Raw genomic sequence first — 57,671 nt, forward strand, 5'->3', positions numbered from 1 at the left:
TATGTAGCGTAACTTTCTGGCCTCGAATGGGAAAGTCTGAAATTTCAGTAGAAGGCATAAAACCCTTTGACTCCAACTTGCTGTTCTCATAGCCTGTCGGAGCAATATTAAGTTCATCTAAATAAATATGGAGTTGATTGTCGACCTGATCGACTTCTAAAATCTGGAAGTATTCCAAAAGCCCTTCCGGCATCAATAAGGATAGTAATTTACGTTCGGCTTCTTGCAAGGGATATTTGTATTAAGGACGCTAAACTAAGAAATTTTTAACACTCCCCCCAAGAATTCAGCTTGATCCCTAAATGTGAGTTAAACGGTGAGTCTTTTTAAGTTTTATATTTACTCACCGGATAGCTTATAAATAATTGTAAATCATTTATTTACAACATTTATTTTGATGCTATTTATTATTGTTTGACTTCTTTACTGCATCATATCCAATAGTTGGATTGAGAGAACTGCACTAAAGTGTATCAGTTGAACATAAAATAAATGGATATGAAGAGTAAAAACACTTTTGGGATTCAATTCCTGTTACGGTTGCCCAAGAACAAGAAAGACGAAATGGCCACTGTTTATGCAAGGATTACAGTAAACGGCCGTAGAACTGAAATTTCCCTAAAAAGCAAAGTATCGATCAACAATTGGGACGAAGTAAAAGGAAGAGCAAAAGGAAAACGCCAAGAAATCGTAAAGCTGAACAGCCACATGGAGCAGGTACGCTCCCTTATTTTCGATTGTTATCACCAGTTGGTGCAGCAAAATAAAACCGTTACCATTGAAGCGGTTAAATCTGTCTACCTAGGCGAGGACATAGAGGAAACAATGACTCTTCTAAAGCTAGTGGAATACCATAAACAAGTGGCAGTAAGTAAACTTGCCCCCGGTACCATGAAAAATTATTATACCACCGAAACCTATATTCAAAAATTTATAAAACAAAAATATGGAAAAAAAGACATACCGTTGGATGAACTGAACTATCGGTTCATTTTGGATTTTGAAAACTTCCTTAATGACTACAAACCTAAAGATCATCATAAGCCCATAAATAATAATGGGGTGATGAAACATATGGAACGTTTGCGGAAGATGGTCAATTTGGCTGTTACGATGGATTGGCTGGTTAGGGATCCATTTGCCAAATACAAACTTCGGTTTGAAAAGGTAGAAAGAGGCCATTTGTCAAAAGAGGAGCTAACTGTTTTGCTTAATAAATCCTTTTCAATAGAGCGTCTGCAATCCGTGTCGGACATGTTCATTTTTAGTTGCTATACAGGTCTTGCTTACATCGACATTTTTAACCTGACCCCCGAAAATATTTCAAAAGGAATCGACGGAAAAGATTGGTTGACGACAAAAAGACAAAAGACCGATACAACGGTTCGAGTTCCTTTGCTGCCCGAGGCTTCAGATCTTCTTAAGAAGTACAGAGGGCATCCGGTAGCTGAGGCGAATGGAACGATCTTCCCTGTCATATCCAACCAGCGAATGAACGGTTATTTAAAAGAGATCGCAGAAATTTGCGGCATCAATAAAAATTTAACGTTCCATCTCGCAAGGCATACTTTTGCTACAACGGTGACATTAAGCAATGGTGTGCCAATTGAATCGGTGAGTAAAATGCTTGGCCATGCATCTATACGTACCACCCAAATTTATGCTAAGGTGTTGGAACATAAGCTAAGTGAGGATATGCACAAGTTAGAGGTTAGAATGGCTTCCCAGGATTAGATACTTCTAGATCATTATTGAAATGAAACGAGGTAAGGTTGTAATTTTAATGGATGCAATACTATATGTGTGCCTTTGGACGCCAAATGCAACCACTGACTGCCATGTTGATCAAATTCGTAGATACTTTTGGTTCATTTGTATCCGTAAAGACAGAAAAGACCATAAATCAATTCTGTTCTAGAGGAGAGAATTTAGAAACATTAAAAAGCAGCGCAAATGAAAGTAGAACTTATCACTAAAGAAGACTTAGATAGCTTTAAAAAGGAACTTCTTGAAGAAATCAGGAGAAATAGACCACATCCGAGAAAAGCCGAAAAGGAGCCTCGGGAATGGCTCAAGAGTTACGAGATCCGAGAATTATTGGGGATTTCAGCGGGGACACTCCAAAACCTTCGGCTAAACGGAACGTTACCGTTCACGAAAATCGGTGGATTGATGTATTATCGGTATGAAGATATCCGGAAACTAATGGATGGTGTTGATGGGAGTTAGGGATTAAAATATTAAAAAATAAATGATATCAAGCAGGATTTGACGATCCTGCTTTTTTTTTGCCGGTACTTTTTGCAGCCAAAGCACATTTACCTCCCATAGCAATATCCTCGCAGTAAAAGAGCTTTCCGGCTATTTCTGAAACAGAAATTTTTAAAAAAAACCTCTCCGCTATTCCCATTTTCAGATATTTTTAAAATCCCTGTTCTGTGGTTTTGAGAATCACACCTTAAGAAAACATTTATCAATCCGACGAATTGGAAGTATTATTTCAATTCAAAACAGACCATTTTCTAATGCAATTTTCTCGGCTTCCACATTTCTTTTATTCAAAGAAGCCTGTATGCACTATTGTCCCATTTCAAGAGCAAAGGTATTTCCGTGTTCTTAACACCGCCAAAAGGTCAAGCAAGTTTGAAAAAAAATCTCCACCCGCTGGGTAGTATTTATTTTTCAAAACCTTGTGTCGGCTAAACACGAACCTTTTATGCTCGTGAAACGAAACATAGCATACTCCGGCTCTTTGGACGAATAAAAAAAATGTCAGTTATGAAAATTATAAGCATTAAAAATGGTAATGAAACGAAACAGCACCTCCTCTCATTACCGAATAAATCAGAAAAATTAAATCAAATATCAATCACTAAAAATCAGCGAAAATGAACATCACAGGCAGACTGACAAGAAATGCGGAAGTACGCACATTGTCGAACGAAAAACAGGTGGTAAACTTTTCAGTAGCGGTAAACGACAGCTACCGTAACAAACAGGGCGAACGAGTAGAGCAAACCACCTACTTCGATTGTGCCTACTGGATAACTCCAAACGTGGCAAGGCTACTGACAAAAGGCACTTTGGTAGAACTCACAGGGCGTGTAAGTCCGAGAGCGTGGGTAAACAAAGACGGAGAACCAAGAGCAGGACTTAATTTCCATACCTCACAAATCAAATTGCACGGAGGTAGCAATAGAGCCGAAACCGTACAGGTTACTGCAAAAGCAGAAAACAACAGCATTGCAGGAATATCAACCGAGGACGACCTCCCATTTTAACAACGAATATTCAATCGTTTATCAACATCAAAATTTTAGCATTATGGCACATAACATCAATTACAACGAGAAAACAGGACGTTATTCATTCTTTAGCGTTCAGCAAAAAGCGTGGCACGGTCTGGGGCAAATCGTAGAGCAGTACCCCACAAGCGAGGAAGCTATCCGACACGCAGGGTTAGATTACGAGGTAGTCAAATCCCCTCTGTTTACCAAAGGTTCGGGCATTACCGAAACCGCAGACGGTATCGAGATAGGCAGTAACGAACTGGAAGTACCTAACTGTTTCGCCAACATACGCACCGATAACAATGCCGTATTGGGCGTAGTGGGTAAAGATTACCACATCGTACAAAACCGTGAAGCGTTCAGTTTCTTTGATGCTATCGTAGGAGGTGGCGAGGGTATTCTGTACGAAACCGCAGGGGCATTGGGCAAAGGCGAACGCATTTTTATCACAGCCAAATTGCCCGACTATATCCGTGTAGGCAATGGCGATGATGTTACGGAAAAATACATCTTCCTTACCACAAGCCACGACGGAAGCGGAAGTATTACCGCAGCGTTTACGCCTATCCGTATCGTTTGCCAAAACACCCTTAACGCTTCATTGCGGAATATGACCAATGTAGTCCGTATCAAGCACACATCGGGAGCAAAACAGCGTATCGAGAATGCACATAGGATAATGGGGTTAGCCAACACATTGAGCGACCAGCTACAGGGTATTTTCAATGACTGGACAACGATAAGGGCAACAGACCAAGAGGTCAGAAAGCTAATCCGATTGGCACTATGCCCGAACAAAGAAACCCTTGAGCTCATCAAAAAAGGTGCTGAAGACGAAATATCAACAATGTTTAAAAATGCCGTGAACGATGCGTTTGCCTATGCAATGACGAGTGATACGCAACAAATGGACACTACAAAAGGCACATTGTTCGGAGCATACAATGCTGTTACAGGCTACTTCCAAAATGTACGCAATTACAGGGATGACGAAGCCAAGTTACAGAGTATTGTATTGGGTGGAACGGCTCAAATGAAAGGACAAAAAGCATTTGACCTATGTACAGCCTTTGCGACAGACGGTGCGGAAATCCTAAACCTCAATTAGATAATCACAGGCTACCGCCACAATCGGTGGTAGCCTGTTAAAAATAAGTTTTATGAAAGCGATAACAATAGAGGAAGCCAAAAATTTGGCGAGAGCCAAGAGCCTTGAAAAGAAGCACAAAGGCGAAAGCGTATTTATCATTTACTGCAATCGTACAGAGCATTTCTATATAGACACGAACGGTTTAGTACGCCTTTGGGAAAAATTACACGGCTACTATGTAAATGGGGTTTATGCCACCGAAGATTAACGCATAACATTCAAAAGCAGTTACAATGGAAACGAACGCCATAGCGATAAAATTTGTCAGCCACGAAGTACCCGAATTGGAAACGCTGAAAACCTCAAAGGTCTATCAGCTAAGGGAAAAACTGAACAAGGGCGAGAAGCTAAGCCGAGCCGAGAAAAATTGGATTGCGGAAGCGGTAAACCGAAACGCCTTTTTTAACGGGGCAGTTCCCCTAATGGGTTATCGGTTTGGGTTTGATGATATTCTAAAAACCTATGTAGTGAAGCAGTACGACAGTTGGCAGGAATACAGCGCACCCGACAAAACGAGCCTACGGAGTATAATCTATGGCAGGATTGACCAAATAGCAGAAATCAGTCATTAACACTTAAAGCAATCAAAGATGGAAACAACAGATAGAATTACCAAAGAAACAGACCTTGAAAAGTTTTGCAGGGAGCGATTTAAGCACTTGACCAATGCACAGCTTGTGGCAAGGGTAAACGGTCTTCCCGATTTTGGTTGGGATGATGAGGGCGTGGAACTGCGAAGAAGGCATAGGGTATCAAACGGTGCGTTTGACTATGCCTTTAATCATAACACGATGGTAATCCTAAAAGACGATTAATGATGTACGTAACAGATTTAAACGGTTGCCAAATCGAAGTAACGGATTTAAAGGAAGCCATAAAAATAGCAGGGCGGTACAAAGAATACCGCCACGAGGACGAGCGTTTTTCCGAGTTCGACAAGAGGCAAAAAGCCTATTGGGCGGATATGTACGAGAAACTTACAGCCATCAAAGAACAAGTAACAACACATTAAAACTCACAGCAATGAACACAAATTTTTTCAATCAAGTACAGCAGTTGGATTTTACAGGAATATTGCAACTGAACATTTCTAAGGGGATAGAAAACAAACTAATCGTAACAGTATTGCTCAACAATGAGCAATGCGGAGATAGTGCGAAAAACCTCATTCCCCCATTGATTTTTAACGCCACTTCGCAGGAGTTTGACGAGGGATTTTTTGAGCAGATAAACGCACCAATTAAAGCCATATCGGGTTTAATGGTGGATATGGAAGCCTTTATGAAGCAAATGGAAACCGTCAAACTGCAATCCGAAATGGAGAAGCAGAAAACCGAGAAAGCCAAAAAGGAAAAAGAAACCAAAGACAAGAAGTACAAAGACGGTATGGCAAAGGTGGACGAGTTGGAGAAAGAGGGCAAGTTCCGTGAAGCGTGGATGAAAGTACCCGACATTACGGAGTTTCCCGAAAAAGCGGACGAGATACGCAAACGCAAAACGTCATTGTCCGACAAGTTCGGGACACCGAGCCTTTTTGGTGGAGTAACGGAGGAGCAACCCGAACCGCCAAAAACGGAGGAGGTTGCTACCTATTGCCCAATAAATACAACAAACGAAGAAGTAGAATATTAACAATTAAAAACGAACATTATGTTATTAGCAACAGTATTACCGAGAATTTTCATACTCAAAGATAAAGGACAGGATATTCCATTGACTGACCCCGAACCACGTTGGAGCGTGGAAGCCGTAATGAATTTCTATGCAAATTCTTATCCGATACTGACCACTGCCAAAGTATCTGCCCCTGTTATCCGTGACGATACAATACAGTACCGATTTGAGAGTGTAATGGGAACGAAAGGTTAAATCAAAAATCAAAAAAAATGAATTATGCAACGCAATATCATATCGGGCATCATCAAAACCCTACAGCAACCGAAACAGAAGACTTTGCACAAACAGTTGGGCGAGTTCGCAGATTGGATGCAAAGACCAAAGAACGCAGACGAAATAAGAAAAGACAAAATGAAATCGGTACCGATAACGGTACTACCAATGGTTTTCTAAAATGCTCATTTCTGCCTAAACTGCAAGAAGCACAAACCGTACAGGCTTGTGGAAAATCGGAAAAGACGGAAAGGGATTTTTATCAGTCCCTTTCCAAATTGGCAGGGCATTACGGTATACAACCTATGCAGTCCAGGCAGTACGGCTATCCCTACAATATCGCTTTAGCTTTGGATTCCACAGAGGAACAGTTAAGAAAGAAGTTTCGTGATTGGGAAGAACTCCGTTTGATACAGGATAGTAAGAAAACGTATTTCGTAAGTGAAGAACGGTACAGTACAGGTGCAACCCTGTATTACATTCCCGTAGTGCCATTGTACCGACTATCTAAGCATCCCAATCGCAAGCAAGCCGTACAGCTATTGCAATCCGTGTGTGCGTACCTATACCACATTGCAAATGTTCCTTACTATCGACAGGAAAACAGTTATCTGTATTGGATGTATGAAATGGTAACAGAGTGGATTGTAAGCGATGACGAGAATGAGGACACGACAACGTATTTAAGCGAGATTAGGCAATCAGAACAGATAGGCGAACGTATGGAGCAGAAAATTTACAACAAGCACAATTTGAGCCGATTTGCAGTCCGTTTAAACTCCTTTAAAATCAAAGACAGCTTTGACCAAGATTGCTACAAACTGGCAAGTGAAGCCTTTGCCTTGTATGAACAATACCCGAATGCTACCATAAACCGTAATGCCCTGCCAAGCGGAGAAGCAAGCGAAGAAGATATGGAAAATAGTATAGGTGTGGAAAAGTACGTTTCGTTCTGTGCCGATGCAAAAGGTATTTTGTTTCAAACACTTTTTGAGAGCGTGAACACCGAGTTGCAAGAATACGGACAAATGGAAGAACCCACCATTGTGAAAAGGTTTGATGGTAGTGATATTACTGCAAATACCCTTGAATTTGAAAACCGTGTTTTTGCCTTAATTGAGGAATTGATATACATACTGAATAACTTTTAGATACTCTAAAATGAAAGATATAACACAAAACTTTGGAACGCTTTACCACCCTTTATCGGCTTTGGTTTTTTACCAAACCAAAGGAAGTAATAGAACCACCTATGTAGAGCATTTTGATATGGATAGGAACGGTAATCCAATCAACGCCCATCCTTTGACCGAGAGAGAAGCTAAAGAATTGGCAAAAGCACTCAATACGGAAAAGGAAAAGAGCAAGGCATTTTTAAAATCTAACGGCATTCTGCCTACCAACGTCCTGCACATTAATCCGAGTGAAAACGGTACGGTACTTTGGTACACCAAAGCACGAAAAGTCAAAATGTTCTTTACTGAAAGTCTTGAAATACCAAACGGTACGGCGAAAGTACCTGCAATGCTTTGGTATGCAAGCAAACAGAGCCTTATTGTTTTCGCCCTAGAAAAAGACCGAAGACCTACCGAGAATACCGTATTATTTCACGCACCATTTTTCAATATTTACGAGGACGGACACGTATGTATGGGAACTGTAGATATCAATATCAAAAATTCTGCTTCGGTTGAAGAATTTATGCAAGCGTGGGAAAGCTACTTTTTTAACAGCTATTTCAGTCACTTGGTAAACGAACACAACCCCATAAAAGGAAATTGTGTAAGCCTTTGGAAAGACCTCATCGGCACAGACAAAGCCTTTCCTAAAGATATATTGAAAAAGACAAACAAGACCATAAAAACGATATTGTAATGAGCAAAGAAATTTTAAAAGTCCATTTTACGGACAGCGATTTGATAAATCCTACCAATCCCATAACGGTAAACGTAATCGGTGCAGGTGGTACAGGCTCAAAAGTAATGACTGCCTTGCTTGAGATGAACCACAGCCTAAACGAGTTAGGACACGCAGGGTTGTTTATTCGTCTTTGGGATGATGATGTAATTACCCAAGCCAATTTAGGAAGACAGCGTTTTGCAGAAAGTGAGGTCGGTTTGTACAAATCTGTTGCTATCATTAACCGTATAAATCGCTTCTCAGGTACGAACTGGAAAGCGGAAGCAAGGAAATTTGAAAAAGACAATAGCGACAGATTCCCCGAAAATGCAGGAGGAAGTATTTATATTTCCTGTGTGGATAGCGTAAAAGCAAGATTTGAAATTGCGGAAATATTAAGTGAATTGAGCAATGGAAGACCCTATTCCAACCGCCCACGTTATTGGTTGGACTTCGGCAACAGTCAACATACAGGACAAGTTTTACTATCTACCATAGGAAAAATTCGCCAACCCAATTCAGAGAAATATGAAACGGTGGCAAGCCTGCCAATGGTTACGGATGAATTTGGCGAACTGCTTAAACAATCCGAACTGGAAGACGATACACCGAGCTGTTCCCTTGCCGAAGCGTTGGAAAAGCAGGACTTGTATATCAATTCCTCATTGGTTCAGATGGGTTGTTCACTGTTATGGGGTATGTTTAAAAATGGTTTGACACCATACAGGGGATTTTTTCACAACCTGAAAGATTTCCGAACCCATCCTATAAAAGTCGCCTGATTGGAAAATCGGGCGGCAAAAAGACACTCCCTCCCGATGGTCGGGACAGTCTTTTTGCATAAATCGGAGCAACCTCTTTGGCAAAATGGGATGCCTACCCACCATTCATTCCGGCACATTTTACCAAACAGGTTGCGACATTATTTGAGGGATGTTCATTATCCCTTTTGTTGTTTTAGGGAACTTCTTTTCTTGCCACATTGGCGACCAAAGAAAAGAAGCAAAAGAACGCCGCATTATTTACCGCCACACAGTTATTAATTTTATCAGATAATTACCTTGAAGAGCCACAATAACTGGTTAATAATATATTGCCTGCTCAATGCGATTAATAGTTAAAGGAATAACGTATATTTGACATTATTTGTCAAGTAGAATATTTCAAATACACAAAATGGATTATAAAAAAACAGTTGGAGAAATATTACGTGCTAAACGAGAGGAGAAAGGGCTTCTCTTAAGGCAAGTTGCTGCTTTGCTCGAAATGGATACAGCAATTCTGAGTAAAATTGAAAGAGGGCAAAGAAATATCAATAAGGAACAGGTTTTTAAACTCGCAGATATTTTGGGCATAGAACGAGAAGAATTACTTATTCAATACCTCAGTGAGAAAATTGCAATTGAGCTAAAAGACGAATCGTTGGCGGATAAAACTCTTAGAGTTGCCGAAAAGAAGATAAAGTATATGTCACAAACTAAATAATAAACCTCGAAATATTTCAAAAATTGAACAGGATTGAATACATCAACAAGATCACTACTTGTGCAGCGAGATTTGTCCACGAAGTGGAAGGGTTTAATGCAATAGGAAATTATCATATTAATATCCATGCAGAGAATTTTTTGGTACCGTTATTAAATGAGGTTTTCGGGTTGGAACTTGAAAATCTTAATTCTACAAAAAAGAAAAATTTTCCAGCAATTGATCTGGCCGACTTTAAGAATAGGGTGGCTTTTCAAATTACGTCAACATCTTCTCTTGATAAAATTAGGACTACGCTCGAAACATTCTCAAAGTATGACCTACAAAATGAGTTTGATGTACTCTACTTATATATTCTCACAGAAAAGAAGCCGCAATACAATGATGCAAAACTGAAAGATGTAATACCCGATAGTTTTGGGTTTGAGTCAAGTGACCATATTATAGACAAGGACGTTATTCTTCAGAAAATAAATGCTATAAGCTCAACGCCCAAAATTCAAGCGATTTCTAAATTATACGAGCATGAGTTTTCGGATATACAGATTGAACAGCGCCAGCTTAAGTTCGAAAATGGATACTTGAATAACGAGCCAGAAGATATTTCGCCTAACATGGTTAAAATATCATTTCCGAAGGTTTTGTATAAGGCAGAATTGTTTATTAATGAAGAAGCTATCCTCGAAAATCTAAACGATTATTTGGAGAGTATTGGAAAAAGGAAAGTGAAAAAGTTGAAGCCAAACACACTGGTCAAAAAGGCTTTAAAACAAAATAAAGTATATTTTGAAGACTGGATTTTACATGAAAAGTGTATTTATACTTTTCGGGATTTATCTAAAAACAACGAACCATTGAGAAAAATTATAGATGCTGGCACAATAACTACTTTGGATTGTAAAGACTTCTACGAACAAGATGAAGCGAGTAACAAAGTATTCAAAAACCTTTTAAGAAAATCTCTGATCCAACTTTGCTATTATAAAGGAATAGAATTCTTCCCGCCAAGAGGAATTTTCAGATTTGCCAATTCAAGACCTCCTAAAGCAAAGCAAATTAGATGGAAGGGTAAAAAAGAGTCTACCAAGACAGTAATATTCGAAATGACAAATAAGAAGGAGGGGCACATAATCTGTTATAGACACTTAGCATTCAAAGCATCTTTTTTAAATTTTGAAATAGATTGGTATTTGGTCATAAATCCAACATGGAGCTTTACAAATCCGGGTGGATATAGGGAAAGTCGATTTGAATCAGCATATATGGCAGGAATAAAACGACTTGAGAATAACAATTCTGTTTACAATTACTTTAGATTCTTTGCGTACTACTTATCTTATACGGACCTGTTTGTTACTGAATATCCATACCTGCAGACCTCGAAAAATGAGCCATTAAGTTTATCTCCCAGCCTAGATGAACAAAAATGGATACCCGTTAAAATCGTTGAAGAAACATCTGAGTTTACTCCAACGGAAATAAGCCTTGATAACGAATTAACCAACTCAATTTTTTCTGATCAATGAAATTAAGATATATAGAAGAACCATCATTACAATTTGGCTTAGGACATCAGATTTGTCCTAAAAGTGGCATTTACAATTTTAATCCATTTGATATTGATCAAGTTAGACCTGAAAAAATCACCATTGGAGTAGTTGGAAAATCTGACAGTGTTGATGCAGTTTTAGAATGGATAGAATCATGCAAAACCCATATTGATGGAAAACAAAGTAAAACCCCACATCCCAACCTTTTTCTAAATTTTTGCGGTTTCAATAAAAGTATAGGCTTTAAGTGCGAGATCAATTATGATGATACATACCTAAGAAAGTTAAATAACTCTGATTTAGAGAAAATCGTCAAGAAAAGCAACTCCCTGGAAACGATAATTGCAGAAATTACAGAACTCTATTTAGCTGAAATCAAATTCTTATCTAAAAACAAAAAACCAGATGTAATTCTTTGCGCTTTGCCTGAAAATTTAATGAAACATATTACCGAAGCTAAGGCAAAAGCTTCTGGTGAAGATGAAGAAGAAACTGAAGTTCATGAACGTGATTTTGATGAAGATGAGGTTTCTTCAAAAGAACAGAATTTCAGGAGAAATCTTAAAGCAAAGGCAATGCAATATAATGTGCCTATCCAAATCATTAGGGATAGAGTTGCAAAACCAACCAAAGAGATGCAAGATCCTGCAACGGTTGCTTGGAATTTTTTTACAGCATTATACTATAAAGCTTCAGGAACGCCTTGGGCATTGATCAGAAAAGACACTGCTGAAACTACTTTTTATGCCGGTATAAGCTTCTTTAAAAGTAGAGATAGAAGCTCAACACAAACAAGTATTGCCCAAATATTTAATGAGTTAGGGAAAGGTGTCATTTTAAGAGGTGAGGAAATTACTTTGAAAAAAAACGATAGAACACCACATCTAAGTGAAGAACAAGCATTCAATCTTCTAAAGCAGTCCCTAACTGAATATTATGAAGCCGTAAAAATTTTTCCGAAAAGACTAGTAATCCATAAGACCTCTAACTTCAGTGAAGATGAAGTTTACGGGTTTACCCAAGCAGCTCGTGATTTGCATATAAATCAAGTTGACTTAGTTTCTATACAAACATCTGATTTAAGATTATACAGGAATGGCAATTATCCGCCGATGAGGGGAACACATTTCGCTATGAGTTATAAACACCACTTGCTATATACAAGAGGATCTGTGCCGTACTACGAAACGTATCCAGGTAGATATATCCCTCGAGCCATTGAAATAAAATTAGCACAACATGATGAATCTCCAAACATCATTTGCGATGAAATCCTTGCATTAACCAAAATGAATTGGAATAATACACAATTTGATAGGCAGATGCCTATTACAATTGAATGTGCGAGAAATGTTGGAGAAATATTAAAATATTTGAACCAAGAAGATAGTATGCAGCTTAAATACAGCTTTTATATGTAGAGACTATGGAGAAAGCCGAAAAAATAAAACAATTACTATCCAACCAATTTGAGTTGGATTTATTTGAAGCTTCAATTGCTAGCTTAAATGATCGAACAAACAAACTTCGCTTTAATAATTTTGCATGCTCTATAAGGGAGTTGTCACGACATTTTTTATATAACCTTGCTCCGGAAGAACGTGTGAAAAATTGTGTTTGGTTTAGCCCCGAAACTGCAGACGGAAAACCTACAAGAAACCAAAGAATTAAATACGCAGTCCAAGGTGGAATAGACGACACTTTTTTAGATCGTTGGGGATTTGAGGTTGACGAACTCAAAGACATGATAAAGGATGTAAAAGAAACAATCAATACTTTAAGCAAGTATACCCATATTAATCCTGAGGTGTTTAATATTAGCGATTCTGAAATTGAGCGTATGAGCCAAGATGTACTTAACTCTTTTATTAGTTTGGTAGAAACAATTGAGAACTATCGTGAAGATCTTAAACAATTCCTTGATGGACATATCGAAGAGCATATGGTATCATCCGTTGTAACTAATTTTTTTGAGAATGTTGATCGACTTGCACCTCACCATTCACTGGAATATAGTGAAGTGTCAGAATATCATATTTCAGAAATTAATGAATATGAAATTGTAGTGGACGTCTTTGGAGATTTACATGTGATTCTTGAATATGGGTCTAATAAAGAAAGACGTGAAGGTGATGGATTAGACTTGCCAGAAACATTCCCTTTTGAAACGAAGATACGCTATCAAATTGAAGAGGATTTTCCGTCCTCTAAGTTTGAGGTCGATGACTACGATGTGGATACTTCAAGTTGGTATGGAGACGATGATGATGAAATATAGTCTTAAGCACTGAAGATAGCTTTCTTAAAATCATCAACATCGCTTCCAAGTAGTAGATAACTTGAAAACCCAATCTCTAAAAGAGATTTCCCAACTTTCTCATCATCAATATCGCTATGGGCAACCAGTTTGATTGCAGGGTACTCTTTCCTTAATTCTTGAAGCTGTTTAAGCACATTTTGGTCGTAAAAATCCAAGTCAATAATACAGACTTTGGGGAGTTCATTCAATGAAGACAACTGTGTTAGCCCATTTTCAATGCTTTCTGACCGAGATAGTATTTCCATTCCAGATGCAGCGAGATCTTTGCAGATGTTATCGGTTACAGGGCTTTTGTCATTGATAAAAGACAGGGAGATTGTTTCTTGTACAGTACCAGTTTTCATACGTTACCTTTTTTTGAGTTAGATGAAGTTCCTGCACAAAAAGAAAGCGCAGGCAACTACACTTACCGCACATTGAGGTACTGGTATACCCGACAACGAATAAGCGAGCGCCCACGCCTATGGCATGAGCGTTCTTCCTTATCGTCCCGTTGTCTAAAAATTACCAGTTTTCAATGTGGGACTTAAAGCAAAAACACTTTAAGTATTTCTATATTTTACATAGCAAAGATACTAAACTCGTTTCGATATAGAAATATGATTGCTTGAAATCCGTTACTTGTTCTTTTGTCCATTGCAGACATAGTTTTGTTCAAGTATCCGTAAAAGGTCGGTTTGCTTAAAAATGATTTTGCCGCCTATCTGGATGTATGGGAGTATTTGGTCATCACGATATTGCTGTAAAGTCCGTCTGCTGATATGTAACAGCTTGCACACATCTTCGCCCGAAAGATATATTTCACCGTTCATTACAGGACGGTAGTTTTTTAATATCTGTTCAATACGATTTCGTAGCTGTGTAATCATTTCCCTGTGGGCGATGATATCGTCACTATCATTCGTGAATAAATCCATTTTCAGTAGTATTGTCCAGCTGTCCGGCTTCGAGCAAAGCCTGTACATCTGAGCGTTTATAATAATTTTTACGGTTCAGTTTTGAATACGGTAATAGTCCTTTGCTTTTGTGGGTCTGTAAAGTCCGCTTGGTAATGTTCATCATCAGACATACTTCCTGGTTATCGAGCCATTGTTCCGCTTTAAAAATGGGCGTATATTTCTGTGTGGCATTTTCGGTCAATTCCAAAAGTGCTTTTAGCTCATTTTTCATTCCGTCTAGTGCCGACTTTTGTATTGCAATTACTTCCATTGTTTGCTCAATTTTACTATGGAAGTCGAATTTATAAATGCTTATGATAGCGTTAGAAAATGTTGCAGGCTTTGGCTCTGAAAGGTAGTGTTTGGCTCCGCGATAAATTTCAGCATAGTTTATTTTGTAAATTTGAAAATTATAGGTTAATAACAAATTCAATAAGAATTTTTAAATGGCATTATTACAAAAAGGCAAATCAAACTATCCGTTTTGGGGAGCATCAATAAATTTAATTACAGGACTTGACCCATTAGGGCTTCAGACAACTTCAGAGGCAACTTATGCAACGATGTTGCCCGGAATTTCTAACTTGACTAATCGACTGCGGTACTATGGCTTTTATTGCTGGTTATTAGATTTTTACTTTAAAACAGAGAAAAAGGGAAATTCAAAAGAGCAATACCGCTTTATTCGCAGGGCTGAGTTAATGATTGCTATCATAATGCAAAGTCAGCGGAAAGCAGTTCAGCAAATTACAGGAAGTAATTTCGCATCAAACCTACTCAACACGATTGAAAATGATTATTTTGATTTAGCTGAGGGGGCTGATAAAGACGGTACAGACAAAAATGTGTATTGGAAATATCCGTCCGGTGCTTTTGGGCAATATTATTATGGGGCGATGCAAGCTCTTTCATTAATTATTACTGCGGTAAATGATTTTGGAGACGTTGTTTACAATATAAGCCAACCACATCCCAGACAAAAAGTTTCAGGAAAACAATTAGCTAATGCTTTTGAGATATCATTATCCCCCCAAATAAAAGAGTTATTTTACAGCAACATAAAAAAAGGAAAGCTTTACCAATCGGATATACCAGAACTAATCAAATATTTTGCGATTGAGACTATAGAAACTGAAAGCAGTGAATGGCAATTGTATATGGAAATGCTCCTTGACAAAGATGAGCCAAGCCAAGAAGTTGAAGAATTGGTGACTTTTCATAGAAGAGAAACCATTTTATCGCTAATAAAAACAGCGGTTCAAAACGATAATGACTATAATTGGTATAAATTTTTGCTCGAAAGCTATCATAAAAAATTAGGTTCAAGCACTCAACCCGAAACAGAAACAAACATCGGTTGGTATTGCTATCAACTAAATGAATATTGGCAATACAGTTGCGGAACAATATTTTGGGCATTGCTGCAACATCTTTACGATTTTCAACAAGACCAATATTTGCCGTCTTTTGTTGAGAAGTTTTCGGATAGCATCTCAAAAGAAATTTGCAAAGATTTTAACCAATCAATACAGCCCACATCTTTAGTTTCAGAAATTTTATCACTCATTCCAGATACGAACGACGAAGAGGAAACGAAAAGAGCAATCAACCAAACCAACGACCCAATTCTTGCTGGTAAATACGGTTTCATGCTTTTACTTCAGCTGTTCAAAAATAATAGAGAACAATTGCATCCTTTGAAAGAATTTATGAGTAGAAAGAGAACAGAAAGAGATGGAAATATGGTTGATGGCATCCTTACAGTTCATAAAGCAGAGAAAGAAATTCTTAAAGATTTTGTTGAACAATTTATTTTACGCAAAATAATTTACAGACACACAATGGTTGCCCTTAGAAAAATGGGTAATGGCTCACAATCCACGCATAAATTTTTTATAGAAGAACAATACATCCGTTTCATCGACATATTTCCACCAAGAAATACATCGCCGAGAATGAATGCTTTGCAAAACATAATGTTTGATTTGCAGGTAATCGACGAGGAAAAGGTTTTGTCTCCGCTTCACACAAAACTTTTGGTTGACTAATGGCATTAGAAAGAGAAAACATTTTGACTTTAATTGGAAGCAGAAGATACCATTCTTGTATTCTTACCACTTTCAGCTTTGACTTTTACTTTTTTGAAATGAAAGCAATGAAATGGTTGCGTTCGTGTGGTGTGAGAAACATTAATGTTTTTATTGACGGCTACTATTATTCAGAGTTGATGCGACAAGCCACTGGCGAAGAAATGCAACTTACTGCCGGTTATTCACTTTATCCTGTTTTTCAAAATTCAGTATTTCATCCAAAAATCTGGATGCTATTTGGCGATAAGGAGGGTTTATTAATTGTTGGTTCAGGAAATCTTACCAATTCGGGAAATGGAAACAACGATGAAATTTGGGGAGCATATCATTTTGATATTCGTTCGACCGAGAACGCCCCAATATTTTCATCTGCTTGGAATTATTTATCGATGCTTTCATCAACAGTTAAAGGTCAGATGAATGAAAAGACCACAAGGTGGATAATTGAACATTCAAAATGGCTTAATGAATTACCAGCAGTAAAACCGTTTGAATTTTTAAATACTTCACAAAAAGAGAAAGTTGCTTTTTTATTCAATTCCGAAACCTCTTCGATTTGGAATGAGCTATTAAAACATATTAGCAACGAAAAAATTGTTGAAATTACTACCATTTCTCCATTTTATGATAGCAAAGGAAAGGTACTGCAAGAGCTTAAAAATCTTTTCCCAAAAGCAGATATTAATGTGGTTTTAGAAGAAAGTGGTTTTATTCCATCGGCAATGGATTTAAGTAAAACATTTTCATTTTACGACTGGTGCAATGCTGGTATCAGTAGAGTTCAATATTCGAAATCTGATAATTCAAACTCTAAACTTCACGGAAAGATTATCCATATTAAAACAAAAGATGGTAAAGAATTTTGCCTTTTCGGAAGTGCCAATATAACACCGGAGGGCTTGGCATTAGCAGGAAAAAATGCAAATGCAGAAGTTTCACTTCTTATACGATCTGAAAAAGGTGGCTTGCTTAATAAATTAGGCATAAAATTGAAAGTTGGCAACAAAAAACAACTTTCAGATTTTACTTCTACAGCTCATAAATCCATTTATGAAACGATAATCAAGAATAATAAATTTCAGGTTCAACTTCTTAGCGCAGAATTGATTTATGATGAGCTTACAATTCACTTAAATGGCAATTTCTCAGAACCGTTTAAATTTATGCTTTTTGATAAAGAGAACCGATATTTTCATTCCCAAACATTCTCGAAGTTTGAGCAAGAACTAAAAGTAAAACTCAATGCAGAATTAGGTAGTTTTCAGTACGTTCAATTGGCTAATATGGAGGATGAATTTGTATCAAACAAACTTTTGGTGTCTGATTATTTTCATCTTGCCAAAACCCATCCAAATCCTAAAACTGAAGACATAGAAAGGATTTACAGCGAAATCCAAAATGGAGAACTAAGCAAAGTTCTCGACTTGTTGCATTATGCGATAATTGATGAAACGGAAAACGAAGAAAGTGCAAGTATTCTGAATAGCCGTAAAACTACAGATGCAAAAAGAGACGGAAACAACGAGCCCGAAAAGCTGTATGACCTTTCTTCTTACAAACCAATTGAGCATTCTGCGTATGAGAAAAGTCTTTTGCTTTCTTCTCTTTCGCTTCGGGTTTTAGATGTTTTAAAATTCATTCACTCAAAATCTCTGTCCATAAACAGACAGATTGATATTAGCATTGATGAACAGGAAGAAAATTTAGGTAACATTGATGGCAATGAGAAAAACGAAGTAAAAATAGTTCGTAATCTTTCTTTTGCGTTGCTAAAGTCTGAAAAAAGAAAATTGACAAGCTATTTTGATAATCTGTATTATAATCAGCAAGAACTTCTTTATGGTAACAATAGACCCCAAAACTATAAACCCACATTAACAGACTTAACCAAATATTTGATAACGCTTGAGCTGATACTTGAATATGGAGGCAAAACAGAAAAATACGACGAGCAAGAAAAGCAACATTTCTTTAGCTATCTTCCGTTTAGCAACAATTATGACAACAATAATGTGAAAGGTTGTTGTTTAAACTTAATAGGCGACTTTTTAATGTTGGCAAGAACAGGCTTTAAAGAATACGAATTTGATTATACAAAAAAGAAAGTTGAGGAATTAAAAGCCGATGCACTTGTAAACACGATTGTTTGCCTGATAAACAATTATTGGAAAGATGGCGAGATGCATTACTTTTTTTCAATGCTTCTAAACACGCTTCATTATTTAGGGTGGAAAAATATTGATGATTTTGAAAATAATTTTGATGATTTGCAAATTAAAATCAATCTTAGAATTTCTGACCTAAAACAGCGAACCAAAGGACTTGAACAGAATCTGATGGTGTTTTATTACAAAGTTTGTCCAGCATTTAAAAAAGTTATGAAGCAACTTGCAGAAAAAAACTTCGATACACTGGCAGTTCAAGGTCAAATTATTTACAAATCTCCGTGGGGTTACAGCTATGTTCAATCAGTAAATAAAATAAATGACTTTACGCTAGTTAGACCAGGCTTTATGTGGGATGATGTTAAAGAAGATTATATAAAACATAGCCCAGATGAAATATATTTGCCGTTAAGGCTCTCTTCTTTTATTTGTACGGATTTGTAGTCATAAAAAATCGGATAACCTTTTGGGCTATCCGATTTGCTTTTAAAATTCTGTAATAATTATCTGCGTTGGGCAGGTTGTTCGGTTGTTACGTCAGGCTGCTGTTTTTCCTTTTTTTCAAGGGAATAAACCCATAACGACAACAGCCCAAATATAATCAACGCATAAGCTATCCATTTGCCAACCTTTTCAATCAATTTAATGAAAATCGAACTTTCATAAGATGAGAACCCCTCAGTTCCCATAGAGCTGCGCCTGTAAAACTTTCTACGGTTAATCCAGTAACGAAGTACCAAGCCTGCAACCAAAAATATGATACCTATAACGAGTGATGCAACCATAGTTTATTTCCACTATTTGAATTTACAAAAAAATATTTGTTTAGCCCCTGAACGATGCGTATTCAATACAAAAACGGCTTACCAATCCAATAAGCCGTTTTTTATGAATTGACATGCTGTATTAATCACTACTGTTAAACTGAAAAGTTATCTGCTTTTCGTTCCCGAAGTTATCCGAAATCCAAACCTCAAAGGATTGAGATACTGCAGATGCCGAAGTATAGTACAAACGGAACTGCTCGGTTGGTAACTCATACAGATCATTAGGTAGGTACGGCGGCTCATCGTAATACCTAAGTGTGCCCTTTCCGTCAAACTGGAAGTAGCGAAGGAAATATTGGGTGCTGCTATAATTTCCAGTTCGCTGTATTGTAATGCGGATCTCTACCGTCTGGCCGTTGGCAACATATTTAGGCACTGGCATCACTTTGACCTCAAAAGGAAAGTCCTTTTGTATTTCGAGTTCATCATCTTTGCTACAAGATACCAACGTAACCGAAGCTGTGAGGATTGCCAGGAATACATATATCGGCAGTAATCCTATTCTGAAATTATTGAATATTGCTATCATTGTTTTCTGTTTTAAAAGTTAAACCTTAATCCCATACCTACGGACGGTCGGAACTGTTCTAAGTCTTTACCCCAAAGGACTTTTGTACGCCCTTGCAGGACTAATACAAATCGGTCGGACAGGTACGTTTCAAATGTGAGCCGTCCACCAGCTCCGTAGATAAAATTGTCCTCGCTCAGTATCTTCGATCCGTCATACAACATAGCTTCGCCCCGGTTAATGCTTTCATAACCGACTACGCCTGTTATTCCTAAATTCAGCGTGATGTTTTTTCGGGCATCGCCCAACAAGTAGAAACTGTAACCGCCTTCGGCACTATAACTTTCCTGCGGTATGCGCAGGTCTTTATAGTCGTGGTATTGGTGTGTATATTCCAATGCCCAAAGCTGGTAATTGCCGTTTTTACCATTTACAGTCATCGCTACACTGATGTAATAATCATTGCCAATCTTATCATTGGATAATACGCCTGTGCTTATTTCCAAGCCTTTCTGTTTAGGCAGCATTCGTTGTGCCTGTGCCATTGTGATGCCCATTAAAACAAGCATCACGGTATAGATATACTTTTTCATTTTATTGCTATCTTATTTAAAGGGTTATTAAAATTTCAGGTGCATATCGTTAATCAAACGAGCCTTGATTAAATCAGAGTTTTCTATCTGAAGTGTTTGATGCCTGCCACCGTTTTTCTCGAAAATCTCAATCAGTAATACCTTGTCATCAGCAATGGTAAATTGGTCTAACATGAACACGTTTTGCTCGATGGTTTTTCCACCGATCTCGTCCAATGGTTTGTAAGTGCGTAGCGGTATCATCGGACGTTCCTGTACTACGGTACGTTTGGCTACCTTTTTATCCACTACCTTGAAATTCACAAAATCAATCTGAAATGGCACATTGGTACGGTTTCTCAATTCCGTATGCAAATAGTATTTGCCGTTGTGGATGTAAATGCCTTTGAGCATAAACTGAATGCCGAAGCTCTTAGCTCCAATATGCTTTACAATGCGTTTGTCTTTCTTGTAAATGGTTTCCAGTAGCAAGCCTGCCAGCGAGGGCGAATTGTTGCCCAATTCTTCAAAAAGCACATCGTTACCATTGGCTTTATCTACCGCTTTCTGCATCGTGAGCAGGTCATAGCTCATTGCCGCCGGGTAGGAACTGTAATACACGTTGAAGTTGTAAAAACGACCGTCATTCGTGATAACGGAAAAATTGGTTTCAGGCTCAAAGTCCCTTACAGATGCTTTCACACGCAACACGTTTTCTGCATCTTCGGCTTTTCCTGCTATCAGGTATTCGCTGCCCAAGTCCACATAACGAATGGCGGTCGGGAAAATCAAGTGCGAAGTTTTATCGTAAGTTACTTCCATACGGTACGGTTCTATCTTGCCCAGGGCAAGCGGCGTTCTGATGGTGTCCTGTGCGTAAGAGTTTACGGCAAAGCCGAGTATCAGGGCAAAAGCCCAAAAGGTTTTTAAATGATTTTTCATTGTTTTATTTATTTGAGTTCAACATTATTTTTTAGATACAAGAAAGACCTGATAGCCCGCTTTCAGTGTAACCTTTGGCGTTCTTACTTTCTTGGCGAAATAGCCTGAGATACCCTGTACCACGCCACGGCTTAAATCAGCCGCTACCTGCTGTCCGGCATTCTGCGTGAGCATTACGCTTGTTCCCCCTGTCTGGCTCATATTGGCCGCCATTTCGGTAAGTGCATTCATTTCCGGCGAATACGGAACGTACAAGCCTTGCTGCCCGTCCAAATCGTAAATGATTATATCTACCGGAATGATGTTGCCCTCCAGTTCTACGGAGGTAACTTTTAATTGTAGCCTGCCATTCTGAAATTTTGCATTAGCCGTTACAATTGTTCCTTTGGGAATGGTACGTTGCGGGGTTTTAGCAGGCTCTAATAGTCGTAAGCGCACACCCGTTTCGCCAACTACTGTCTGGGCTTCGTTTACACAGGCTTTGATGCTGTTTTTAGGCTGTACTACCTCTTCAGTAGAACCTGCGGTATAGAACCCGCGGCTTTTTGTTTGGCTCCAATCGGCTGCAAAGGCACTGTCCGACGGTTCACGGTACAAGGCTGATACAATGTTCTTTCTTGTTGGTGTGAACGATACAAATTGCTCTTTTTGGTTAGCACCCGCAGCCCCAGTAGTTGCACCGTTGGCAGGAGCAGCATTTCCGGTGTTAGCATTTTGCGGAAGATACTTTGCAGCCATTTCATAGGATTTCTCCATTAATTTGAGTTGGTCGTCAACGGTGGCCACAGGTGGCACATCTTTCTCGGCCAGCTTTTCTTTCATTTCGTCCAGTTGCCTGCGGAGTTCCATTGTTTCAGAATTATTATCCTGATAGAATGAACCCAATGTGCTTTGCATATTTCTGTAGCTGTTCAATCCATGATTACCGTTTCTTCCCGAATTTCTGCCGCCACCGCCAAAGCCGTTGCTTTCTTCATCTTGTTCAGGTAAACCTTCTTCATTGTCAGCAGATGCACTGTCTTCAGTATTCCAATAATCAGAAAGCGTGGTCAGTGCATTGCGCTTTTCCTGCTCTTTGCGTTCGAGCATTTCCTGTTCATACGCCTTGCCTTTATCGGCAGGCATTCCTGCCCCGGTAGCCTGTGGTACGGCATCGTTTAATCCGATGTTCTCCACCGCCTTTTTGTCTTTCGACGGTTTAAATATCAGGTACATACAGCCGAGAAATACCACTCCCATTAAAAGGAATATAAGTGGCTTTTTGAGTTTGTCGGCTTTGTTCTGTGCGCCGTCTTGCAACACATCAGCAGTTTCATTCGGGTTCCCCTCCGTTACCCGAACAACCGATTTTTTGTTCTCATTTTCTTTCATAAATCTGATTTTTTAAAATTGTTGATACACTATCCGGCAACCTTGCAGGATTTCCATTTTTAAGGACAGGGTTCTCAATATGTTTAATGACCATATTGTTACCTGACTTTGAGGTGTCGTACATCACTTTGCCAATGACCACTACGGTGAGCAGTAGGTAAACCACAAAGAAGTACAGCGTATATTGGCGCTGTTTGCGCAAAGGCAACGCCCGCCAACGTTCATCGAGCCGGTCAAAGTACCTGTCCATATTTGCTCTTAATTTTTTCATAGCCTTACTATTTGTTGTTACAGCTTGAAACGCTTAGGACTTTTACCCGCCTGTTGCTTTGGCTCATCGTTGACCAGTGCGACCGCTTCCGTTAATTTGGGTGCAGATATGACGGACAGGTTTGCCAGTTCTGATTTTTTAAGCAACTGCCCGAAGCCGTCTTTCTTGGCTATTTCCATACGGCTAAGCGAAAATTTGCCATTCAGGTATTTTACCCACATACTGCATTCTACACGGGGCTTGTCATCACCCGACCATTGTAGGTAGCCTGTCAGAAATAAATCCTGTTTAGGTAAATTGTCTGCACCTTTTTGGCAGCTTTTGAGGAATTCGCTGATACTGTCTTTCAGCTTTCTGGCATACGCACCCTGCGTATGGAAATAGCCGTTATATCCTTTGTCTGTAAGGATTTTTGCGAACGTTTTTAAATCTGATAATGCTTCCATAAGATTGTTTTTAGCGTTCGATGACTTCGATATCCCTGTTTTCCACGACTGCAAATTTTTCAATATTGAAACCTTGCGGGTTGTTGTCAGAGCGAACGGAGTTAACGAGATAGCAGGAAGTAATCAGGTTACGTCTGGTTACATTGCTTGACCGGATGATGAACTGTTTGGCATAGGTGCGCACTGCATACGGGTAGTTGTCGAAGTTGCACACGACACTATCTACCTCTATGCGTTGTTGCACGTTCCCCGAAATAATCCTGCTGTAATAGCCCTTTTCCGATAAGTCTTTGTAGTAATCAAAAGCACTTTTATCGGCAAGGTTGAATGCCCTGCTCATATTGCTTTCAATAGCATTCTTGTCGGGGGCAAGCGTAAAGAACAGTTCGTGGAAACGTCTGACGTGTTCCCTTGCTTCAACCGGGCGGTTGATGCTTGCATCCTGCGACAAGGCAAGCATCAGGGATTTACCATTATCCAGTACATAGATTTTTTGGCGTTGTTCTTCTGCAAAGCGGTAGGAACGCCATACGGTGTATCCTACCACACTGGTGCAGAGAACCGCAAACACAATGGCATATAACCTTATCTGCCTAAAGCTGTTTTCGATATTTCTTAGCGTTTTAAATTCCATTTTTTAGAATGATTAATTGTTTATTTATTCATCAGTTTACCGCCGATGTTTCCAACTGTCGAACCTGCGCCTGCTCCGGCGATATTTCCGGCTTTCATTGCCGTGGAGTTTACATTGCGGGTAAAGTTCCCTGCGCCTCCGGCTTGGATTACCCAACCTGTTACTGTCGGTATAGTGAAGTACCCGATGATGCCGATAATCATAAAAATGATGTACACGGTATTGCTCGTATCAGGAATGTAGGTGGGGTCGGCAAGCATTGCTATATCCCGTTCTAAAATGAGGGATTGTATTCTTGCCAACATTGAGCTGAACAAATCCGAAACGGGAAGCCACAGGTAAACGCTTACATACCTCGTGAGCCATTGCGTGAGCGTGGACTGAAAGCCGTCCCATACGGAAATAGCAAAGGCTATTGGTCCGAGTATGGAGAGGACTATCAGGAAAAACGTTCGTATGGTATCAATGACCAAAGCCGCCGCCTGAAAGAGTATTTCCAATAGATTGCGAAACCAGTCCTTTATCGCCTTTTCAATCTTGTAGGCTTGCCTGTCCATATACATACCCGCCATTGTACCAATGTCGGACGGCGACCAACCCAGTTCGTCCAGTTTCTTATCAAACTCTTCGTCTGATACCATATAGGCAGTTTCAGGATTTCTGACCATTGCCTCATATTCCAACTGGTCTTTCTGCTGTTGCAGCTTGTTCAGGTCAATCACCTGGTCTTCGAGTATTTGGTGGGTTCCTACAACCACCGGGCTTAACACTGCATTGATGGTTCCCAGTACGATAGTCGGGAAGAACATAATGCACAGCCCCAAAGCGAACGGGCGCAGCAGAGGGAACATATCAATAGGTTCGGCACGGCTTAAAGCCTGCCAAACCTTTAATGCTACATAGAACAATGCTCCCAATCCCGCCAAACCCTTAGCTACTGCCGCCATATCGCCTGCAAGCGGCATCATATCGTCATAAAGCGATCGCAGGAGTTCGTGAAGATTATCCCATTCCATAGTTTACCAGTATTTTTGGTTAGCAGTTCCGTAGAGTTCAAGCACTCTTTGGGCATCGTTTTTCTTTTTCGCTCTTAGGTAGCTCACAGAAATGTTCTTAGTGGTGTAGTAGCGTACAAGGCTGTGGTAATCCTTTACCTCTTTGTACACACGGTCAATAATGTCCATACGCTCTTTGTCATTCAGCGAAAGGCTTGAAGAGGTTACAATCTGCTTTAGTTCTTTCAGCAGTTCGGTACTTTCATTGAGCAGTGCCGAATAACCGTTGCCAATAGCGACCAATTCCTGTGGCGAAAAATTGGGGTCGTTCATCATCTTGCCGAAGTTCTGCACGTACATTTCGGACACATCGCCCACCAAGAGTACGGTTTGCTGCACCTTACGGGCATCTTTTACAAGGTTGTTGATAGCTTTCAGCTTGTCGTAATACTCCTTGCCCTGGTCGTACACTTTCTTTACTTCGTTGAAGTTCTTTATCACATTACTCACGGTGGAAGAAGTCTGTATGATTTCATTCGCACTGTTGATAATCCCTGAAGCCAAATTAGCGGGGTCGGTTACAACCCATTGGGCTTTTGCTGACGGTGCTACGGCGAGCATCAGTGCCGTACACACCAGATACATTACTTTTTTCATTGTTCTGATTTTTTAAATTGTTAATGACTATTGATTTGAATTGTCCCGCCGTTGCATTGCGATATGCTTAATAGCGAGTTCTACGTTACCATCGAGTTCCGCAGCAAGCTGCATCACTTCCATCTTTTCGGTTTCCTCTGTGGTGTAGGCGAGGTATTCCTCCAAACTAACTTCGGTGGCATAGACTGCCGAGTGCGTACCACCTAAACCAATCCAAACCTCTTTGTACAAGCGGCTTGCATCGTTGTTCATATTGATGGAAAGTACCTGACCTTTTTCTTTGTCGGTAAGCCCCAACATTGCCTGTATATCATCAAACTTGTTCATATACTTGCGTTGGTCTAAAAGGATTTTACAGTCGGAGTTATTGATGATACTTTCTTTCACAATGGGCGACTGGATGATATCATCGACCTCCTGTGTTACGACAATGGCTTCTCCGAAAAACTTACGCACGGTTTTGAACAAATACTTGATGTATTCTGCCATTCCCTCTTTTGCAATCGCTTTCCAAGCCTCTTCAATCAGGATAAGTTTGCGAATACCTTTCAGTCGGCGCATTTTGTTAATGAACACCTCCATAATGATAATCGTGACTATGGGAAAGAGGATTTTGTGGTCTTTTATCGCATCAATTTCAAACACGATAAAGCGTTTGGAAAGAAGGTCTAACTGCTTATCGGAGTTGAGCAAATAATCGTATTCTCCTCCTTTGTAATAGGGTTCGAGAACATTCAGGAAATTGGCAATGTCAAAATCTTTTTCCCTGACTTGTTTCTCCTCCAATACTTTGCGGTAGTCGTCTTTTACATACTCATAGAAGCCGTTAAATGACGGATAAGTATCATCTTGTTTGATACGTTCGATGTAACCGGAAACAGCATTGGACAATGCTACTTCTTCCGACCTTGTCGGCGGTTCATCGTCCCGTTTCCAAAGAGTGAGTATCAGAGTTTTGATACTTTCCCGCTTTTCGATGTCGAACACGCCGTCATCGGTATAAAAGGGATTGAACGCAATCGGGTTATCTTCGGTGTACGTGAAGTAAACACCGTCTTCGCCTTTGGTTTTTCCTTTGATGAGTTCGCATAATCCCTGATAACTGTTACCCGTATCTACGAGTAGAACGTGAGCACCCTGTTCGTGATATTGGCGTACCATATGGTTAGTGAAGAAAGATTTTCCCGAACCTGACGGACCAAGTATGAACTTGTTTCTGTTCGTGATAATCCCACGTTTCATCGGCAAATCGGAAATATCCAAATGGATTGGTTTTCCTGTAAGCCTGTCCGCCATTTTGATACCGAACGGAGAGGGCGAATTGTGGTAATTCGTTTCTTCTGCAAAGAAGCACAAGGCAGGTTCTATAAACGTATAGAAACTTTCCTCACTCGGAAAATCGCCAGCATTGCCTGGCATTGCAGCCCAATACAATGTGGCAACGTCTGTCGTGTTGTGGCGGGGCTTACACTCCATTAGTGCCAACGCACTACCGCAATCGTTCTTTAGCTGTTTGAGTTCCGCAGGGTCTTCCGACCAAGCCATAATATTGAAGTGTGCTCTTACAGAAGATAGCCCGAAGCTGTGTGCTTCGTTCAGATACTTCTCAATCCACTCCTTATTGATTTGGTTCGCCCGACTATAACGGGCTAAAGAGTGCATATTACGGGCAGATTTCTCAAACTTTTGCAGGTTGTCCTCGCTGTTATCCAAGAATAGGTACTGATTGTAAATGTGGTTACAGCTCAATAACAACCCTACGGGTGCAGCAAACGACAAACGGCAGTCGCTCCGGTCGGTAGATAGCTTTTCAAAGCGGGTATCAGCCGAAACAGTTGCAGGCAGGTCGTCCGTATCGGACAAGGTGTGCAAAGACAGCCTTTTGTTGCCGATACGCACTTCTTCCGCTCCTAATGCGATGTCCTGCATTGGTGTTCCGGCTTCTCTCGAAAGTGTAAGGTATTGTTCCAGCAATCCCTGTTTTTCGTCTGTTCCGATGATGTCGTCTTCGGTCAAACGTCGCAGGTTTACAAAACCGCTATCATTCACGATACGTTCAAACTGTGCGACCGCTTCCATAAATTGATGTATCGTTTCCTTATTGATTTCCTTTGGAATAAGCGTACCCTTGCAAAGCGAACTGAAATTGCTTTGCATACGCATTCTGTTCTTGGTCGTTTTTGTCAGGAACAGGTAGCAATAATGGTTCAGGAATGGTCGTTCGTTGAAATGCCGTTGATAGCTTTTGGAAAGAAAACTCTGGTCTTCCTGTGCCAAATCGGGAGTGTAGCTTTCTTTGATATACCAATCTTGCTTGTGAATGACTGTAAAATCGGGTAATGTCTTAATCGCCTTATGCCAGGCGGAGTGAATAGCTTCGTATTCAGCCGATGCTACCGTAAACAGCTCAGGCAATCGTACTTCAAAACAGGCGGTTATGTCCGCATCTTTGGACAGGATACAGTTGTTTTCTACTGCCAAGAGTGGAAACTTATGTTCCAATGTGGTTGTTTTGGCTACATTTCTCATACGGCTTTCGGTTTAGGAGTGAATTTTAAATACCTGCGTACAGGCTTACGACAAATAATGTAGCGAGGGTGTCGTTTTCTCGCACCTACTTTCATTAGTCCGTGTTCTCTGTACTTTCGGTTCAGCGAAAAGGTCTGCCATACAATGAGCGAAGCACCGCCAGCTCCGAGAAACAGGCAGACGTAATTACTTACGCCAGCCATATACAATATCATCACGAAGATGAGCGTACCGAGCAGACCACCAGCGAATATGAACAGGTATTGGGCTTTCAGCCCTTTAAATTCCACTGTCCTGCCAATGCCTTTGTTAATGTTATAACTGTTCATAAGGCAGAGGTTTACAGGAAGAATGAACGCAGGATAGTAGCCGCAACAATCAGGAAGATACACGCACCGAACCACGAAGCCGCCGTCTTCGATGTGTCGGGGTCGCCCGAGCTGAATTTGTTGTACACCTTAACACCTCCGATTAAGCCGACAACCGCCCCAATCGCATAAATGAGTTGGGTGGCAGGGTCGAAATAAGACGTTACCATTTGGGTAGCCTCGTTGATACCTGCCGACCCGTTTCCCTGTGCGAACGCACCCATTCCTGACAGCATTGCTACGGCTGCCAGCAAAACTTTTTTACTTTGTTTTTTCATAATTGAAACACATTAATTTGTTACTGTTATCCCGCACCTTGCGGACTTTCGGGACAAAGGTGTTTTAGAAATCAAGGCGTGATAACAAAGTGGCAGTGAGAGGAATTGTTTGGCTGTGGGTGGCTGAATTGCTAAAGAAAATAGAGAGGTGTTGACAGGAAGAGAGAGGTTTTTACTATCTTCGTAAAATGAAATCCTTGTCGTACATATTAGCATTAATGGTTTTGGTCTTATCGACCTTGCCAAGCTTTATGGAAGATAAATGTTTTGACCTAGTGAATCAAACAACAAATAGTCAAGAACAAGATAGCGACGATTGCGGTATGGAATGTTGCTCGCCTTTTTCTAAATGCAATACCTGTACTGGATTTGTAATTACTTCCTTTTATGCTTTAACATCCAATTATGTCCAACAACCTAAAAAGAAATTAGGTGTAATAACAGCGTCAGCTGTTTCAGACTTCCTCTCTTCCATTTGGCAACCCCCTAAGATTAATTAATGTTTTTAGTGTCTTCGGCACAATAACAGATTACGGTGCTACAAACCGTCAATTCTCATTTTTCAAACATTAATGTTTTTTTATACAATGAAAAAAATAGTCTTTGTGTCATTTTTTATGACACTAAATCTCTGTGTATTTGCACAAAACATTTTAAATGCTGTTATTAGAAACAGTGAAAACAAAAATCTTTTGATTGGAGTGACAGCATCTATAAAAGGAACCTCGCTTGCCGCTACATCAAACGAAAACGGTCTCATCATAATAGAAAATATTCCTGATGGGATACAGGAAATACATTTTAGCTATATCGGTTTTAACGACTATATAGATACATTGGAATTTCCATTAGCTGACAACAGTCCTATTGAAATCTTACTCAAAGAAAGTTCAGAGGAGTTAGAGGAAGTTGTCATTTCATCCACAAGAAGCACAAGGAGTATACAAAATATCCCTACCCGTATTGAATTTATTGGAAGTGAAGAACTGGGCGAAAAAGGGAACATGAAACCGGGAGATATTCGTATGCTTTTAGCGGAAAGCACAGGTATTCACGTACAAACCACTTCGCCTACCAGTGCCAATGCAAGTATTCGTATTCAGGGACTTGATGGAAGATATACACAAATCCTGAAAGACGGTTTCCCCATTTATTCAGGTGCTTCAAGTGGATTGGGTTTGTTACAGATACCACCACTTGACCTCAAACAAGTAGAAGTCATCAAAGGCTCTACATCTACACTATATGGAGGCGGAGCAATAGCTGGACTGGTCAATCTGATTTCCAAAACGCCGACCTATGAGAGAGATTTAGGTTTTCACCTCAATGGAACATCCGGCAGGGGTTTGGATATAAACGGCTTTTATGGACAAAGGTTTAATAAAATTGGAACAACTATATTTGCTTCCCATAACCGTAACGCAGCTTATGATCCTGCTAAGAACGGACTATCCGCTATTCCACAATTCGAACGCTATGTACTGAATCCGAAGCTCTTCGTTTATTTCAATGAAAAGACGAAACTGAACTTCGGTATCAACACAACGATCGAGAGCCGTTTGGGAGGTGATATGCTTTACATCAAAGGAAATGGAGATAATACAAACCAATATTTTGAGGAAAATAAAACACAACGCTATTCCACACAATTTATTTTCGACCATATCATCAATGAAAACAGTACTGTTCAAGTCAAAAATAGTGTAAGTTATTTTAACCGAAATACTACCATTCCAAACTATAAGTTTGAGGGAACACAAACAGCAAGTTTTACCGAAGCCAACTACACCAACAGTACTGAAAAATCGGAATGGGTCACAGGTATTAATATTTGGACGGATAATTTCAAAGAAAAGCAGATTATGGCATCTCCGTTGAGAGATTATAATCAGACTACATTCGGTGCTTTTGTACAAAATTCTTTTAATGCTACGGATTGGTTTCAATTGGAAACAGGTTTTAGAACGGATTATGTTGTGGATTATGGGGTGGTATTCTTACCGAGAGTTTCGGCTCTATTCCACATTGCCGAGGGCTTAACTTCACGAGTTGGTGGTGGATTTGGCTATAAAACACCTACCATTTTTACGGAAGAAAGCGAACGCCTACAATATCAAAATGTAATGCCCATTGACGACAAGACCAATAAATTGGAAAAAAGTTATGGAGCAAATGCAGACATCAATTACCGCACCTACATTGGGGAAGATTGGTCATTTAGCATAAATCAATTGTTCTTTTACACCTATTTGGATAATCCCTTGTTACTTGAAAACTCCTCGGCAAATCTGTATCAGTTTGTTAATTCTCCTGGCTACATCCATACCAAAGGAACAGAAACCAATATTAAAATTGGTTATGATGACCTGAAATTGTTTTTGGGTTATACCTATACAGATGCCCGATTACACCATAATGGAACGACTGTAGAAAGCCCTTTAACACCAAAACACCGCATTAATTCCATCCTGATGTATGAAATAGAAGACAAATGGAAAATTGGTCTGGAAGCCTATTATTTCAGTCGCCAAAAACTGAATAATGGAACTACGGGCAAAGATTACTTTATTACTGGATTTATGGCTGAAAAGATTTGGGAAAGATTTTCTCTGTACATCAACTTTGAAAACTTCCTCGACACCCGACAAACACGCTTTGACAGCATTTATACAGGAACAATAACCAATCCAGTTTTTAAAGACAATTATGCACCTTTGGACGGATTTGTGATTAACGGAGGAATAAAATTTAAGCTTTAAAATAAATGGAAAAAACCATATTCAATATAACTAAAATGGATTGCCCAAGCGAGGAGCAATTAATCCGTATGAAACTGCAAGACTTTGATACGGTAAAAGGATTGGAATTCGATATAGCCAATAGAAAATTAGACGTTTATCACGATGGAAACCCAGAGCCAATTTTTTTGGCTCTGGGAACACTGAATCTAAATACGACATTGGTTTCAACCGAAAAAAGTAATTTCGTTGTTGAAACAGATACAAGCAACAAGCAACGGAAATTACTTTGGATCGTATTGATTATCAACTTCCTGTTCTTTGGATTGGAAATGTTATTCGGTGTTTTTTCAGGCTCAATGGGGTTGGTAGCCGATAGTTTGGATATGCTTGCCGACAGTGTCGTTTACGCATTGGCATTAATCGCCGTGGGTGGAACAATCGCTTTAAAAAACAACATCGCCAGATTTGCAGGATACTTCCAAGTCTTACTGGCTATTATAGGTTTCGTTGAAGTAATCAGACGTTGTATGGGAATTGAAGCTATGCCCGATTTCAAGACAATGATTGTCGTTTCAGTTTTAGCATTGATTGCAAACGTATTTTGCCTTTATCTTTTACAAAAGAACAAAAGTAAAGAAGCGCATATGCAGGCTTCGATGATATTCACATCAAATGATGTCATTATCAATTCGGGAGTTATTGTTGCTGGTCTTTTAGTTAATTGGCTCAATTCAAGTTATCCAGATTTGATTATTGGAGCTATTGTATTTGTAATTGTAGCAAGAGGGGCTTACAGAATATTGAAGTTGGCAAAGTAAATGTAAAAATAAGTTGAGCCTGAAATTTAGTTTTTCAGGCTCAATTAAAATAATTCCGTTTCAGACAAACTCCCCAATATCAAAATCATCTAAATCATTGTTCCGCAAAGTGGAAGAACTGATTTCCGTTTCAGATGAGAGTGAGCTATCCAATAGCTTGGCAATTTTACTGGATGCACCCGCTATAGAATTTTCCAGCAGACTAAATAATTCGGTTCCCTGTATTTTCTGAACGATTGCTATCGCTGTTTCCTTTTGAGATGACTCCAGTTTTTCTTGCTGAAGCAACATCCCCACGGAGCTTAGTTCTTCAAAGGTAACCCCTTGGGCAAAACCATTATCGCCACCAGATATTCCGTACCTGTTCCATTCTTCTTCCTCTTCTTCAAAATCAGGTTGATTGCTAAAAACTTCATCCAGCTCTTCCTGCGGAATCTGAATACTCCTGTTTTCATTTTCGTCGTATTCAATGTCTAAATTATCGGGATTTACCTCTGGTTCCTCAATCTGGCGTTCATTGGCAGTGTTTGGCACTGAAAGGCGTTCTACGGGTTTGGGCTGTCCCATAATATCGGGCAGATCCGGATTGACTTTCTTTTGCGGAGGTTTTTGTTTTGACCTTTTCTTAATGATAATCTTATCCTGCAAAAGCAGGACAATGACGATCAGCAGGCATATTACTATTACAATTTCCATAACTATAAAATTGGTTTAAAACGTTCGTTGAAATAATCTGTAATATCGTCCCCGTACTCTCTAAAATGGTGTTCAAGAATGTTGTCGATATAAGAATAGAGTGTAGTCTTTTCTTCTCTTGTTAATTGTACTATACGTAACAACCTTTCGTGATATTCTGGACGAATGTAAACGACCTTTCCGTTTCGACCTGAAGGAAAACGATTGACCAGAAATGTCTCCTCATAATCCACCTTCTTTAGGGAGCTATTGCGGGCTTTTGGTTTTGTTTCCTTCTGTATTTTCTGTTGTTGAATAACTTCGGGTATAGTAACAGATTGATTACCACTCATGATATTCATGATTAATTCTTCATCAACATCGGGCTTATCAAAATCTTTTCTTCTCTTATCTGTTGACATACTTAACTATTTTAGAGATTAACAATTTTTAAAAATTCTTCAATAAATAAATCCAGTCTCGTTACTTTCATTAGTTGAGGTTCGGCAGGTAACAGACTTGACCGAAATACACTGTTCGGTGTATCGTCCGTCTCTTTTCTGAAACGTTTACTATCCATTATCCGAGAATTCATCACAGATAAATCGAGTTCGTTAATAACGCTTTGATAAGCCTCGTATATTCCTGTTTTCTCTCGACCATCTACCTGATTCCAAAACATCCACATTTTCTGATCTTCATTACTCTCCTCCGTTTCGGGCAAGCCAAGGAATGCTTTAGTAAAGCTCAGTGTACTTTCCATAACTAGACGGTCAGCACTAATTGGAGAAAAAATAAAATCCATTGTTCTTAAGGTCGTGAGCACACCTTTTGTATTAGCTGTTCCGGGAAGATCAAAAAAAGTTATATCAGGCTCTATTGCAGATTGATTTACGTATTCTAAAGCCTTTGACAAGGCATCCTCCGGTTTACAACTGATAATCGGATATGCTTTTTTATTGATACTTTGATACAACTTCATTGCAGCTCTTTTGTGGTAATCATTCTGCATAATAGTTTTCAAATCCCTTTCCCTCATATTGGCTAAGCTGTGTTGTGGGAAATCACAATCCATTACAAGGACATTAAAAGCTAAACGATAATGCAATACACTTGAAAGTAATGCGGTCATAGTAGATTTTCCAACACCGCCTTTAGGCGTTGAAAAACTAATTTTTAAAGTTTTCTTTTTTGTTTCCATTATTTAAAGATTTATTGTTACACATTTTATTTGTTTGGCAGGTTTGAATATTGGTTTATTTAAATAGTACCTATTTCCTATATGCCTGTATTCCCCTTTTGGAAATTTTCTTGATTGTTATTTGCTTTTATTACCGCTTGGTGGGTAATCATTTTTAGCAACTGGAAAACCTTACAACTTGTAAATTGCTTTACCGCTTTTATGCTTTTACAGTTTTATGTTTTTAAAACCCTATGCTTTTATTCCAAAATTTCTGTACTAAAACCCAATTTATTTTTTATCCTCATTACATTTTTTATTACCTGCACTAAAACTATACGGCAAATAAAGCGATTGAATCGGCTCGTTATTGATGGGTGGTAGTCTTTGGCACCCAAAGGCAGTGTTTGGCTATGTGTCTGATTGTGATGCTCTCATAAGTAGTGTCTTACTTTGTATATAGAATTTTATTAACAGATTTATGCAAAGGCATCTTGAGGAACTGGACAAAAGCAGAACGGCATCAAGCCGTTTATCCCTGCTACATTTAATCCGTCCCGAAGGGCGGATTTTTGTGTTCACCAGAACACGGCAAGTTGTGTTTTGAGCATCTCGAAAAGATTTCCGATGCTCAAAACAACTTGCCCTGCCGGGGGCAGAAAACGTCCTCCGAAGTCGGCGTTTTGTATGAATTAAAAATGGATTAGTGATGAATGAAAACAGCAGAAAGCAGTTAAAAAAGGGCGGGCGTCCTCTAAAAAACGATCCCGCTAAAATCCGGTACACGATTTCCTTTAATGAGGAAGAGCATGCCCGTTTTCTTGACTTATTTGAAAAGTCCGGTATGCAGGTTAAGGCACATTTTATAACCTCTTGCATCTTCGATAAGACGATAAAATCTGTTAAAATAGACAAAGGAACAATTGATTTTTATATGCGATTGACTTCGTTTCACAGTCAATTTCGATCTATTGGCGTGAATTATAATCAGGTCGTAAAGCTATTGTATAAGAACTTTTCGGAGAAAAAGGCAGCAGCATATCTCTATAAATTGGAAAAACATACGGCTGAAATGACCGCCTTGTTTAAAGAAATTGTCCAGATAACGGAAGAATTTGATGTAAAATATCTGAAAAAATAACAGCAGAAATGATTGCGAAAATTGGTAGAAGCGCAAATTTATACGGAGCCTTGGCATATAATCAGCTCAAAGTGGAGAACGAAAATGGACAAATTTTGTTCGCCAATAAGATAATTGAAACTGCTAACGGACATTATTCCGTAGCACAATTAGCCCAATCTTTTGCTCCTTATCTCATCGCCAACCGCAATACCGAGAAACATACGTTGCATATTTCGCTCAATCCTGATCCCAAGGATAATGTAGATGATGATAAGTTTAGGGAAATGGCGGAAGAATATATGCGTGAAATGGGTTACGGCGAACAGCCTTTTGTGGTCTTCAAACATACCGATATTGACCGTAGTCATATCCATATCGTATCGGTCTGCGTGGACGAACAGGGCGTGAAAATTTCGGATAGTTTTGAGAAAATGCGGTCTATGAGTGTATGCCGTGAACTGGAAAGAAAACACGGTCTGATACCCGCAACGGACAAAGAACGTAATCACAATGATAAGGTTTTTCGTCCGGTGGATTATCGGGCAAGTGATATAAAAAGTCAGATTGCTTCGGTCATTCGCCACTTGCCGAACTATTATCAATACCAAACTTTGGGAGAATACAATGCTTTGCTTTCCCTGTTCAATATTACCACCGAGAAAGTGGAGGGAGAATTACACGGAAAGGCACAGCAGGGTTTATTGTACATTCCATTGAATGAGAAAGGCGAAAAAGCAGGACATCCGTTCAAGGCTTCGTTTTTCGGAAAGAACGCAGGGCTTCCGGCTTTGGAATTGCATTTTGCGAAATGCAAAACAACCCTGAAAGATACCGCAACCAAACAGACTTTAAAATCAGCCGTTACCATTGCCCTGCAATCAACGGTTGACGAATTGAGCTTTAAAAAACAGTTAGGCGAGCAAGGTATCAATGTAGTGATACGCAGAAACGATACCGGACGAATTTACGGTATGTCGTTCATTGACCACAACTCTAAAAGCGTTTGGAACGGTTCACGATTGGCAAAAGAACTTTCTGCCAATACCTTTAATGATTATTGGAACAATAATATCAAAGCGGAGATTAAAGAGCCAGTTGCACCCCTACCAAAATTGTCCAAACCGACTGATACGGAGGATTTACCTGCGGAAGAACCACATCATTTGTTCGACTTCTTAAATACTGAAAAACACGAAGACGGTTTGATAGAAGCCTTTGGAGGTTTGCTCATACCTGAAGCACAGGGGGAAGATTACGAGGAACAGGATTTTGCTAATAGGATGAAGAAAAAGAAAAGAAGACTATAGTAAGTCATCTTTTGGAATTAAAATCTGCTTTTAAAACGATTTGTTAAATTGTATTTTAGCATTTGCTTAAATAAACGAATTAACTATATTTGCACTATGGGTAATAATTCTTGTATACGTCAACAAGCAGACATTGAACAAATAAACCGCTGTAAAGACCGGGTTTTAGAGCTTAACGATTCGTTTGATTATTTATCGAATGGGCTTGAATTGGCAGGAAATACCGTAAGACTTAAAATTCTCTTCCTACTTTACGAAGAAAAACGACTTTGTGTTTGCGATATAAGCGACGTTCTTGGAATGACAATCTCGGCAGTTTCACAACATTTACGAAAACTTAAAGACCGTAATCTAGTAGAAACAGACAGGGAGGCCCAAACTATTTTTTATTCATTGACCAAGGAATATGAAAAATTGCTAAAACCGTTTTTTAAAATACTTGATGAAAACAAAGTCATAGAAGCAATATGAAAACAAACAACAAACTTATCGGCGCAGGACTTTTGACTGCAATTGCAGCTTCACTTTGTTGCGTTACACCAGTTTTGGCTCTCATTGCAGGAACAAGCGGACTTGCCTCCACTTTTTCTTGGCTTGAATCTTTCAGACCGTATTTTATCGGTTTGACAATTTTGGTTCTTGGTTTTGCTTGGTATCAAAAGTTAAAGCCTAAAAAGCAAATTGATTGCAATTGTGAAACAGCAGAAAAACCAAAATTCATTCAGTCGAAAACGTTTTTAGGAATTGTAACATCATTTGCAATAGTAATGCTTGCTTTTCCATATTATTCAAGTGTTTTCTACCCAAAGACAGAAAAGCAAATCATAATAGTGGACAAATCCAATATTGAAAAAGTAGAATTTACGATTAGCGGAATGACTTGTGCAAGTTGTGAAGAACACATAAATCACGAAGTGAATAAATTGATAGGGATTGTCAATCTAAAAGCTTCTTATGAAAATGGAAATACAATCGTAGAGTTTGACAACTCGAAAACAAATATTTCTGAAATTGAAAAAGCAATAAACTCAACAGGGTATTCTGTAACCGCGAAAAATTAAAATTAAAATGGAAATCAAATTGCAATCAATAATCACTTGCCCCAACTGCGGACACAAGAAAGAAGAAACAATGCCGACAGATGCTTGCCAATATTTTTACGAATGTGAAAAGTGCAAACATGTTCTTAAACCAAAGCAAGGCGACTGTTGTGTTTATTGTAGTTATGGAAATGTTCCTTGTCCACCTATTCAGCAAAACAAAAAATGTTGCTAACGGGTATAAAACAAAAGAAGGTCGATATAACTAAAGTATTTTTATTTTACTACCTATAAATATTACTATATAAAAGGGGTATAGAAGCTATACCTCTTAGACCCAGCCGAACCCTGCCACTCACCGCCATCCACTACCACTTTTCCAAAGCCAATCTTTATAGTCTTTAAATTCACGCCCGAACATTAAAATTAAAAATAATGCAAGGAGAAGACGATTTAAGAGGTTTAGCCAAAATAATGGCTTTTATGAGAGCAGTTAGTATTCTATTAGTACTGATGCATCTTTATTGGTTTTGTTATGGTTTCTTTATGGAACGTGGCTGGACACTAGAAGTAATCAATAAAATATTAGGGAATTTTGACCGAACAGCCGGTTTGTTTTCGCATACTTTATATACCAAAGTATTTGCAATCGTGTTATTGGCTTTAAGCTGTTTGGGAACCAAAGGCGTGAAGAACGAGAAGATAACCTGGTCAAAGATTTACGTGGCTTTGGGAATTGGTTTTTTGCTGTTCTTTCTGAATACACCACTGTTAAAGTTGTCGCCCATCATTGGCACATTCTTTTATATACTGACTATCGGACTAGGTTATATTGCTTTGCTGATGGCTGGGGTTTGGATAAGCAGGTTATTGAAAAACAACCTGATGGATGATGTTTTCAATATGGAGAACGAAAGTTTTATGCAGGAAACCAAATTGATGGAAAATGAATATTCCGTAAACCTGCCTACTAAATTTTGGTACAATAAAAAGGAACACAAGGGCTGGATCAATATAGTAAATCCTTTCAGAGCAACGATTGTTTTGGGGACTCCGGGTTCTGGTAAATCGTATGCCGTCGTTAACAATTATATCAAGCAACAAATTGAAAAAGGTTTTTCGATGTATATCTACGATTTCAAGTTTGACGACCTTTCTACTATTGCTTATAATCATTTATTGAAACATCAGGATAAGTACGAAATAAAACCAAAGTTCTACGTCATCAACTTTGACGATCCACGCAAGAGCCATCGTTGCAATCCGCTCAATCCAGATTTTATGACTGACATATCCGATGCTTACGAAGCCGCTTACACGATTATGTTGAACCTCAACAGAAGCTGGATACAAAAACAAGGAGATTTCTTTGTCGAATCTCCAATTATTCTTTTAGCGGCTATCATCTGGTTTTTAAAAATTTACGAGAATGGTAAGTATTGCACCTTTCCACACGCCATTGAATTGCTGAATAAAAAGTATTCGGATGTATTTACCATTTTAACTTCGTATCCTGATTTGGAAAACTATCTTTCACCATTTATGGATGCTTGGCAAGGCGGAGCACAAGACCAGTTGCAGGGACAAATTGCATCGGCTAAAATCCCTTTGTCACGAATGATATCACCGCAGTTGTATTGGGTTATGACAGGCGATGATTTTTCATTGGACATCAACAACCCGAACGAGCCGAAGATTTTGTGCGTGGGTAACAATCCCGACCGTCAAAATATCTACTCCGCAGCTTTGGGCTTGTACAACTCCCGAATTGTCAAGCTCATCAATAAGAAAGGACAATTAAAGAGTTCGGTTATTATAGATGAGTTGCCCACGATTTATTTTAGAGGGTTGGACAATCTTATCGCAACGGCGAGAAGTAATAAGGTGGCTGTGTGCTTGGGCTTTCAGGACTTTTCGCAGTTGATACGTGATTACGGCGATAAAGAAGCTAAAGTTATTCAAAACACCGTAGGTAATGTATTCAGTGGACAGGTTGTAGGAGAAACGGCAAAAAGCCTTTCGGAACGTTTTGGAAAAGTATTACAGAAACGTCAAAGTATGACGATAAACCGTAATGATAAATCAACTTCTATTTCTACACAATTAGACAGCCTTATTCCGGCTTCCAAAATTTCAACCTTAACGCAGGGTATGTTTGTCGGTTCTGTATCGGATAATTTTGACGATCGTATCGAACAAAAGATATTTCACGCAGAAATCGTGGTCGATAATGAAAAGGTAGCCGCCGAAACAAAAGCCTATCAAAAGATACCGCAAATCCTATCCTTTGTAGATGAGCAAGGCGAGGATAAAATGAAGCAGGAAATTGAAAGCAATTACCGTCAGATAAAATCAGATATTCTGCATATCGTCGAAAGTGAAATGGAACGGATTAAGAATGACCCGAACTTACAGCATTTGATACAGCAAGAGTAATAAAGGTACAAGTGGAAATTTTTAGTATAGACTAAAAAATATTGGCGATACTTCTTCTTAAATTTAGTATGGAGTGTCGCCAATATTGTTTTGAACAGTATGTAAAACAAATATTCAGAATGAAAAAGGATATTATATAAAATAGTAATTATTCAAAACAATGCAATGCCATTGCATTACTTTTTTACTAACTTTGCAAAAGAATATGAAAGTCTTTTTTTCCATATTGGCAATTTATATGATGGCGGTATTTTTAATGCCTTGTACCGATATGTATGAAAAGGAGAGTTTTCAAAACCATAACCATTCAGAAGAATTAGCCCATAAAGCAAGCCACGACCATCAGGAAAAACCTGATATGTGCAGTCCGTTTTGTTTATGCGGTTGTTGTGGAATGGTGTCGGGCATAGTGCTTCAATGGAATGTATATAACTTAGTTAAGAAGACCTTTGACTTGTCTAAGGCCAAAGTTTACTATAAATCTATCTTTATATCCCTCTATCTGGGAGAAATTTGGCAACCGCCAAAGATTAATGCATAATTTTTAATGTTTAAATGATTACAGCTTAATGCTAACAGCGTTAGCTTGGTTTTTAGGGTATTTATATTCCCTAAAAACATAATCATTATGATTTTATCATTATTTATCCATCATTAATCATCACAAAAAGTGTTAAATAACATTATAAAATTCTCTATAAAGAATAAGTTCATTATAGGATTAATGACCTTATTACTCATCATTTGGGGGGTATGGAGTGCCACGAAAATCCCCATTGATGCCCAACCTGACATTACAAACAATCAGGTTCAGATTATTACCCTGTCACCAACATTAGCAGGACAGGAGGTGGAGCAACTGGTTACATTTCCTGTAGAGCAAAGTATCGTCAATCTTCCCAAAGTAGAAGAAATAAGAAGTGTTTCGAGGTTTGGACTATCTGTTGTAACCGTAGTGTTTCAAGACAATGTCGATATTTATTTTGCAAGACAGTTGGTAAGCCAACAGCTGAAAGAAGCACAAGACCAGATACCTGATGGAGTTGGAACGCCTGAACTTGCTCCTGTCAGTACAGGTCTTGGCGAAGTGTACCAATACATTCTCCATCCCAAACAAGGAAGCGAAGATAAATATTCTGCAATGGATTTACGGACAATGCAGGATTGGATTGTCGCCAGACAACTTTACGGTACTCCGGGAATTGCAGAAGTTAATAGTTTCGGCGGTCTGCTCAAACAATACGAGGTATCCGTTGACCCTAACCGCATCAAAGCGATGGACGTCAGTATCTCCGATATTTTTACTGCACTCGAAAACAACAACCAAAATACCGGAGGCGCTTATATTGATAAGAAACCCAATGCATACTTCATTCGGGGAATTGGTTTAGTCACTTCACTGGAAGATGTAGGTAATATTGTTGTTAAAAATACGGAAAGTGTTCCGGTATTCATCAAAGATGTAGCAAAAGTACAATTTGGTCACGCTACCCGATACGGAGCAATGACCTATAACGGCGAAGTAGATGCTGTGGGAGGTATTGTAATGATGCTCAAGGGAGAAAACACTGCTACGGTCGTAAAAAACATCAAAGAAAAAATACCGGTTATCCAACAATCTCTACCCGATGATGTGGTCATAGAACCTTATTTGGATAGAATGAACCTGGTAGATAGAGCGATAAGTACTGTCGAAAAAAACCTAATTGAAGGTGCATTAATCGTAATATTTGTATTGATTATCTTCTTAGGGAATTTCAGGGCAGGTTTAATCGTCGCATCAGCTATACCGTTATCAATGCTTTTTGCATTGGGAATGATGAGGTTATTTGGCGTAAGTGCCAACCTGATGAGTTTGGGAGCTATTGATTTCGGATTGATAGTGGACGGTTCGCTGATCGTTGTTGAAGCCACAATGCACCATTTGGGCTTACGGAAATCCACTCAAAAACTTACGCAGGCAGAAATGGACGAGGAGGTGTATGAATCTGCAAGAAAAATCCGTACGAGTGCAGCATTTGGAGAAATCATTATCCTCATTGTTTATATTCCTATCCTTACTTTGGTCGGCATAGAAGGAAAAATGTTTACGCCAATGGCGCAGACCGTAAGTTTCGCCATTTTGGGAGCTTTGATTTTGTCCTTTACCTATATCCCGATGATGAGTGCCTTGTGTCTGTCTAAAAAACCGATTACCAAAAGGAATTTTTCAGACAAAATGATGGACTATCTTCAAGGGGTTTATAAGCCTTTGTTAGAAAAAGCCATTCGGATAAAATATGTGATTATTGCGGTTGCCGTCGGACTTTTTACCATTAGTATATTCCTTTTTTCACGGATGGGCGGAGAGTTCCTGCCAACATTGGGCGAGGGCGATTTTGCTTTCCATTGTATTTTGCCGCAAGGAACATCCTTAAGCCAAAGTCTGGAAACCTCTATGCAGGCATCTAAGATAATCAAGGAGTTTGACGAAGTAAAAATGGTTGTAGGAAAAACGGGGGCTGCCGAAGTACCGACAGACCCGATGCCGCCCGAAGCGACCGACCTGATGATTATTCTTAAACCACAGGACGAATGGAAAACAAAGAAATCGTATGACGAACTTTCCAATGAAATGATGGAGAAACTCGAAGTTATTCCCGGTGTATTCTTTGAAGCCAACCAGCCGATACAGATGAGGTTTAATGAACTGATGACGGGTATCAGGCAAGATGTAGCTGTGAAAATATTCGGAGAGAACCTCGACAGTTTGTTGATTTATGCCAATAAAGCCAATGCCATTATTCAAACGGTAGAGGGTGCAACCGCTCCGCAGGTAGAACGGATAGCAGGTCTTCCACAGATTAATATCGAATACGACCGTACCCGAATAGCCAACTATGGCTTGAATGTACAGGAGATAAACGATATTGTCAGTACTGCGTTTGCAGGTAAATCAGCAGGCGTGGTTTATGAAAATGAGCGTAGATTTGATTTGGTGGTACGGCTTGATGAAGAACACCGCAGTTCTATTGAGGATGTGAGCAATCTGTTTATTCCACTTCCAAACGGAGAGCAGGTTCCACTTTCGCAGGTTGCCAACATTGACTATAAATTAGGTCCTGCACAAATCAGCCGTGAAGGAGGAAAACGAAGGATATATGTCGGATTTAATGTACAAGGGCGGGATGTAGCAAGTGTTGTAGAAGAAATTCAGGATAAGTTGGCTGAACAGGTTAAGCTACCGACAGGATATTATTTTACCTATGGCGGTCAGTTTGAGAACCTCCAAAAAGCTACTGACAGATTACTGATTGCAGTACCTATCGCCCTGCTTTTGATTTTTATCTTATTGTACTTCACGTTTCATTCGTTCAAGGAAGCCGTTTTGGTCTATACAGCTATCCCGATGAGTGCCATTGGAGGTGTGTTTGCCCTATTGTTGAGGGATATGCCATTCAGCATATCAGCAGGTGTAGGGTTTATCGCTTTGTTTGGTGTTGCTGTTCTGAACGGGATTGTACTGATTTCCACATTCAACAGATTGGAAAAAGAGGGTTGGAACGAGATTATCCCGAGAATTATCGAGGGGGCTAAAACAAGACTAAGACCCGTATTAATGACAGCGTCGGTAGCAAGTTTAGGTTTCTTACCGATGGCATTGAGTACAAGTGCGGGTGCAGAAGTACAAAAACCGTTGGCAACGGTCGTTATCGGCGGATTGATGTCAGCAACGGCATTGACGTTATTCGTACTGCCTTTACTATACCTCGTATTTATGAGAAATCATAAGCCTACAAAAAATAATAAAATGAAAGCCATAACACCTATATTGTTACTGTTTACGTTCTTAGGCTTTTCTCAAACCAGTAATGCACAAAATCCTGTAAACGTAGATAGAGCTATCGAAATAGCTATGGAAAATAACCCTCAGCTCCGTTCCAAAAAATTGGAGATTCAATCTACCCAAAGTTTGAGTAAGACAGCATATGAGCTACCGAAAACCGATTTAAATTTCCAATATGGGAATACAGATGGATTTGAGTACAATGACGGTTTCCAAATTTCGCAGACTATACCCTTTCCAACACTTTTTGGGGTAAAGAAAAACCTTGTCAAAGAGCAAGTCAAAGGGCAGGAATGGTCAAAGGCTCTGACAGAAAATGAGCTAAGAAAGCAGGTAAGAACATATTATTATCAGTTAGCGTATCTGGAACATAATGCTTCGGTATTGAAGTATTTGGATAGTATTTATGCAGACTTTATCCGTGTGGCGGAGCTGCGTTATAAAACAGGAGATATAGGGCGGATAGAAGTCAGTACGGCTGTTACCAAAAAGGGGGAAATCAATATATTGCTCCAGCAAAATGAGGTCTTCAGGCAAAATGCCTATCAGAATCTTAAAAACCTGATGCAGACAAAGGAAGATTTTGCCATTGAACCCAAATCAGACTATGAACCATTACTTTTGACTTCTTTCATAGACAGTTCAGCTATTGAAAACCACCCAAGCATCCAGCTATTGTATCAGGAGGCTAAAATCGCTGAACAGAACAAGAAGTTGGAACGGGCAAACAGCCTGCCTGATTTTACGTTCGGTTATAATAATATATCGCTGATAGGAATGCACAGTAGAAACGGCGTGGAACAATTTTACGGCAGAGGACAGCGGTTCAGTTTTGTTGATGTAGGCATAACCATTCCACTCTTTACTACGACCAGAGCGAAAATACGTTCCCTTGATTATCAAAAACAATCATTGGAACTGAATGCCCAATGGCAACAACAGCAGCTAAAAACGGAGTTGGCAAATGCCCTGAAACAATATGAACAGAATGTTTCACAGTTTACCTATTTCAAGGAGCAGGCACTTCCGAATGCTGATGAAATCATCAATGCGGCAAAGTTAGGGTACAGTACCGGAGATATTTCTTATGTGGAGTACCTCTTTGCCTTGCAGACAACAACCGATATTCAGCTTAATTATCTAAAGAGCATACAGCAAATCAATGAGGCTGTAACGCTTATTCATTCATTAATCAGCAAATAATACAAAATATGAAACGTATCATCAATAATATAGTTTTCAGCGTTTTTGTCCTCGTAGCAATCTTTGCTTTGAACGCCTGTACAAATAAACATACGGAGGACGACGGACATAATCACGGTAGCGAAGCAGCAGCAACAACGGACGAACACGAAGAAGAAAACGTTGCGGTACTGACCGATGAACAGATAAAAGCTGTAGGTATCGAAATCGGGATGATTGAACAGAAACAATTGTCCGCAACATTGAAAGCCAACGGTGGATTGAGAGTACCCAACAGCAACAAGGCAAATGCAACTTCAATGTTTGGCGGCGTTATCAAATCCCTCAATGTGGAGATAGGCGATTTCGTAAAAAAAGGTCAGGTCATCGCCACTATTTCCAATCCGGAATTCATACAATTACAGGAAGAATACCTAAGCATCAATAGCAGGATAGAATTTGCAGAGCAGGAAGTTGCAAGACAAAGAGAGCTGAACGAGGGAAATGCAGGTGCAAAGAAAAACCTGCAAAGTGCCACATCTGAATTGAACACGTTGAGAACACGAAAAGCATCGTTACAACAACAAATCCAAATGATGGGCATTAATCCGGCTTCCCTGTCAAATTCCAGCCTTAAATCCTCGTTGGTCGTTACAAGTCCGATAGGCGGTACGGTAAGTAACGTTTTTGCCAAAATCGGAAGCTATGTAGATGTGTCTTCGCCTATTGCCGAAATAATAGAGAACACAGCATTGCACTTGGACTTACAGGTTTATGAAAAAGATATTCCCCTAATCAAAATAGGTCAGAAAATAGATTTTGTCGTAACCAACAACCCCAATAAGACCCATTCTGCCGAAGTTTATAGTATAGGTTCATCTTTTAGCGGAGAGAGCAAAACCATTGCCGTTCACAGCAGAATTACCGGAGATAAAACAGGATTGATTGACGGAATGAGCATAACCGGAAATGTAAGTTTAGATGATGTATTAAGTACGGCTGTACCCAACGAAGCGGTTGTCAATGCAGACGGGAAATATTACATCTTTTTGGTCAAGGAGCAGGAAGAAGAACCGCACGACCATAAAGAAGATGAGGCTCACGACCACGGTTCGGAAAATGGAACTCAATTTACAAGAATGGAGGTCGTTAAAGGTGCTTCTCAATTGGGTTACACGGCGATAACGCCTGTAAATGAAATTCCACACGGTACACATATCGTGATAAAAGGTGCGTTTTTTGTGAATGCAAAAATGAATGATACCGGAGAACACGGTCACGCTCACTAAAATGGTATATAATGAAAAAAAGCATTGAACAAAAGCTGTTGTCAAAGAACACCAATCCGACCAGTATGCGGATATTGGTATATGATTTCTTGGAGCAACAGCAGACAGCGATGTCCTTATCTGAAATCGAAAGTCATTTCTATAAAGCAGACAGGGTTACGATTTACAGGACTTTGAAAACTTTCGAGGAAAAAGGCATTGTACACAGTATTCAGGAGAACACTACCGTTAAGTATATTTTGTGTCACGATGGGTGTGATGAAGAAACACACAAAGATTGGCACTTACATTTCTATTGTAAAATCTGTAAACAGACAACCTGTAAGGAGGATTTTATAATACCGCAGAATGGAAACCAAAATTACCGTATTGACGAAATAAAACTATTTGGTAAAGGTATTTGCGAGAACTGTTTAAAGGAGAGTTTGCAATAGCATTGCAGGCTCTTCCTGTGTATCTTTGTCATAAATATAAATGTGTTATGGATAACTATCTTAAAGAAACAAAAATCCTTGACTACTCAAACGTTTCTATACAAGAGCTATTGGAACAAAGAGGGTGGAAAGATTTGGGCAATGTTTCAAGAGTTAAAGCCATTTACAATTTTGTCAGGGATGAAATAAAATTTGGCTACAATGTTTCGGACGATATACCTGCATCAGAAATATTGCAGGATGGCTATGGACAGTGCAATACCAAAGCGACTTTGCTAATGACGTTATTAAGAGCAACGGGAATACCTAACCGCATTCACGGTTTTACCATTGACAAAGCCTTGCAAAAAGGAGCTATTACGGGTATTTGGTACAAACTTTCGCCTCAAAACATCTTACATAGCTGGGTAGAAGTATGGGTAAATGAACAGTGGTATTTTTTAGAAGGTGTGATTTTGGATAAACCCTATCTCACCAAATTGCAGGAGCAGAACAGCGATTGCAAAACCACATTTTGTGGTTTCGGGGTTTATACCGATAATTTTGAGAACCCACCGATTGAATGGAACCTCAACAATACGTTTATTCAGGATAAGGGCATCAATCAGGACTTTGGCGTTTTTGATACACCCGATGAATTTTATTCTAAGCATCAGCAAAAGCTAAATGCGTTAAAGCGATTTGTTTTTCAGTATATCGTGAGGTATATAATGAATAATAACGTAGAAATAATAAGAAATAAAAGTGTAACGAACCTAAAAAATTAAAGGCTATGACAAATACAGACAAAAATCATAAGCATACGTATGATGCACAAGGCAAAATGACTTGTTGCACGCTGGAAGAAAAAATTTACACCGAAGCAGGTGCAAAAGAGCTGGTAAATGAAAAGCATCAACACGACCACGGCGATGATGAAGGACACGACCACAGTCATAGTGAGAGTAGTCCAATTAAAATGTTTTTGCCGAGTATAATATCATTGGTATTGTTGCTTGCTGCCATAGCATTTGATCATTGGCTTCCACAGCAATGGTTTACGGGTTGGGTAAGGATTATTTGGTATGTGGTTGCGTATGCTCCCGTTGGGTTTCCTGTATTGACAGATGCCGTGAAAAGCATCAGAAAAGGGGAAATCTTTTCAGAGTTCTTTTTAATGGGCATTGCCACCATCGGGGCATTTGCCATTGGCGAATATCCCGAGGGCGTTGCCGTGATGTTGTTTTATGCTGTTGGAGAAGTTTTTCAGACAATGGCGGTTTCCAGAGCCAAAGCAAATATCAAATCATTGCTCGACCAAAGACCTGATGAGGTAACGGTTTTAAGAAACGACCAACCCCTAACTGTAAAGGCGGAAACCGTGAATATCGGCGAAATAATACAATTGAAACCGGGAGAAAAATTAGGTTTGGACGGAGAATTATTGTCTGAAACGGCATCGTTCAACACCTCAGCACTCACAGGCGAAAGCAAACCCGACACCAAAGCCAAAGGCGAAACGGTTTTGGCAGGTATGATAAACCTTAATACCGTTGCACAAGTGCAGGTCACAACCGCATATATGGATAGTAAGTTGAGTAAAATTTTGGAATTGGTACAAAATGCTACTTCACAAAAAGCACCAACGGAATTATTTATCCGCAAGTTTGCGAAAATATATACCCCTATAGTGGTACTGTTAGCGGTCGCTATCTGTGTGCTGCCTTACTTTTTCGTAGCTGATTATGAGTTTAGGGATTGGTTGTACAGGGCTTTGGTATTCTTAGTTATTTCTTGTCCTTGTGCCTTAGTAATCAGTATTCCATTGGGTTATTTCGGTGGCATTGGAGCAGCGAGCAAAAACGGAATACTGTTCAAAGGAAGTAACTTTTTAGATAGCCTTTCCAATATCCAAAATGTGGTAATGGATAAAACGGGTACAATGACAGAGGGTGTTTTCAAGGTTCAAGAAGTGGTATTTGACAAAGCGTTCAATCAAGATGAAATTTTGCAATTGGTCAATGTATTGGAAAGCCACAGTACGCACCCCGTAGCGACAGCTATTCACGAATACGTGGGGGAACTGGATAATACAATCCGCTTAGAAAATACAGAGGAAATTGCTGGACACGGGCTGAAATCAACCGTAAATGGTAAAGACTTGTTGGTTGGAAATTTCAAGCTGATGAACAAGTTTGGAATACAATACGACTTAGATCCGAACAGCATCGTTTATACGACCATTGCCGTTGCTTACGATAACAAATTTGTCGGTTACATTACGATTGCCGACAGTATCAAAGAAGATGCAGAGAAAACCATCCGTTTATTGCATAAACTCAATGTGAAAGCAACTATGCTTAGCGGAGATAAAAGTACAGTGGTAAAGTATGTAGCGGAGCAGTTGGGGATAGATAATGCTTTTGGGGATTTATTGCCCGAAGATAAAGTAAACAGGGTTAAAGAAATTAAAGCCAAAGGCGAAAGCGTTGCTTTCGTCGGCGACGGCGTGAACGATGCTCCCGTTGTGGCGTTGAGCGACGTAGGTATCGCAATGGGCGGTTTGGGAAGCGATGCCACTATTGAAACGGCAGATGTGGTCATACAAGACGATAAGCCGAGCAAAATCCCAATGGCAATCAATATTGGAAAAAAGACAAAGAAAATCGTTTGGCAAAATATCACATTGGCATTTGTGGTAAAAGGAATTGTATTGGTGCTTGGTGCAGGTGGATTGGCTACAATGTGGGAAGCCGTTTTTGCTGATGTGGGCGTGGCGTTATTGGCTATTCTTAATGCGGTACGAATACAGCGGATGAAATTTTAAAGGACGTCAATTTATAAGTATTGAAAAGAAAACAGAAAATACGCAAAAAGAAATATATAAAGGTATTCAACCGAAGCGACTTAATGTCTTTGGACATCAGTGACGACAACCTTGTTGATGTAAGAACCATTTAAGTAGGTTGAAGTATGCTTCTGAAAACCCCGTAACCGGGCGTATGGGTGTATTCAATATGGGACGAAATATCAGTGTTAAATTAATAATGAATTTCTGATTCGATATTATTGAGTGAAAGATTTAAAAGAACGCTAGCAGGAAATGTAACTGACACTATAATGCTCATGGAATAAAAATAAATGGCGGATAAGAGAAACTTATCTGCCATTTATTTCAAAAAAAACGAACCGGTTTGAAAAATACCATTATCTTTGCAATAGTTTTTTTGTTTTTTACATGTTAAAAAGGATAAACATATTAATGATTATATGCTTATTGGGCTTTTTTATAATCCCAATGCAATCCTATGCGTGTAAATCGCATTCCAAAGAAATTGTTATCAAGGAGAAGTCATGTTGCAGTGCCAACAAGCAGCATCATTCAGAAGATCAATGTGAGAAAGACTGCTGTAAGTCTAAGGATGACACGAGCAATGAATGCTCTGGAAATTGTGGACCTACGTCCTGCCACAGCTCTTCTAATAGTTTTTCTGCAACACCCCCATTTTTTAGGAACGCTCAAAATCCTGTTTTTTCTAAAAGTAAAAAATCATACCCTTTATACAAAGAACCCTTTTATTCTACAGGGGAATCTTCCATTTGGCAACCGCCTAAAATAAGTTAAATTAGTACTGTATAGCCATAGGTGTGCGAAATCGGTTGATTTTGCACCTATCCGCAATACATGTTTTATTAAAAGCCAGATCTGGCTTTTGATTATTTACCATTTTTAATACTTAATAAGGTTCCAAATGAAATCAATATCAAAAATATTGATGGTAATCACCGTATTACTATCCGCAGCAAACAGCTTTGCGCAAAACCAGAACGAGCAACATCACAACCATGGTGGAACAGCTCAAGCAAAGAATATTCCATCACAAAATTTATCACAATTACATGCCGTATTTGACAAGTATTTTTCCATAAAAGATGCTTTGGTAAACGCAGATGTAAATATAGCATCTTCAAATGCTACTGAATTAGCCACAGTTATTAAAACAGTGGATATGGGTGAACTTTCTCCCAAAGAGCATACCGTATGGATGAAGGTCATGAAGGAACTGTCTTTAAACACAGAAAACATCTCGAAATCGAAAGACGTCGTAAAGCAACGGAGGGCATTTGCCCTACTTTCTAAGAATGTCTATGAATTGGCAAACGCATCAAAGCAAAAAACAACTATGTACTACCAAAACTGCCCGATGTACAACGATGGCAAAGGTGCAACTTGGTTAAGTAAAAGTACGGATATCAAAAACCCGTATTACGGTTCAAAAATGCTGACCTGCGGTAGTACTATTGAAAAATTAAATTAGTCAGCCATTATGAGATGTCTATTGATTGGGATCGTTACTTCTATTGTAGTCATATTTAGTTCATGCAACAATAACCCTACACTAAAGGTGCAAGACAATACATATACTTCAAAAAGCTCAAATACAAATACCCGTGACCACAATGCCTTTGAAATGGGCGATGTAGTTCCGTCGGAAGAGGTATGCATGGTCAACAATGAATACATGGGCAAAAAACAATTTGAGGTAAATTTTGAAGGAAAAATATATTACGGATGTTGCCAGATGTGTAAAGAACGTATTCCAAAAGATCCTTCTACACGCGTTGCCATAGATCCATTTTCCAAAAAGCAGATAGATAAAGCGACTGCTATAATAGCAATTACCGGCAACAACGGGGAAGTATCATATTTTGAAAATAATACTACATATACAAATTACATAAATCAATTTTAATTATTAAAAACAGAAATCATGACAATGAAACATTTATTTGTAGGCTTACTAGCCTCATCCGTATTGACCTTGGCAGCATGCAATGGCGCTTCTGAAAAAAAATCAGAAAGCGACGTCCATACTGAAACAACGGTATCCAACGAAAGCAACGCTGCAAGCGACCAGGGAACTTTTTCGGAACTTTTTTCCCATTACCAGCACCTGACTTTTGCTTTGTCTTCCGATAATGATAAAGAAGCCGCAAATGCAGCTAAAGGCATGCTGGAAGCACTCCCCAAGATTAATACCGAGGGCTTTAGTGCAGAACAGAAAAGCACCTTCGATGACATCGCTGCTGATATTCAGGAACATTCGGAGCACATAGGTGATAACATAGGCAATATCGCTCATCAAAGAGAACATTTAGTGATCTTGAGCAAGGATTTTTATGATATAACAAAAGAATTCGGCACCGAAAAGCCCATGTACAAGATTTTTTGCTCGATGTACGATGACAACAAAGGAGCATATTGGTTAAGCGATAGCAAAGAGGTCAAAAACCCTTACTATGGTGAAGATATGCTAACATGTGGTGAAGTTCAGGAAGAACTGAAGTAAAAACGCTGATTAAGATTTGAAATTCAAATATCAGGTACCGGTCGATTTCTGTAGGCTGGTATCTGATATTAAAATGTAAACAATGTATATGTTATGCTTAAAAAAATTATCAAATATTTTTTGGAGAACCGAGTAATAACACTGTTATTACTTGTGGTTGTCCTTATATGGGGGCTGATTACAGCGCCCTTTAATTGGCATCAAAATGCGTTGCCGAGCGATCCTGTGCCGGTCGATGCGATTCCGAACATTGGGGAGAACCAGCAAATTGTTGCGACCGAATGGATGGGGAGGTCTCCCAAAGATATACAGGAGCAGATTACCTATCCACTCACGACCTCCTTACTGGGCATCCCCGGCGTAAAAACAATCCGGAGCAGTTCGATGTTCGGCATGTCCTTCCTCTATGTCATTTTTGAAGAGGATGTTGAGTTTTATTGGAGCCGTTCCCGTATTCTGGAAAAACTGAATTCATTGCCTGCCGGCACATTACCATCCGATGTAACGCCCACGCTCGGGCCGGATGCCACTGCTTTGGGGCAGGTCTTTTGGTATACACTGGAGGGACGCAATCCCGAAACCGGAAAACCTACAGGAGGCTGGGACCCCGATGAGCTGCGCACGATTCAGGATTTCTATGCCAAATATAATTTGGCAGCATCGGAAGGGGGTTCCGAAGTGGCTTCCATCGGAGGTTTCGTAAAAGAATACCAAGTCGATATCAATCCAGATGCGATGCGCGCATACAATGTATCCGTAATGGATATCATGTCGGCTATCCAAAACAGCAACCTGGATATCGGTGCAGAGACGATCGAAATAAACAAAGCGGAATATCTGGTGCGTGGATTGGGCTACCTTAAAAGTGTCCAGGATCTTGAAGATGCCGTAGTGGCTGTGCGCAATAATGTTCCCGTAAAGATAAAAGACGTTGGGTTTGTCAATTTGGGACCCTCCACACGACGCGGTGGATTGGATAAGGAAGGCGTGGAAGCAGTTGGCGGTGTAGTAGTTGCCCGGCATGGAACCAACCCCATGGAAGTCATCAATAATGTCAAGGCGAAGATCAAAGAAATGGAGGCAGGTTTCCCTCAAAAAACATTAGAGGATGGGACTATTTCAAAAGTCACCGTCGTTCCGTTTTATGACCGCTCGGGTTTAATCCAGGAAACCATCGGGACGCTGGAAAATGCTTTAGCACACGAAATCCTGATCTGTATTATCGTTGTGATCGTGCTGGTGATCAACCTGCGAGCATCGATTCTTATATCCAGTATCTTGCCCATTGGCGTACTGGCGACCTTCATAATCATGAAACAAATGGGGGTCGAGGCGAATATCGTTGCCCTTTCGGGAATCGCCATTGCCATTGGGGTCATGGTGGATGTGGGGATTGTCTTTATCGAAAGCATACTACGCCATATGGATGAAGAAAAAGCCAAGGGTGTTGAGAGTCGGGGGAAAGCCTTTGTAAACTTGATTTCCACCGCTGTTGCGGAAGTGTCGGGTGCTTTGTCAACGGCGATGCTCACCACGATCATCAGCTTTTTACCTGTTTTTATGATGGAAGCACAAGAAGGTAAGTTGTTCGGTCCCTTGGCATACACCAAAACCTTTGCTTTGGTTTCAGCCTTTGTGTTAGGCATTATTATCTTGCCAACACTGGCTTATTATATATTTTCAATCCGTATCAATGGGAGTAAAGTTCGCCGGATAGCCAACTACGTTTTGGTAGTTGCCGGTATCGCTCTTTGGATCTATACAGGTGTTTTTGTCGCGTTCGCATTGACTTTGATCGGAGTCAACAACCTGTTTACACCAAGATGGAAAGGAGAAAAAATTGCCAACTACGTTAATGTTGCTATCACACTTTTTGTAGCGATGTATTACCTGACGGTTGAGTGGCTGCCACTCGGCACGCAGGCAAGCACCACACTTAACTTTGTGTTCGTATTCTTTGCCATTGGTTCCATCCTGGGAATGTTATGGGCATTGGTGATCTATTATGAACAGATTCTTCGATGGTCACTTTCCAACCGGTGGAAATTCATGGCCATCCCTATCATTACTTTATTATTCGGAATGTTAGCATGGATGGGCGTAGAGAAGAGTTTTGGTTTTGTTGCAAATGGCTTCGAAAAGACAGGTTGGAAATCATTTCGGGAGACTGCCTTCTGGCAAAAATCCACCGAAACATTTCCCGGTATCGGGGAGGAATTTATGCCAAGCCTCAATGAAGGTTCTTTCCTTTTGATGCCCACCAGTATGCCGCATACTGGGATTGAACAAAACCTGCAATTGATCAGAACACTTGATAAACGTATTCAAAACATACCGGAAGTCGAACTTATCGTAGGAAAATGGGGCCGTGTGAATTCTGCACTTGATCCGGCTCCTACACAGATGTTTGAAAATACGATCAATTATATCCCGGAATTTTATCTGGATGAAGACGGGCATCGTGAAAGGTTCAAGGTAAACAGTTCCGGAGAATTCGTGTTGAAAGGTGACAAGACCTATGCTGTTTCCGATGGTTTCCGTTCCATACCACGGGACAGTCTGATTGAAGATAAAAGCGGAAAATTTTTCCGCAGATGGCGTCCTGAAATTAAAAAGGCCGACGATATATGGCAAGAGATCGTCAATGTTTCCCATCTGCCCGGATTGACTTCCGCTCCTAAGTTGCAACCGATAGAAGCGAGAATGGTAATGCTTTCTACGGGAATGAGGGCTCCGATGGGGCTAAAGGTTTCGGGTCCGGATCTGGAGTCGATTGAAATCGGTGGCAAGGCCTTGGAAGCAGCCTTAAAGGATGTTCCATCTGTTATGCCATCGACCGTTTTCTACGACAGGGCTGTTGGCGCACCCTATATCGAAATCCATCTGAACCGGGATAGAATGGCCAGATACGGTATTACCGTTGCCGAGCTTCAGGAAGTAATCAGTGCGGCAGTCGGCGGTATGACGTTGACCACTACAGTCGAAGGCCGGGAACGGTTTCCCGTTCGCCTGCGCTACCCACGAGAATTACGGGATGACCCGGATGCGTTGCGAAAAATAATCATTCCGACAGCTACAGGAGCTCAGATTCCATTGGGGGATGTGGTGGATGTTGAATATGCCAAGGGCGCTCAGATGATCCAAAGTGAAAATACCTTTTTGTTGGGTTATGTAATCTTTGATAAAAAAAGTGGCATAGCGGAAGTCGACGTAGTATACGAAGCGGATCAACTCCTAAAGGAAAAAATAGCGTCTGGAGAACTGGATTTACCCAACGGGGTGACGTATAAGTTTGCCGGAAATTATGAACAGCAAGAACGTGCCGCAAAAAGGCTAATGCTTATTATACCACTGAGTTTGTTAGCCATTTTAGTAATTCTCTACTTTCAGTTCCGAACGGTTACAGCATCGTTAATTCATTTTTCCGGTGTTTTTGTAGCTCTTGCAGGAGGTTTTATTTTGTTGTGGCTTTACGGACAGCCTTGGTTTATGGATTTCTCTGTCGGAGGGACAAATATGAGGGATCTGTTCCAGATGCACAGCATCAATCTCAGCATTGCCGTTTGGGTAGGATTTATCGCCCTGTTCGGACTGGCGACGAGTGATGGTGTATTAATGGGAACATACATCCACGATACATTTGAAGCACGGAACCCCAGAACAAAAGATGAAATACGGGAAGCAGTCATATACGCAGGCTTAAAGCGTGTCAGACCGGCAGCGATGACCACTGCTACAGCACTGATCGCCTTACTGCCTGTCCTGACCTCTACCGGTAAAGGTGCGGAAATCATGGTACCAATGGCCATCCCGACTTTCGGCGGCATGCTGATCCAATCCATGACCATGTTTGTGGTTCCAGTATTCCAGTGCTGGTGGAGGGAATCTGCCACTAAAAAAGAAAATAGAAAAAATAATAAAAATATAGCGAATGAAAACGAATAAGATAAATCGGTATATAACCGTGGCTGTATTAACAAGCTTAAGCATTTTTTCGCAAGCTTTAGCCCAAGACTACCCCACCGATTCGCTGTCCTATTATATACAAGTCGCAATCGAAAATAATCCGGGTGTAAAATCACAAAAGTATGCGCATGAGGCATACCTTGAAAAAATTCCGCAAGCCGGAGCATACCAAGACCCCGAATTGTCCATGGAAGCATATACGATGCCTATGGAAATTATAGGAGGGCGTTCTATTGGAAATGTGAGCTTGATGCAAATGTTTCCATGGTTCGGCACGAGAAAAGCAGCTCGCACAGAGGCTACACATATGGCCAATATGCAAGATCAACAGTATCGGGAAGCCATAAATAATCTGATCCTTCAGGTCAGCACACAGTGGTACACGATGCAAAAATTGAACGAGCAACTCAAGAATAATCAGGAAAACCAAGTGTTTCTAAAACAATTGGAACAATTGGCAATACGGAAATTCTCTGCGCCCTCAAGCACCTCACAATCAAGTGTAGCACCCGTCGTAAGCAGTAATACGCCTTCCTCACCAACCAGATCTAGTGCTTCATCGGGTATGGGAGGGATGAGTATGGGAGGAGGCAATTCAGCTCCTGCTACTAATCAGAATATGAGTATGCCGTCCGGTGGTGGCATGGGAGCAATGGAAGGTGGCTCCGGATCGGGTATGTCAGAGGTGCTTCGTATCCAATTGGAAATTGTCGAAATTGAAAATAACATTGAAAGTTTACATGCTCAGATTAAAGCCGAAAAAGCAAAATTCAATGCATTGTTGAATCGGGAAGCAACTGAAAAGGTCATGCTGGGACAAGAGATCCACAAGCTGAATTTTTTATATAGCGAGGAAGAGGCACTAAGGGTTATTGAGGCAAACAACCCCATGCTTGAAATGATTGCCGAAGAAGGCTTGGCATTTAAGGCAAAAGCGGAAATGGATCGGAAAATGAGTTATCCCATGATTGGTATCGGTGTGGAATACATGGTTGTGGGAAGGACGAATAATTCAATGCTGGCCATGGACGGGATGAACGGTAAGGATATGGTCATGCCTATGGTTTCAGTGAGCCTGCCACTCTTCCGTAAAAAATACAATGCCCAGCAAAACGAAAGCAGGCTATGGCGAAAATCAAGCGAAGAGAA

Annotated in this window: 58 protein-coding genes and 1 pseudogene (1 of these 59 running past the window's edge); 39 read left to right on the forward strand and 20 right to left on the reverse strand. The window is 39.8% G+C overall.

Annotated features, from left to right (window positions below):
- Positions 1-229: pseudogene (locus CRT24_RS16860) on the reverse strand (transposase); the annotation flags it as partial.
- A gap of 269 nt (positions 230-498) precedes the next feature.
- Between CRT24_RS16860 and CRT24_RS16865 the strand changes: the two are divergent.
- The 18 genes from CRT24_RS16865 (at position 499) to CRT24_RS16950 (ending at position 13,542) form a co-directional block, all read left to right on the forward strand.
- Entirely contained in the window at positions 499-1,734 is a 1,236-nt protein-coding gene (locus CRT24_RS16865; RefSeq protein ID WP_306473174.1) for a site-specific integrase, read from the forward strand.
- A 53-nt stretch (positions 1,735-1,787) separates the two neighbouring features.
- Complete coding sequence (locus CRT24_RS20740) at positions 1,788-1,976, forward strand: hypothetical protein (RefSeq protein ID WP_144034608.1); 189 nt, start codon at positions 1,788-1,790, stop codon at positions 1,974-1,976.
- The gene (locus tag CRT24_RS16870; protein WP_002993139.1) at positions 1,954-2,229 is read left to right on the forward strand and encodes a helix-turn-helix domain-containing protein; all 276 of its coding nucleotides are present in this window, start codon (positions 1,954-1,956) and stop codon (positions 2,227-2,229) included. Before CRT24_RS20740 ends, CRT24_RS16870 begins: the two co-directional genes overlap by 23 nt.
- A 659-nt stretch (positions 2,230-2,888) precedes the next feature.
- The gene (locus tag CRT24_RS16880; RefSeq protein WP_002993142.1) at positions 2,889-3,281 is read left to right on the forward strand and encodes a single-stranded DNA-binding protein; all 393 of its coding nucleotides are present in this window, start codon (positions 2,889-2,891) and stop codon (positions 3,279-3,281) included.
- Positions 3,282-3,324: 43 nt separating this feature from the next.
- A complete protein-coding gene (locus tag CRT24_RS16885; protein WP_099372362.1) occupies positions 3,325-4,398 on the forward strand; it encodes a DUF932 domain-containing protein in 1,074 nt (357 codons plus the stop codon).
- Positions 4,399-4,450: 52 nt separating this feature from the next.
- A complete protein-coding gene (locus CRT24_RS16890) occupies positions 4,451-4,648 on the forward strand; it encodes a hypothetical protein (RefSeq protein WP_002993144.1) in 198 nt (65 codons plus the stop codon).
- A 25-nt stretch (positions 4,649-4,673) separates the two neighbouring features.
- On the forward strand, positions 4,674-5,012 hold the full coding sequence (locus CRT24_RS16895) for a hypothetical protein (RefSeq protein WP_002993145.1): 339 nt from the start codon (positions 4,674-4,676) through the stop codon (positions 5,010-5,012).
- An 18-nt stretch (positions 5,013-5,030) separates the two neighbouring features.
- Positions 5,031-5,255: a hypothetical protein gene (locus CRT24_RS16900; RefSeq protein WP_002993146.1), complete on the forward strand. Its 225-nt coding sequence runs from the start codon at positions 5,031-5,033 to the stop codon at positions 5,253-5,255.
- Entirely contained in the window at positions 5,255-5,452 is a 198-nt protein-coding gene (locus CRT24_RS16905; RefSeq protein WP_002993148.1) for a hypothetical protein, read from the forward strand. The genes CRT24_RS16900 and CRT24_RS16905 overlap by 1 nt, the downstream gene beginning before the upstream one ends.
- Before the next feature lie 11 nt (positions 5,453-5,463).
- Complete coding sequence (locus CRT24_RS16910; protein WP_002993149.1) at positions 5,464-6,072, forward strand: PRTRC system protein E; 609 nt, start codon at positions 5,464-5,466, stop codon at positions 6,070-6,072.
- 18 nt (positions 6,073-6,090) lie between these two features.
- Positions 6,091-6,309, forward strand: coding sequence for a PRTRC system protein C (locus CRT24_RS16915; RefSeq protein ID WP_002993150.1), 219 nt, complete (start codon positions 6,091-6,093; stop codon positions 6,307-6,309).
- Between the two features lie 17 nt (positions 6,310-6,326).
- Positions 6,327-7,481, forward strand: a complete 1,155-nt coding sequence (locus tag CRT24_RS16920; RefSeq protein WP_099372363.1) for a hypothetical protein — start codon at positions 6,327-6,329, stop codon at positions 7,479-7,481.
- Between the two features lie 10 nt (positions 7,482-7,491).
- On the forward strand, positions 7,492-8,205 hold the full coding sequence (locus tag CRT24_RS16925) for a PRTRC system protein B (protein WP_002993152.1): 714 nt from the start codon (positions 7,492-7,494) through the stop codon (positions 8,203-8,205).
- Positions 8,205-9,011: a PRTRC system ThiF family protein gene (locus CRT24_RS16930; RefSeq protein WP_099372364.1), complete on the forward strand. Its 807-nt coding sequence runs from the start codon at positions 8,205-8,207 to the stop codon at positions 9,009-9,011. The genes CRT24_RS16925 and CRT24_RS16930 overlap by 1 nt, the downstream gene beginning before the upstream one ends.
- Positions 9,012-9,405: 394 nt before the next feature.
- Positions 9,406-9,714 (forward strand): helix-turn-helix domain-containing protein, encoded by a 309-nt coding sequence (locus CRT24_RS16935; protein ID WP_002993154.1) that lies wholly within the window; start codon positions 9,406-9,408, stop codon positions 9,712-9,714.
- A 23-nt stretch (positions 9,715-9,737) separates the two neighbouring features.
- Positions 9,738-11,240 carry an SMEK domain-containing protein gene (locus tag CRT24_RS16940; protein ID WP_002993155.1) on the forward strand — a complete coding sequence of 501 codons (1,503 nt, stop codon included), beginning with the start codon at positions 9,738-9,740 and terminating at the stop codon, positions 11,238-11,240.
- Positions 11,237-12,685 carry a hypothetical protein gene (locus CRT24_RS16945; RefSeq protein ID WP_099372365.1) on the forward strand — a complete coding sequence of 483 codons (1,449 nt, stop codon included), beginning with the start codon at positions 11,237-11,239 and terminating at the stop codon, positions 12,683-12,685. The genes CRT24_RS16940 and CRT24_RS16945 overlap by 4 nt, the downstream gene beginning before the upstream one ends.
- Positions 12,686-12,690: 5 nt before the next feature.
- Complete coding sequence (locus CRT24_RS16950) at positions 12,691-13,542, forward strand: hypothetical protein (protein ID WP_002993157.1); 852 nt, start codon at positions 12,691-12,693, stop codon at positions 13,540-13,542.
- A 2-nt stretch (positions 13,543-13,544) separates the two neighbouring features.
- Here CRT24_RS16950 and CRT24_RS16955 read toward each other — a convergent pair whose 3' ends face one another.
- The 3 genes from CRT24_RS16955 to CRT24_RS16965 form a co-directional block, all read right to left on the reverse strand.
- Positions 13,545-13,928 (reverse strand): response regulator transcription factor, encoded by a 384-nt coding sequence (locus tag CRT24_RS16955; protein ID WP_002993158.1) that lies wholly within the window; start codon positions 13,926-13,928, stop codon positions 13,545-13,547.
- 273 nt (positions 13,929-14,201) lie between these two features.
- Complete coding sequence (locus CRT24_RS16960) at positions 14,202-14,501, reverse strand: helix-turn-helix domain-containing protein (RefSeq protein WP_002993159.1); 300 nt, start codon at positions 14,499-14,501, stop codon at positions 14,202-14,204.
- The gene (locus CRT24_RS16965) at positions 14,482-14,793 is read right to left on the reverse strand and encodes a helix-turn-helix domain-containing protein (RefSeq protein ID WP_037459849.1); all 312 of its coding nucleotides are present in this window, start codon (positions 14,791-14,793) and stop codon (positions 14,482-14,484) included. Before CRT24_RS16965 ends, CRT24_RS16960 begins: the two co-directional genes overlap by 20 nt.
- Before the next feature lie 175 nt (positions 14,794-14,968).
- On the opposite strand from CRT24_RS16965, the gene CRT24_RS16970 reads away from it, so the two are divergent.
- Both CRT24_RS16970 and CRT24_RS16975 read left to right on the forward strand, forming a co-directional pair.
- The gene (locus CRT24_RS16970) at positions 14,969-16,570 is read left to right on the forward strand and encodes a hypothetical protein (protein ID WP_002993163.1); all 1,602 of its coding nucleotides are present in this window, start codon (positions 14,969-14,971) and stop codon (positions 16,568-16,570) included.
- 458 nt (positions 16,571-17,028) lie between these two features.
- Positions 17,029-19,221: a hypothetical protein gene (locus CRT24_RS16975; protein WP_257214076.1), complete on the forward strand. Its 2,193-nt coding sequence runs from the start codon at positions 17,029-17,031 to the stop codon at positions 19,219-19,221.
- Between the two features lie 59 nt (positions 19,222-19,280).
- Here the strand turns inward: CRT24_RS16975 and CRT24_RS16980 are convergent, their stop codons facing one another.
- The 13 genes from CRT24_RS16980 to CRT24_RS17040 form a co-directional block, all read right to left on the reverse strand.
- Positions 19,281-19,562 carry a molybdenum ABC transporter permease gene (locus CRT24_RS16980; protein ID WP_099372366.1) on the reverse strand — a complete coding sequence of 94 codons (282 nt, stop codon included), beginning with the start codon at positions 19,560-19,562 and terminating at the stop codon, positions 19,281-19,283.
- 121 nt (positions 19,563-19,683) lie between these two features.
- Positions 19,684-20,133 carry a DUF3872 domain-containing protein gene (locus CRT24_RS16985; RefSeq protein WP_002993167.1) on the reverse strand — a complete coding sequence of 150 codons (450 nt, stop codon included), beginning with the start codon at positions 20,131-20,133 and terminating at the stop codon, positions 19,684-19,686.
- A gap of 11 nt (positions 20,134-20,144) precedes the next feature.
- A complete protein-coding gene (locus tag CRT24_RS16990) occupies positions 20,145-20,705 on the reverse strand; it encodes a conjugal transfer protein TraO (RefSeq protein WP_002993168.1) in 561 nt (186 codons plus the stop codon).
- Between the two features lie 27 nt (positions 20,706-20,732).
- Positions 20,733-21,626, reverse strand: coding sequence for a conjugative transposon protein TraN (traN, locus tag CRT24_RS16995; protein WP_002993169.1), 894 nt, complete (start codon positions 21,624-21,626; stop codon positions 20,733-20,735).
- Positions 21,627-21,650: 24 nt separating this feature from the next.
- A complete protein-coding gene (gene traM, locus CRT24_RS17000) occupies positions 21,651-22,997 on the reverse strand; it encodes a conjugative transposon protein TraM (protein ID WP_002993170.1) in 1,347 nt (448 codons plus the stop codon).
- Positions 22,984-23,268, reverse strand: coding sequence for a hypothetical protein (locus CRT24_RS17005; RefSeq protein ID WP_002993171.1), 285 nt, complete (start codon positions 23,266-23,268; stop codon positions 22,984-22,986). Before CRT24_RS17005 ends, traM begins: the two co-directional genes overlap by 14 nt.
- 17 nt (positions 23,269-23,285) lie before the next feature.
- Positions 23,286-23,714 carry a hypothetical protein gene (locus CRT24_RS17010; RefSeq protein WP_094280382.1) on the reverse strand — a complete coding sequence of 143 codons (429 nt, stop codon included), beginning with the start codon at positions 23,712-23,714 and terminating at the stop codon, positions 23,286-23,288.
- Between the two features lie 10 nt (positions 23,715-23,724).
- Complete coding sequence (traK, locus tag CRT24_RS17015; protein ID WP_099372367.1) at positions 23,725-24,348, reverse strand: conjugative transposon protein TraK; 624 nt, start codon at positions 24,346-24,348, stop codon at positions 23,725-23,727.
- 20 nt (positions 24,349-24,368) lie between these two features.
- Positions 24,369-25,364 (reverse strand): conjugative transposon protein TraJ, encoded by a 996-nt coding sequence (traJ, locus tag CRT24_RS17020; protein ID WP_002993175.1) that lies wholly within the window; start codon positions 25,362-25,364, stop codon positions 24,369-24,371.
- Positions 25,365-25,367: 3 nt separating this feature from the next.
- Positions 25,368-26,000 carry a DUF4141 domain-containing protein gene (locus tag CRT24_RS17025; RefSeq protein WP_002993177.1) on the reverse strand — a complete coding sequence of 211 codons (633 nt, stop codon included), beginning with the start codon at positions 25,998-26,000 and terminating at the stop codon, positions 25,368-25,370.
- Positions 26,001-26,027: 27 nt separating this feature from the next.
- Positions 26,028-28,529, reverse strand: coding sequence for a TraG family conjugative transposon ATPase (locus CRT24_RS17030; protein ID WP_002993178.1), 2,502 nt, complete (start codon positions 28,527-28,529; stop codon positions 26,028-26,030).
- On the reverse strand, positions 28,526-28,858 hold the full coding sequence (locus tag CRT24_RS17035) for a DUF4133 domain-containing protein (protein WP_002993179.1): 333 nt from the start codon (positions 28,856-28,858) through the stop codon (positions 28,526-28,528). Before CRT24_RS17035 ends, CRT24_RS17030 begins: the two co-directional genes overlap by 4 nt.
- An 11-nt stretch (positions 28,859-28,869) precedes the next feature.
- Positions 28,870-29,175 carry a DUF4134 domain-containing protein gene (locus CRT24_RS17040; protein ID WP_002993181.1) on the reverse strand — a complete coding sequence of 102 codons (306 nt, stop codon included), beginning with the start codon at positions 29,173-29,175 and terminating at the stop codon, positions 28,870-28,872.
- Between the two features lie 587 nt (positions 29,176-29,762).
- Between CRT24_RS17040 and CRT24_RS17050 the strand changes: the two genes are divergently transcribed.
- Both CRT24_RS17050 and CRT24_RS17055 read left to right on the forward strand, forming a co-directional pair.
- Positions 29,763-31,934: a TonB-dependent receptor plug domain-containing protein gene (locus tag CRT24_RS17050; protein ID WP_094280385.1), complete on the forward strand. Its 2,172-nt coding sequence runs from the start codon at positions 29,763-29,765 to the stop codon at positions 31,932-31,934.
- A gap of 5 nt (positions 31,935-31,939) precedes the next feature.
- The gene (locus tag CRT24_RS17055) at positions 31,940-32,734 is read left to right on the forward strand and encodes a cation transporter (protein ID WP_094280386.1); all 795 of its coding nucleotides are present in this window, start codon (positions 31,940-31,942) and stop codon (positions 32,732-32,734) included.
- 60 nt (positions 32,735-32,794) lie between these two features.
- On the opposite strand, the gene CRT24_RS17060 is transcribed toward CRT24_RS17055, so the two are convergent.
- From CRT24_RS17060 to CRT24_RS17070, 3 genes are read right to left on the reverse strand one after another with little or no spacing between them, the layout of a single operon-like run.
- Complete coding sequence (locus tag CRT24_RS17060) at positions 32,795-33,430, reverse strand: hypothetical protein (RefSeq protein ID WP_002993186.1); 636 nt, start codon at positions 33,428-33,430, stop codon at positions 32,795-32,797.
- 2 nt (positions 33,431-33,432) lie between these two features.
- The gene (locus CRT24_RS17065; RefSeq protein WP_002993187.1) at positions 33,433-33,831 is read right to left on the reverse strand and encodes a DUF3408 domain-containing protein; all 399 of its coding nucleotides are present in this window, start codon (positions 33,829-33,831) and stop codon (positions 33,433-33,435) included.
- Positions 33,832-33,842: 11 nt separating this feature from the next.
- Entirely contained in the window at positions 33,843-34,610 is a 768-nt protein-coding gene (locus tag CRT24_RS17070) for a ParA family protein (RefSeq protein WP_002993188.1), read from the reverse strand.
- 688 nt (positions 34,611-35,298) lie between these two features.
- Between CRT24_RS17070 and mobA the strand changes: the two genes are divergently transcribed.
- From mobA to CRT24_RS17160, 17 genes are all read left to right on the forward strand, one after another.
- Entirely contained in the window at positions 35,299-35,730 is a 432-nt protein-coding gene (gene mobA / locus CRT24_RS17075; protein ID WP_002993194.1) for a conjugal transfer protein MobA, read from the forward strand.
- An 8-nt stretch (positions 35,731-35,738) separates the two neighbouring features.
- Positions 35,739-37,019, forward strand: a complete 1,281-nt coding sequence (mobB, locus tag CRT24_RS17080) for a conjugal transfer protein MobB (RefSeq protein WP_002993196.1) — start codon at positions 35,739-35,741, stop codon at positions 37,017-37,019.
- 96 nt (positions 37,020-37,115) lie between these two features.
- Positions 37,116-37,490 carry a metalloregulator ArsR/SmtB family transcription factor gene (locus tag CRT24_RS17085; RefSeq protein WP_002993197.1) on the forward strand — a complete coding sequence of 125 codons (375 nt, stop codon included), beginning with the start codon at positions 37,116-37,118 and terminating at the stop codon, positions 37,488-37,490.
- Positions 37,487-38,080 carry a mercuric transport protein MerTP gene (gene merTP / locus CRT24_RS17090; RefSeq protein ID WP_002993200.1) on the forward strand — a complete coding sequence of 198 codons (594 nt, stop codon included), beginning with the start codon at positions 37,487-37,489 and terminating at the stop codon, positions 38,078-38,080. Before CRT24_RS17085 ends, merTP begins: the two co-directional genes overlap by 4 nt.
- Positions 38,081-38,087: 7 nt before the next feature.
- The gene (locus CRT24_RS21330) at positions 38,088-38,294 is read left to right on the forward strand and encodes a GDCCVxC domain-containing (seleno)protein (protein ID WP_002993202.1); all 207 of its coding nucleotides are present in this window, start codon (positions 38,088-38,090) and stop codon (positions 38,292-38,294) included.
- A 197-nt stretch (positions 38,295-38,491) separates the two neighbouring features.
- Positions 38,492-40,495, forward strand: coding sequence for a conjugal transfer protein MobC (gene mobC, locus CRT24_RS17100; RefSeq protein ID WP_209023135.1), 2,004 nt, complete (start codon positions 38,492-38,494; stop codon positions 40,493-40,495).
- 205 nt (positions 40,496-40,700) lie between these two features.
- A complete protein-coding gene (locus CRT24_RS17105; RefSeq protein WP_209023052.1) occupies positions 40,701-41,036 on the forward strand; it encodes a DUF6660 family protein in 336 nt (111 codons plus the stop codon).
- Between the two features lie 183 nt (positions 41,037-41,219).
- Positions 41,220-45,524: a CusA/CzcA family heavy metal efflux RND transporter gene (locus CRT24_RS17110; protein WP_237235625.1), complete on the forward strand. Its 4,305-nt coding sequence runs from the start codon at positions 41,220-41,222 to the stop codon at positions 45,522-45,524.
- Between the two features lie 8 nt (positions 45,525-45,532).
- Positions 45,533-46,792 carry an efflux RND transporter periplasmic adaptor subunit gene (locus CRT24_RS17115; RefSeq protein WP_094258247.1) on the forward strand — a complete coding sequence of 420 codons (1,260 nt, stop codon included), beginning with the start codon at positions 45,533-45,535 and terminating at the stop codon, positions 46,790-46,792.
- An 11-nt stretch (positions 46,793-46,803) separates the two neighbouring features.
- Positions 46,804-47,226 (forward strand): Fur family transcriptional regulator, encoded by a 423-nt coding sequence (locus CRT24_RS17120; RefSeq protein ID WP_094258248.1) that lies wholly within the window; start codon positions 46,804-46,806, stop codon positions 47,224-47,226.
- A 47-nt stretch (positions 47,227-47,273) separates the two neighbouring features.
- The gene (locus CRT24_RS17125; RefSeq protein WP_094258315.1) at positions 47,274-47,993 is read left to right on the forward strand and encodes a transglutaminase family protein; all 720 of its coding nucleotides are present in this window, start codon (positions 47,274-47,276) and stop codon (positions 47,991-47,993) included.
- 5 nt (positions 47,994-47,998) lie between these two features.
- Positions 47,999-50,032, forward strand: a complete 2,034-nt coding sequence (locus CRT24_RS17130; protein ID WP_094258249.1) for a heavy metal translocating P-type ATPase — start codon at positions 47,999-48,001, stop codon at positions 50,030-50,032.
- Between the two features lie 925 nt (positions 50,033-50,957).
- Complete coding sequence (locus CRT24_RS17140) at positions 50,958-51,524, forward strand: DUF3347 domain-containing protein (protein ID WP_232046363.1); 567 nt, start codon at positions 50,958-50,960, stop codon at positions 51,522-51,524.
- A gap of 9 nt (positions 51,525-51,533) precedes the next feature.
- On the forward strand, positions 51,534-51,959 hold the full coding sequence (locus CRT24_RS17145; protein WP_002993214.1) for a hypothetical protein: 426 nt from the start codon (positions 51,534-51,536) through the stop codon (positions 51,957-51,959).
- Positions 51,960-51,983: 24 nt separating this feature from the next.
- The gene (locus CRT24_RS17150; protein WP_227694340.1) at positions 51,984-52,556 is read left to right on the forward strand and encodes a DUF3347 domain-containing protein; all 573 of its coding nucleotides are present in this window, start codon (positions 51,984-51,986) and stop codon (positions 52,554-52,556) included.
- Positions 52,557-52,649: 93 nt separating this feature from the next.
- The gene (locus CRT24_RS17155; RefSeq protein ID WP_099372368.1) at positions 52,650-56,501 is read left to right on the forward strand and encodes an efflux RND transporter permease subunit; all 3,852 of its coding nucleotides are present in this window, start codon (positions 52,650-52,652) and stop codon (positions 56,499-56,501) included.
- Positions 56,488-57,671, forward strand: partial view of a TolC family protein gene (locus CRT24_RS17160; RefSeq protein WP_002993217.1) — the 5' portion only. The gene runs 283 nt beyond the window's last position; 1,184 of the gene's 1,467 nt are visible here — the first part of the coding sequence; it begins with the start codon at positions 56,488-56,490; the stop codon falls past the right edge of the window. Before CRT24_RS17155 ends, CRT24_RS17160 begins: the two co-directional genes overlap by 14 nt.

This window comes from Sphingobacterium sp. 1.A.5 (assembly GCF_002734235.1).
Taxonomy (GTDB): Bacteria; Bacteroidota; Bacteroidia; order Sphingobacteriales; family Sphingobacteriaceae; genus Sphingobacterium; species Sphingobacterium daejeonense.

Coding starts and splice junctions, on each gene's coding strand:
- CRT24_RS16865 (WP_306473174.1), top strand. CDS start 499: ATGAAGAGTAAAAACACTTTTGGGATTCAATTCCTGTTACGGTTGCCC.
- CRT24_RS20740 (WP_144034608.1), top strand. CDS start 1,788: ATGCAATACTATATGTGTGCCTTTGGACGCCAAATGCAACCACTGACT.
- CRT24_RS16870 (WP_002993139.1), top strand. CDS start 1,954: ATGAAAGTAGAACTTATCACTAAAGAAGACTTAGATAGCTTTAAAAAG.
- CRT24_RS16880 (WP_002993142.1), top strand. CDS start 2,889: ATGAACATCACAGGCAGACTGACAAGAAATGCGGAAGTACGCACATTG.
- CRT24_RS16885 (WP_099372362.1), top strand. CDS start 3,325: ATGGCACATAACATCAATTACAACGAGAAAACAGGACGTTATTCATTC.
- CRT24_RS16890 (WP_002993144.1), top strand. CDS start 4,451: ATGAAAGCGATAACAATAGAGGAAGCCAAAAATTTGGCGAGAGCCAAG.
- CRT24_RS16895 (WP_002993145.1), top strand. CDS start 4,674: ATGGAAACGAACGCCATAGCGATAAAATTTGTCAGCCACGAAGTACCC.
- CRT24_RS16900 (WP_002993146.1), top strand. CDS start 5,031: ATGGAAACAACAGATAGAATTACCAAAGAAACAGACCTTGAAAAGTTT.
- CRT24_RS16905 (WP_002993148.1), top strand. CDS start 5,255: ATGATGTACGTAACAGATTTAAACGGTTGCCAAATCGAAGTAACGGAT.
- CRT24_RS16910 (WP_002993149.1), top strand. CDS start 5,464: ATGAACACAAATTTTTTCAATCAAGTACAGCAGTTGGATTTTACAGGA.
- CRT24_RS16915 (WP_002993150.1), top strand. CDS start 6,091: ATGTTATTAGCAACAGTATTACCGAGAATTTTCATACTCAAAGATAAA.
- CRT24_RS16920 (WP_099372363.1), top strand. CDS start 6,327: ATGAATTATGCAACGCAATATCATATCGGGCATCATCAAAACCCTACA.
- CRT24_RS16925 (WP_002993152.1), top strand. CDS start 7,492: ATGAAAGATATAACACAAAACTTTGGAACGCTTTACCACCCTTTATCG.
- CRT24_RS16930 (WP_099372364.1), top strand. CDS start 8,205: ATGAGCAAAGAAATTTTAAAAGTCCATTTTACGGACAGCGATTTGATA.
- CRT24_RS16935 (WP_002993154.1), top strand. CDS start 9,406: ATGGATTATAAAAAAACAGTTGGAGAAATATTACGTGCTAAACGAGAG.
- CRT24_RS16945 (WP_099372365.1), top strand. CDS start 11,237: ATGAAATTAAGATATATAGAAGAACCATCATTACAATTTGGCTTAGGA.
- CRT24_RS16950 (WP_002993157.1), top strand. CDS start 12,691: ATGGAGAAAGCCGAAAAAATAAAACAATTACTATCCAACCAATTTGAG.
- CRT24_RS16955 (WP_002993158.1), bottom strand. CDS start 13,928: ATGAAAACTGGTACTGTACAAGAAACAATCTCCCTGTCTTTTATCAAT.
- CRT24_RS16960 (WP_002993159.1), bottom strand. CDS start 14,501: ATGGATTTATTCACGAATGATAGTGACGATATCATCGCCCACAGGGAA.
- CRT24_RS16965 (WP_037459849.1), bottom strand. CDS start 14,793: ATGGAAGTAATTGCAATACAAAAGTCGGCACTAGACGGAATGAAAAAT.
- CRT24_RS16970 (WP_002993163.1), top strand. CDS start 14,969: ATGGCATTATTACAAAAAGGCAAATCAAACTATCCGTTTTGGGGAGCA.
- CRT24_RS16975 (WP_257214076.1), top strand. CDS start 17,029: ATGAATGAAAAGACCACAAGGTGGATAATTGAACATTCAAAATGGCTT.
- CRT24_RS16980 (WP_099372366.1), bottom strand. CDS start 19,562: ATGGTTGCATCACTCGTTATAGGTATCATATTTTTGGTTGCAGGCTTG.
- CRT24_RS16985 (WP_002993167.1), bottom strand. CDS start 20,133: ATGATAGCAATATTCAATAATTTCAGAATAGGATTACTGCCGATATAT.
- CRT24_RS16990 (WP_002993168.1), bottom strand. CDS start 20,705: ATGAAAAAGTATATCTATACCGTGATGCTTGTTTTAATGGGCATCACA.
- traN (WP_002993169.1), bottom strand. CDS start 21,626: ATGAAAAATCATTTAAAAACCTTTTGGGCTTTTGCCCTGATACTCGGC.
- traM (WP_002993170.1), bottom strand. CDS start 22,997: ATGAAAGAAAATGAGAACAAAAAATCGGTTGTTCGGGTAACGGAGGGG.
- CRT24_RS17005 (WP_002993171.1), bottom strand. CDS start 23,268: ATGAAAAAATTAAGAGCAAATATGGACAGGTACTTTGACCGGCTCGAT.
- CRT24_RS17010 (WP_094280382.1), bottom strand. CDS start 23,714: ATGGAAGCATTATCAGATTTAAAAACGTTCGCAAAAATCCTTACAGAC.
- traK (WP_099372367.1), bottom strand. CDS start 24,348: ATGGAATTTAAAACGCTAAGAAATATCGAAAACAGCTTTAGGCAGATA.
- traJ (WP_002993175.1), bottom strand. CDS start 25,364: ATGGAATGGGATAATCTTCACGAACTCCTGCGATCGCTTTATGACGAT.
- CRT24_RS17025 (WP_002993177.1), bottom strand. CDS start 26,000: ATGAAAAAAGTAATGTATCTGGTGTGTACGGCACTGATGCTCGCCGTA.
- CRT24_RS17030 (WP_002993178.1), bottom strand. CDS start 28,529: ATGAGAAATGTAGCCAAAACAACCACATTGGAACATAAGTTTCCACTC.
- CRT24_RS17035 (WP_002993179.1), bottom strand. CDS start 28,858: ATGAACAGTTATAACATTAACAAAGGCATTGGCAGGACAGTGGAATTT.
- CRT24_RS17040 (WP_002993181.1), bottom strand. CDS start 29,175: ATGAAAAAACAAAGTAAAAAAGTTTTGCTGGCAGCCGTAGCAATGCTG.
- CRT24_RS17050 (WP_094280385.1), top strand. CDS start 29,763: ATGAAAAAAATAGTCTTTGTGTCATTTTTTATGACACTAAATCTCTGT.
- CRT24_RS17055 (WP_094280386.1), top strand. CDS start 31,940: ATGGAAAAAACCATATTCAATATAACTAAAATGGATTGCCCAAGCGAG.
- CRT24_RS17060 (WP_002993186.1), bottom strand. CDS start 33,430: ATGGAAATTGTAATAGTAATATGCCTGCTGATCGTCATTGTCCTGCTT.
- CRT24_RS17065 (WP_002993187.1), bottom strand. CDS start 33,831: ATGTCAACAGATAAGAGAAGAAAAGATTTTGATAAGCCCGATGTTGAT.
- CRT24_RS17070 (WP_002993188.1), bottom strand. CDS start 34,610: ATGGAAACAAAAAAGAAAACTTTAAAAATTAGTTTTTCAACGCCTAAA.
- mobA (WP_002993194.1), top strand. CDS start 35,299: ATGAATGAAAACAGCAGAAAGCAGTTAAAAAAGGGCGGGCGTCCTCTA.
- mobB (WP_002993196.1), top strand. CDS start 35,739: ATGATTGCGAAAATTGGTAGAAGCGCAAATTTATACGGAGCCTTGGCA.
- CRT24_RS17085 (WP_002993197.1), top strand. CDS start 37,116: ATGGGTAATAATTCTTGTATACGTCAACAAGCAGACATTGAACAAATA.
- merTP (WP_002993200.1), top strand. CDS start 37,487: ATGAAAACAAACAACAAACTTATCGGCGCAGGACTTTTGACTGCAATT.
- CRT24_RS21330 (WP_002993202.1), top strand. CDS start 38,088: ATGGAAATCAAATTGCAATCAATAATCACTTGCCCCAACTGCGGACAC.
- CRT24_RS17105 (WP_209023052.1), top strand. CDS start 40,701: ATGAAAGTCTTTTTTTCCATATTGGCAATTTATATGATGGCGGTATTT.
- CRT24_RS17110 (WP_237235625.1), top strand. CDS start 41,220: ATGACCTTATTACTCATCATTTGGGGGGTATGGAGTGCCACGAAAATC.
- CRT24_RS17115 (WP_094258247.1), top strand. CDS start 45,533: ATGAAACGTATCATCAATAATATAGTTTTCAGCGTTTTTGTCCTCGTA.
- CRT24_RS17120 (WP_094258248.1), top strand. CDS start 46,804: ATGAAAAAAAGCATTGAACAAAAGCTGTTGTCAAAGAACACCAATCCG.
- CRT24_RS17125 (WP_094258315.1), top strand. CDS start 47,274: ATGGATAACTATCTTAAAGAAACAAAAATCCTTGACTACTCAAACGTT.
- CRT24_RS17130 (WP_094258249.1), top strand. CDS start 47,999: ATGACAAATACAGACAAAAATCATAAGCATACGTATGATGCACAAGGC.
- CRT24_RS17140 (WP_232046363.1), top strand. CDS start 50,958: ATGAAATCAATATCAAAAATATTGATGGTAATCACCGTATTACTATCC.
- CRT24_RS17145 (WP_002993214.1), top strand. CDS start 51,534: ATGAGATGTCTATTGATTGGGATCGTTACTTCTATTGTAGTCATATTT.
- CRT24_RS17150 (WP_227694340.1), top strand. CDS start 51,984: ATGAAACATTTATTTGTAGGCTTACTAGCCTCATCCGTATTGACCTTG.
- CRT24_RS17155 (WP_099372368.1), top strand. CDS start 52,650: ATGCTTAAAAAAATTATCAAATATTTTTTGGAGAACCGAGTAATAACA.